50 protein-coding genes and 1 tRNA gene (1 of these 51 only partly in view) are annotated in these 56403 nt (G+C 72.6%); 18 read left to right on the top strand and 33 right to left on the bottom strand.

Translation table 11 applies throughout. The features are described from left to right. Positions 1-536 precede the first annotated feature (536 nt). Positions 537-1808 (bottom strand): tyrosine--tRNA ligase, encoded by a 1272-nt coding sequence (tyrS, locus tag ACEZDE_RS24030; RefSeq protein WP_380539424.1) that lies wholly within the window; start codon positions 1806-1808, stop codon positions 537-539. 111 nt (positions 1809-1919) lie between these two features. Continuing rightward, complete coding sequence (locus ACEZDE_RS24035; RefSeq protein ID WP_380539427.1) at positions 1920-2561, bottom strand: DNA-3-methyladenine glycosylase; 642 nt, start codon at positions 2559-2561, stop codon at positions 1920-1922. Positions 2562-2670: 109 nt separating this feature from the next. Between ACEZDE_RS24035 and ACEZDE_RS24040 the strand changes: the two genes are divergently transcribed. Continuing rightward, on the top strand, positions 2671-3219 hold the full coding sequence (locus ACEZDE_RS24040; RefSeq protein WP_380539430.1) for a YbhB/YbcL family Raf kinase inhibitor-like protein: 549 nt from the start codon (positions 2671-2673) through the stop codon (positions 3217-3219). Positions 3220-3340: 121 nt separating this feature from the next. Beyond that, the gene (locus ACEZDE_RS24045) at positions 3341-3841 is read left to right on the top strand and encodes an HNH endonuclease (protein ID WP_380539433.1); all 501 of its coding nucleotides are present in this window, start codon (positions 3341-3343) and stop codon (positions 3839-3841) included. A gap of 72 nt (positions 3842-3913) precedes the next feature. Here the strand turns inward: ACEZDE_RS24045 and ACEZDE_RS24050 are convergent, their stop codons facing one another. The 6 genes from ACEZDE_RS24050 to ACEZDE_RS24075 form a co-directional block, all read right to left on the bottom strand. After that, complete coding sequence (locus ACEZDE_RS24050) at positions 3914-5854, bottom strand: outer membrane protein assembly factor BamB family protein (RefSeq protein ID WP_380539436.1); 1941 nt, start codon at positions 5852-5854, stop codon at positions 3914-3916. A 43-nt stretch (positions 5855-5897) separates the two neighbouring features. Then, a complete protein-coding gene (locus ACEZDE_RS24055; protein ID WP_380539439.1) occupies positions 5898-6209 on the bottom strand; it encodes a 4a-hydroxytetrahydrobiopterin dehydratase in 312 nt (103 codons plus the stop codon). A gap of 38 nt (positions 6210-6247) precedes the next feature. After that, positions 6248-7003 carry a sulfite exporter TauE/SafE family protein gene (locus tag ACEZDE_RS24060; protein WP_380539442.1) on the bottom strand — a complete coding sequence of 252 codons (756 nt, stop codon included), beginning with the start codon at positions 7001-7003 and terminating at the stop codon, positions 6248-6250. 107 nt (positions 7004-7110) lie between these two features. Continuing rightward, positions 7111-8082 (bottom strand): SPFH domain-containing protein, encoded by a 972-nt coding sequence (locus tag ACEZDE_RS24065; protein WP_380539445.1) that lies wholly within the window; start codon positions 8080-8082, stop codon positions 7111-7113. A gap of 24 nt (positions 8083-8106) precedes the next feature. Beyond that, on the bottom strand, positions 8107-8517 hold the full coding sequence (locus ACEZDE_RS24070) for an NfeD family protein (RefSeq protein ID WP_380539765.1): 411 nt from the start codon (positions 8515-8517) through the stop codon (positions 8107-8109). A 105-nt stretch (positions 8518-8622) separates the two neighbouring features. Next, positions 8623-9414: an ABC transporter ATP-binding protein gene (locus ACEZDE_RS24075; RefSeq protein WP_380539448.1), complete on the bottom strand. Its 792-nt coding sequence runs from the start codon at positions 9412-9414 to the stop codon at positions 8623-8625. Positions 9415-9518: 104 nt separating this feature from the next. On the opposite strand from ACEZDE_RS24075, the gene ACEZDE_RS24080 reads away from it, so the two are divergent. Further along, positions 9519-10337 carry a hypothetical protein gene (locus ACEZDE_RS24080; RefSeq protein WP_380539451.1) on the top strand — a complete coding sequence of 273 codons (819 nt, stop codon included), beginning with the start codon at positions 9519-9521 and terminating at the stop codon, positions 10335-10337. Positions 10338-10368: 31 nt separating this feature from the next. On the opposite strand, the gene ACEZDE_RS24085 is transcribed toward ACEZDE_RS24080, so the two are convergent. Together ACEZDE_RS24085 and ACEZDE_RS24090 are read right to left on the bottom strand one after the other, a co-directional pair. Next, positions 10369-11019, bottom strand: coding sequence for a response regulator (locus tag ACEZDE_RS24085; RefSeq protein ID WP_380539454.1), 651 nt, complete (start codon positions 11017-11019; stop codon positions 10369-10371). Further along, positions 11012-12142: a GAF domain-containing sensor histidine kinase gene (locus ACEZDE_RS24090; RefSeq protein WP_380539768.1), complete on the bottom strand. Its 1131-nt coding sequence runs from the start codon at positions 12140-12142 to the stop codon at positions 11012-11014. The genes ACEZDE_RS24085 and ACEZDE_RS24090 overlap by 8 nt, the downstream gene beginning before the upstream one ends. A 330-nt stretch (positions 12143-12472) precedes the next feature. On the opposite strand from ACEZDE_RS24090, the gene ACEZDE_RS24095 reads away from it, so the two are divergent. Together ACEZDE_RS24095 and ACEZDE_RS24100 are read left to right on the top strand one after the other, a co-directional pair. Next, positions 12473-13216 (top strand): SDR family NAD(P)-dependent oxidoreductase, encoded by a 744-nt coding sequence (locus ACEZDE_RS24095; protein WP_380539457.1) that lies wholly within the window; start codon positions 12473-12475, stop codon positions 13214-13216. 185 nt (positions 13217-13401) lie between these two features. Then, positions 13402-14508, top strand: coding sequence for an S-adenosylmethionine:tRNA ribosyltransferase-isomerase (locus tag ACEZDE_RS24100; protein ID WP_380539771.1), 1107 nt, complete (start codon positions 13402-13404; stop codon positions 14506-14508). A gap of 24 nt (positions 14509-14532) precedes the next feature. On the opposite strand, the gene ACEZDE_RS24105 is transcribed toward ACEZDE_RS24100, so the two are convergent. Together ACEZDE_RS24105 and ACEZDE_RS24110 are read right to left on the bottom strand one after the other, a co-directional pair. After that, complete coding sequence (locus ACEZDE_RS24105) at positions 14533-15321, bottom strand: MHYT domain-containing protein (RefSeq protein ID WP_380539460.1); 789 nt, start codon at positions 15319-15321, stop codon at positions 14533-14535. Between the two features lie 123 nt (positions 15322-15444). Then, entirely contained in the window at positions 15445-18003 is a 2559-nt protein-coding gene (locus ACEZDE_RS24110; protein ID WP_380539774.1) for an ABC transporter ATP-binding protein/permease, read from the bottom strand. Positions 18004-18187: 184 nt separating this feature from the next. On the opposite strand from ACEZDE_RS24110, the gene ACEZDE_RS24115 reads away from it, so the two are divergent. Further along, positions 18188-20005: a streptophobe family protein gene (locus tag ACEZDE_RS24115; protein WP_380539463.1), complete on the top strand. Its 1818-nt coding sequence runs from the start codon at positions 18188-18190 to the stop codon at positions 20003-20005. Between the two features lie 256 nt (positions 20006-20261). After that, positions 20262-21515: a phosphoserine phosphatase SerB gene (gene serB / locus ACEZDE_RS24120; RefSeq protein WP_380539466.1), complete on the top strand. Its 1254-nt coding sequence runs from the start codon at positions 20262-20264 to the stop codon at positions 21513-21515. 96 nt (positions 21516-21611) lie between these two features. On the opposite strand, the gene ACEZDE_RS24125 is transcribed toward serB, so the two are convergent. The 3 genes from ACEZDE_RS24125 to ACEZDE_RS24135 all read right to left on the bottom strand — a co-directional run bounded on the left by ACEZDE_RS24125 (position 21612) and on the right by ACEZDE_RS24135 (position 23701). Beyond that, positions 21612-22130, bottom strand: coding sequence for a SixA phosphatase family protein (locus ACEZDE_RS24125; protein WP_380539469.1), 519 nt, complete (start codon positions 22128-22130; stop codon positions 21612-21614). A 39-nt stretch (positions 22131-22169) separates the two neighbouring features. Then, positions 22170-22292, bottom strand: coding sequence for an SGM_5486 family transporter-associated protein (locus tag ACEZDE_RS24130; protein ID WP_380539472.1), 123 nt, complete (start codon positions 22290-22292; stop codon positions 22170-22172). Between the two features lie 80 nt (positions 22293-22372). After that, positions 22373-23701 carry an MFS transporter gene (locus ACEZDE_RS24135; RefSeq protein WP_380539475.1) on the bottom strand — a complete coding sequence of 443 codons (1329 nt, stop codon included), beginning with the start codon at positions 23699-23701 and terminating at the stop codon, positions 22373-22375. 109 nt (positions 23702-23810) lie between these two features. Here ACEZDE_RS24135 and ACEZDE_RS24140 point away from each other — a divergent pair, with 109 nt between their 5' ends. After that, positions 23811-24476 carry a FadR/GntR family transcriptional regulator gene (locus tag ACEZDE_RS24140; RefSeq protein WP_380539478.1) on the top strand — a complete coding sequence of 222 codons (666 nt, stop codon included), beginning with the start codon at positions 23811-23813 and terminating at the stop codon, positions 24474-24476. Positions 24477-24575: 99 nt separating this feature from the next. Here the strand turns inward: ACEZDE_RS24140 and fabI are convergent, their stop codons facing one another. From fabI to ACEZDE_RS24155, 3 genes are all read right to left on the bottom strand, one after another. Continuing rightward, complete coding sequence (fabI, locus tag ACEZDE_RS24145) at positions 24576-25343, bottom strand: enoyl-ACP reductase FabI (RefSeq protein WP_380539481.1); 768 nt, start codon at positions 25341-25343, stop codon at positions 24576-24578. A gap of 5 nt (positions 25344-25348) precedes the next feature. After that, positions 25349-26053: a 3-oxoacyl-[acyl-carrier-protein] reductase gene (gene fabG, locus ACEZDE_RS24150; RefSeq protein WP_380539484.1), complete on the bottom strand. Its 705-nt coding sequence runs from the start codon at positions 26051-26053 to the stop codon at positions 25349-25351. 201 nt (positions 26054-26254) lie between these two features. Further along, positions 26255-26328: transfer RNA gene (locus tag ACEZDE_RS24155), tRNA-Met, on the bottom strand. A 109-nt stretch (positions 26329-26437) separates the two neighbouring features. On the opposite strand from ACEZDE_RS24155, the gene ACEZDE_RS24160 reads away from it, so the two are divergent. Beyond that, positions 26438-27970, top strand: coding sequence for a TldD/PmbA family protein (locus tag ACEZDE_RS24160; protein WP_380539487.1), 1533 nt, complete (start codon positions 26438-26440; stop codon positions 27968-27970). A 110-nt stretch (positions 27971-28080) separates the two neighbouring features. Here the strand turns inward: ACEZDE_RS24160 and ACEZDE_RS24165 are convergent, their stop codons facing one another. The 3 genes from ACEZDE_RS24165 to ACEZDE_RS24175 form a co-directional block, all read right to left on the bottom strand. Further along, a complete protein-coding gene (locus ACEZDE_RS24165) occupies positions 28081-29118 on the bottom strand; it encodes a peptidoglycan-binding domain-containing protein (RefSeq protein ID WP_380539490.1) in 1038 nt (345 codons plus the stop codon). Positions 29119-29411: 293 nt separating this feature from the next. After that, a complete protein-coding gene (locus tag ACEZDE_RS24170; protein ID WP_380539493.1) occupies positions 29412-29846 on the bottom strand; it encodes an Imm1 family immunity protein in 435 nt (144 codons plus the stop codon). Then, positions 29843-38881: a DddA-like double-stranded DNA deaminase toxin gene (locus tag ACEZDE_RS24175; protein WP_380539496.1), complete on the bottom strand. Its 9039-nt coding sequence runs from the start codon at positions 38879-38881 to the stop codon at positions 29843-29845. The genes ACEZDE_RS24170 and ACEZDE_RS24175 overlap by 4 nt, the downstream gene beginning before the upstream one ends. 203 nt (positions 38882-39084) lie before the next feature. Between ACEZDE_RS24175 and ACEZDE_RS24180 the strand changes: the two genes are divergently transcribed. The 3 genes from ACEZDE_RS24180 (at position 39085) to ACEZDE_RS24190 (ending at position 41630) form a co-directional block, all read left to right on the top strand. After that, positions 39085-39528 (top strand): hypothetical protein, encoded by a 444-nt coding sequence (locus ACEZDE_RS24180; protein ID WP_380539500.1) that lies wholly within the window; start codon positions 39085-39087, stop codon positions 39526-39528. 223 nt (positions 39529-39751) lie between these two features. Beyond that, positions 39752-41158 carry a metallopeptidase TldD-related protein gene (locus tag ACEZDE_RS24185; protein ID WP_380539503.1) on the top strand — a complete coding sequence of 469 codons (1407 nt, stop codon included), beginning with the start codon at positions 39752-39754 and terminating at the stop codon, positions 41156-41158. A gap of 124 nt (positions 41159-41282) precedes the next feature. Beyond that, positions 41283-41630, top strand: coding sequence for a DUF3099 domain-containing protein (locus ACEZDE_RS24190; protein ID WP_380539506.1), 348 nt, complete (start codon positions 41283-41285; stop codon positions 41628-41630). 158 nt (positions 41631-41788) lie between these two features. Here ACEZDE_RS24190 and ACEZDE_RS24195 read toward each other — a convergent pair whose 3' ends face one another. Next, complete coding sequence (locus ACEZDE_RS24195; protein ID WP_380539509.1) at positions 41789-42022, bottom strand: hypothetical protein; 234 nt, start codon at positions 42020-42022, stop codon at positions 41789-41791. Between the two features lie 17 nt (positions 42023-42039). Beyond that, positions 42040-43047: a GTP 3',8-cyclase MoaA gene (gene moaA / locus ACEZDE_RS24200; protein WP_380539512.1), complete on the bottom strand. Its 1008-nt coding sequence runs from the start codon at positions 43045-43047 to the stop codon at positions 42040-42042. A 167-nt stretch (positions 43048-43214) separates the two neighbouring features. Here moaA and ACEZDE_RS24205 point away from each other — a divergent pair, with 167 nt between their 5' ends. Both ACEZDE_RS24205 and ACEZDE_RS24210 read left to right on the top strand, forming a co-directional pair. After that, entirely contained in the window at positions 43215-43412 is a 198-nt protein-coding gene (locus ACEZDE_RS24205) for a hypothetical protein (RefSeq protein WP_380539515.1), read from the top strand. 161 nt (positions 43413-43573) lie between these two features. Then, on the top strand, positions 43574-44752 hold the full coding sequence (locus ACEZDE_RS24210; protein ID WP_380539518.1) for an acyl-CoA dehydrogenase family protein: 1179 nt from the start codon (positions 43574-43576) through the stop codon (positions 44750-44752). Positions 44753-44998: 246 nt separating this feature from the next. On the opposite strand, the gene ACEZDE_RS24215 is transcribed toward ACEZDE_RS24210, so the two are convergent. Beyond that, on the bottom strand, positions 44999-46042 hold the full coding sequence (locus tag ACEZDE_RS24215; protein ID WP_380539520.1) for a zinc-dependent alcohol dehydrogenase family protein: 1044 nt from the start codon (positions 46040-46042) through the stop codon (positions 44999-45001). Between the two features lie 134 nt (positions 46043-46176). Between ACEZDE_RS24215 and ACEZDE_RS24220 the strand changes: the two genes are divergently transcribed. From ACEZDE_RS24220 to ACEZDE_RS24235, 4 genes are read left to right on the top strand one after another with little or no spacing between them, the layout of a single operon-like run. Further along, positions 46177-47196, top strand: a complete 1020-nt coding sequence (locus ACEZDE_RS24220; RefSeq protein ID WP_380539522.1) for a DEDDh family exonuclease — start codon at positions 46177-46179, stop codon at positions 47194-47196. Between the two features lie 32 nt (positions 47197-47228). Beyond that, positions 47229-48083: an SURF1 family cytochrome oxidase biogenesis protein gene (locus tag ACEZDE_RS24225; protein WP_380539525.1), complete on the top strand. Its 855-nt coding sequence runs from the start codon at positions 47229-47231 to the stop codon at positions 48081-48083. A 50-nt stretch (positions 48084-48133) separates the two neighbouring features. After that, positions 48134-49912, top strand: coding sequence for a glycoside hydrolase family 15 protein (locus tag ACEZDE_RS24230; protein ID WP_380539528.1), 1779 nt, complete (start codon positions 48134-48136; stop codon positions 49910-49912). 35 nt (positions 49913-49947) lie between these two features. After that, entirely contained in the window at positions 49948-50757 is an 810-nt protein-coding gene (locus ACEZDE_RS24235) for an SDR family oxidoreductase (protein WP_380539531.1), read from the top strand. 21 nt (positions 50758-50778) lie between these two features. On the opposite strand, the gene ACEZDE_RS24240 is transcribed toward ACEZDE_RS24235, so the two are convergent. From ACEZDE_RS24240 to ACEZDE_RS24280, 9 genes are all read right to left on the bottom strand, one after another. Beyond that, entirely contained in the window at positions 50779-51384 is a 606-nt protein-coding gene (locus ACEZDE_RS24240) for an alkaline shock response membrane anchor protein AmaP (protein WP_380539534.1), read from the bottom strand. Continuing rightward, positions 51381-52034 (bottom strand): DUF6286 domain-containing protein, encoded by a 654-nt coding sequence (locus ACEZDE_RS24245; RefSeq protein ID WP_380539537.1) that lies wholly within the window; start codon positions 52032-52034, stop codon positions 51381-51383. The genes ACEZDE_RS24240 and ACEZDE_RS24245 overlap by 4 nt, the downstream gene beginning before the upstream one ends. Beyond that, complete coding sequence (locus ACEZDE_RS24250; RefSeq protein WP_380539540.1) at positions 52031-52408, bottom strand: hypothetical protein; 378 nt, start codon at positions 52406-52408, stop codon at positions 52031-52033. Before ACEZDE_RS24250 ends, ACEZDE_RS24245 begins: the two co-directional genes overlap by 4 nt. Then, positions 52408-52599, bottom strand: a complete 192-nt coding sequence (locus ACEZDE_RS24255; RefSeq protein ID WP_380539543.1) for a hypothetical protein — start codon at positions 52597-52599, stop codon at positions 52408-52410. The genes ACEZDE_RS24250 and ACEZDE_RS24255 overlap by 1 nt, the downstream gene beginning before the upstream one ends. Next, on the bottom strand, positions 52596-53036 hold the full coding sequence (locus ACEZDE_RS24260; protein WP_380539546.1) for an Asp23/Gls24 family envelope stress response protein: 441 nt from the start codon (positions 53034-53036) through the stop codon (positions 52596-52598). Before ACEZDE_RS24260 ends, ACEZDE_RS24255 begins: the two co-directional genes overlap by 4 nt. A gap of 171 nt (positions 53037-53207) precedes the next feature. Further along, on the bottom strand, positions 53208-54017 hold the full coding sequence (locus tag ACEZDE_RS24265) for an enoyl-CoA hydratase/isomerase family protein (RefSeq protein WP_380539777.1): 810 nt from the start codon (positions 54015-54017) through the stop codon (positions 53208-53210). A 165-nt stretch (positions 54018-54182) separates the two neighbouring features. Next, a complete protein-coding gene (locus ACEZDE_RS24270; protein ID WP_380515879.1) occupies positions 54183-54404 on the bottom strand; it encodes a helix-turn-helix domain-containing protein in 222 nt (73 codons plus the stop codon). A 320-nt stretch (positions 54405-54724) separates the two neighbouring features. Further along, positions 54725-56323 (bottom strand): ABC-F family ATP-binding cassette domain-containing protein, encoded by a 1599-nt coding sequence (locus ACEZDE_RS24275; protein WP_380539549.1) that lies wholly within the window; start codon positions 56321-56323, stop codon positions 54725-54727. Positions 56324-56401: 78 nt separating this feature from the next. Continuing rightward, on the bottom strand, positions 56402-56403 hold a 2-nt sliver of the coding sequence (locus ACEZDE_RS24280; protein WP_380539552.1) for a hypothetical protein. It continues 802 nt past the right edge of the window; a 2-nt sliver of its 804-nt coding sequence is all that appears in the window; its start codon lies off the right edge, out of view; its stop codon straddles the right edge of the window (only 2 of its three bases are visible, at positions 56402-56403).

Here is a 56403-nt window from a genome sequence, read left to right on the forward strand (position 1 = left end):
GGAATAGGCGGTCCCGTGCACTGCGTCCTCGCTATGTAAAACAGTTACTGCCAAATGAAACATTTGGCGTTGACTTTTGGCACGCTGTTGAGTTCTCAAGGAACGGACGCTTCCTTCAGGACCCTCACCGGGACCCTCCGGGCGCTTCGTTCTGTTTCTCAGCCTAGCAGATCCGTTTCGTCCGGACGAACCGTCCGAATTTCATTTCCGCTCCCCGCCGAGGTGGGGTGTCGCTTGGCGACCGGCGTTACGTTACCGCATTTTCCGGGGCTCCGGAAATCGGCTGCCAATTCGCACGCAAAAGCGAACTGATCCGAATTCGACACACAAGTGTCAGCTTCGAACAGATCGATTGAGGTGGCGGACTGAGCTGTGCAACGTGGTCACGTGAGGACAGGTGCGGCGAGGCGAAGCCCCGTGCGACGTACCCGCCCGAATCAGGCGACTCGGTCTACATTAGACGCTCCTCTTGGCTGCGTCAAACATCGGAGGCGAAGATCTTTTTGATCCTCGCCTCCGGTGGTTCGCGTCGCAGGTCAGACCGCCGTGCGGGTGAACTCCACGGCGGCCAGGCTGCGCTTGCCGCGGCGCAGGAGCAGCCAGCGGCCGTGCAGCAGGTCGGCCTCGGTGGGGGTCGCCTCCTCGTCGGTGACCTTGGTGTTGTTGAGGTAGGCGCCGCCCTCCTTGACCGCTCGGCGGGCTGCGGACTTGCTCGGGACCAGGCCCGTCGCAGCCAGCAGGTCGACCACGGTGGGGAGTTCGTCCACCGCGGCCTGCGGCAGCTCGGCCACGGCGGCGTCCAGGGTGCGGGCGTCGAGGTCGCTCAGTTCGCCCTGGCCGAACAGGGCCCGGGAGGCGGCGACGGCGCGGTCGAGCTGGTCCTGGCCGTGGACCAGGGCGGTCAGGTCCTCGGCGAGAGCGCGCTGGGCGGCGCGCGCGGCCGGCTTCTCGACCGTCTGCCGCTCCAGCTCCTCGATCTCCTCCCGCGAGCGGAAGGTGAAGATGCGGAGGTAGTTGGCGACGTCGCGGTCGTCCGCGTTCAGCCAGAACTGGTAGAAGGCGTAGGGGCTGGTCAGTTCGGGGTCGAGCCAGATGGTGCCGGTCTCGGTCTTGCCGAACTTGGTGCCGTCCGCCTTCACGATCAGCGGGGTGCCGAGGGCGTGCACGGACTTGCCGTCGGCCTTGCGGATCAGCTCGGTGCCCGCGGTGAGGTTGCCCCACTGGTCGCTGCCGCCGGTCTGCAGGGTGCAGCCGTAGCGGCGGTTGAGCTCCAGGTAGTCCATGCCCTGGAGCACCTGGTAGCTGAACTCGGTGTAGCTGATACCGGCGTCGGAGTTGAGCCGTCGGGCCACGGCCTCCTTCGCGATCATGGTGTTGACCCGGAAGTACTTGCCGATGTCGCGCAGCAGGCTGATCGCCGACAGGCCGGAGGTCCAGTCCAGGTTGTTGACGATCTTGGCCGCGTACGGGCCCTCGAAGTCGAGGAAGCGCTCGAACTGGTTCCGGAAGCGCTGGGCCCAGGCGGCCACGGTCTCCGGATCGTTCAGGGTGCGCTCGGAGGTGGGGCGCGGGTCGCCGATCAGGCCGGTGGCGCCGCCGGCCAGGGGCAGCGGGAAGTTGCCCGCGTCCTGGATCCGGCGCATGGTGAGCAGCTGCACCAGGTTGCCCATGTGCATGCTGGAGGCCGTCGGGTCGAACCCGCAATAGAACGTGACCGGACCGTCCGCGAATGCCTTGCGCAGTGCGTCCTCGTCGGTGGACAGGGCGATCAGCCCGCGCCACTTCAGCTCGTCGACGATGTCCGTCACGGTCTCGGTTCTCCTCTGATCGGGGGCCTGCGGCGGGTGGTCCCGCACGGCCGCTTCGAGCCTACGCGGTGTCCGCCACCGGATTATCCCCGGTCCGGCCGCTCGGGACGGTCATGCCTGCGCGGCGCGCTTCTTGGGGACGTGTCGGCGGTAGGGGCTGACCGTGCGGTCGTCGGCGGCCCAGAAGCGCCAGGGGGTCTCGTGCGCCTTGGACACTCCGGTGCGTGGTCCGCTGCGGACGGCAGAGGCGGGCAGCGGGGTTCCCCGGTAGACCCGGACCGCCGCGCCGGGGTCGCAGACGTCGGTTCCGTCGAGGCTGCGGTCGATGTCCAGGGCCAGGGTGAGTCGGCCGGGGCCCCGGGCCAGCTCGGTGTGCTGCTTGGCGTTGGGACGGCGGTGGATCGCGCGCGGGCGGCCCTGGACCACCTCGCCCGCCCGGATCAGCACCCCGTGCGACTCGTCGACGTCGCCGCAGACCAGGTTGGCGGCGTGGTGCATGCCGTAGATCCAGTAGACGTAGAGGTGGCCGGGCGGGCCGAACATGGTGGCGTTGCGGGCGGTCGGCCCCCGGAAGCCGTGCGAGGCCGGGTCGATCGCGCCCTCGTAGGCCTCGACCTCGGTGATCCGCAGCAGCAGCGGGCCGTCCGGCCCCTCCTCCTCGCGGAGCAGCAGTCGGCCCAGCAGCTCCGGGGCCACCTCGTGGGCCGCACGGGCGTAGAAGTCGCGGGGCAGCAGCCCGCCCAGCTCGGACACGGTCGGTTCCTCCGCTCGGACGACTGCGTTTCCGCAGGCGATCCTATGCGCGGACGGCGGGATAGCCTGATCCGGTACGGACAGCGCACCAGTGACGGAGGTTGACGCAGTGTCGGATTCCAGGCGGCCGCTCCCCCACGACTTCCACCCGCCGGTGGCCGAGTTCTCGGTCCGCAGTGCGGACTTCAGCCCCGGCGGGGTACTGCCGGACGCCCATGTGTTCGCCAAGGGCAACCTCTCCCCGCAGCTGAGCTGGGAGGGCGCCCCGGAGGGCACCCTGAGCTACGCGGTGACCTGCTACGACCCGGACGCCCCGACCGGCAGCGGCTTCTGGCACTGGTCGGTGGTGGACATCCCGGCCGAGGTGACCGAGCTGCCACAGGGCGCCGGCAGCGGGGGCTTCAAGGGGCTGCCCGAGGGCGCGGTCCAGGCCCGCAACGACTACGGCAGCCGGGACTTCGGCGGCGCCGCGCCGCCGCCCGGGGACGGCCCGCACCGCTACGTCTTCACGGTCTACGCGGTGGACCAGGAGCGGCTGGGGACGGACGCCGACGCCACCCCCGCGGTCGTCGGCTTCAACCTGCGCTACCACGCGCTGGGCCGGGCCCAGCTGATCGCCGAGTACGAGCACCCGCAGGACCAGGACACGCAGGACTAGGACACACAGCAGCGCACGGGACTGGCGCGGCGGGAAATTGCGTTGTTCCAGGGGCGGTGCCGCCCTCACAGTGGTCACGCGGACCGCGGTGAGGGCGGCCGGAAACCTGGAGGTGGGCGGAATGCGCAACACGCTGGTGCTCAACGCGAGCTATGAGCCGCTGTCATCGGTGTCGCTGCAGCGCGCCGTCGTGCTGGTACTCCAGGACAAGGCCGTGGTCGAGCACGCGCACCCGCTGCGGCTGGTGCGCGCGGCCTCGGTGGAGCTGCCGCTGCCGAGGGTGGTGCGGCTGCGCCGGTACGTCCGGGTGCCGTTCCGACAACGGGCCCCGTGGTCGCGTCGGGGTGTGCTGGTGCGGGACGGGTTCCGCTGCGCGTACTGCGGGCGGAAGGCCAGCACCGTCGACCACGTGCTGCCGAAGTCGCGCGGGGGCGCCGACAGCTGGCTGAACACGGTGGCGGCCTGTGCCGCTGACAACCAGCGCAAGGCCGACCGGACTCCGGAGCAGGCCGGGATGGCGCTGCTGACCACGCCGTTCGAGCCGACGCCGGAGGCGACGCTGATGCTGGCGCTGGGCGCGGACCGGGGCGAGCTGCCGGAGTGGCTGCCGCAGCCGGCCTGAACCGGGCCGGGCGGTGGTGGGCCGATCCGTCGGTCCGGCGCGGGGGGCCGGACCGGCGGGGCGGCCATCGGTTCAGCCCGCCGCGGTGAAGACCGTGGCGGAGGTGCCGTAGGGGTTGGTGAACTCGGGCAGGACGGCGACCAGGCTGTCCCGGTAGAGCACCCGGCCGGAGGTGAGCAGGGAGCCGGTGCCCTGCGGGAAGCTGCCGCCGGGGGTCTCCTTGCCGGTGGCCAGGTCGAAGTGGCTGAGCTTGGCCTGCTGGCCGAGCCGCTCCTCGGTGGCCACGACCGCGGCCGTGGTGTCGATGCCGACCAGGGTGGAGCGGCCCTTCTCGACCGGGGTGGCCTGCCACAGCTGCTTGCCGTCGACCAGGTTGAACGCGGTGAGCAGCCCGGCCGTGGTGGCGGCGCTGCCGGTAGTGCCGCCGGGGGTGATCTCGGCATACATGGTGCTGCCCTGGAAGAACAGGGCCGGGTCCGGGTCGAAGCTGCCGTGGGTGGAGTCGAGCAGCCCGGCCGTCTGCGAGACGAAGATGCTGGCCTGGGTGTCGCCCTTGGCGCTGAAGGACATGATGCTGTCCTTGGTGGGGTCGGCCATGTGCACGGCGACCACGGCCGGGACGGCGGAGAGCACGGTGTACGAGGCGGCGGTCGAGGGGAGGCCGCGCCACCAGGCCAGCTTGCCGGTGTCCGTGTTGAGGTTGATGGCCTGCTGCTTGGGCTTGGTGTCGGCGCAGGTGCTCTGCAGCAGCAGGGTGCTGCCGCTGCCGCCGCCGCTCAGTGCGCCGCAGAACTTGCCCGGTCCGGCGTAGGTCCAGCTCTGCTTGCCGGTGCTGAGGTCGTAGCCGACCGCGGCGGCGTCGCCGATGGCGACGGCCCGGGTGTCGTCGACCATGACCGAGGCGCCGTAGGCCTTGGTGGCCTTGTTGATGGTGGTGTTCCACTTCGGCTTGCCGGTCGCGGTGTCCACCGCGACCAGCTGGGTGCAGGCCTGGCCGGTGCCCGGCTTGGCCTGGAACAGCACCGCGCCGATGCCCGAGCTGCTGACGGTGGGTGACATCGCGCAGGGGACCGCGCCCGGGGTCGGCGGGGCGACGGTCCAGAGCTTGGCGCCCTTGGCGGTGTCGTAGGCAGTGACTGCCGTGCCGTCGCCGCGGACCACGGCGTCGGTCAGCAGCCAGGAGCCGAGCAGGCCGTCGTTCCCGGCCGAGGCCGGGACCCCGGGGGCGGACCAGGTCTTGGTGTGACCGCCGGTCAGATTGGCGCCGCCCGCGCCGCCCGCCGAGGGCTTCTTGGTCGAGCCGTGCCCGGCCACGGCGTAGCCGCCCACGGCGACGACGAGCAGGGCGACCAGGCCGACCCCGGCCCGGATCAGGAAGCTGCGGCGGTCGGTGCCGGGGGCGCGGCCGGTGGCCGCGGCGGTGAGCCGCGGGAGCAGGGGCTGCCCGGGGGCGGCGGAGTCGGCGCTGTCCGGGTCGGAGCCGTCCGGGTCGGTGGCGGGCTCGGCGGGGGCGTCCGCGGTCGGCTGCGGGCTCTGGGCGTCGGCCGAGGCGTCGGGGGCGGCCGGGGTGTCGGGGGCGACCGGCTCGGCCGCCGGGTACGGATCGGCGTAGCCGTCGGCCTGGTACGTCCCGGTCTGCTGGGCCGGGACGCCGTAGTCGGCGGTCTGGTAGTAGCCCTGGGCCTGGTACGGGTCGGCCTGGTACTGCTGCTGCTCCGGGTACGGGGCGTACTGCTGCTGCGGGTACTGCTGCTGGTACTGATACTGCGGGTCGGCGTACTGCTGCGGCTGCTCGGTGTACTGCTGCTGCTCCGGGTAGGCGTACTGCTGCGGCTGCTGGTACTGCTGCTGCTCCGGGTACGAGGGCGGGTAGCCGTAGCCCGACGGGTCGTAGCCCTGGTACGACGGGTCAGCCGGTACCTGCGGCTGGACCGGCTGGGGGTAGCCGTCGGCCTGCTGGTTCTCGGGCTGCCAGTACTGTCCGTAGTCGGTACCGGATGGGTCGCGTTCCATGGGTTCCGTCAGCTCCCGCCTTCACGATGCGGCCGTCAGCATCTCACGAGGAACTGAGGACGGTGTCGACCGCTGCGTCGATGGCGGCTGCGAGAGCCAGGTCCAACGTGGTGACGCCGCCGACGTCGTGCGTGGTCAGGGCGAAGTGGAGGGTGCGCCAGCGGATGTCGACATCGGGGTGGTGGTCCATCGCCTCGGCCGCGTCGGCCACGGCCGCCACCATCCGGATCCCGGTCGGGAAGTCGGGGGCCTGGAGGGTGCGCAGCAGCGCGTCCCCTTCCCGGTGCCAGTGCGGCAGTTGCTGCAGGCCGTCGGCGATCTGCTGGTCGGTGAGTCTTTCGGGCCGCTTGCTCATGGGAGGTACTCCTCGCTCGTCGGCACGGGTGCTGGGGGTCACACCAGCAGTTTGACCATCGCGACGATACCGACTGCGACGATCAGGGCGCGCAGTGCGGTGGGCGGCAGTCTGCGGCCGACCCGGGAGCCGAGTTGGCCGCCGATGATCGCACCGGCCGCGATCAGCAGCGCGGCGGTCCAGTCGATGTGCGCGGCGAACAGGAAGAACACCGCGGCCACCCCGTTGACGACCAGCGCCAGCACGTTCTTGGTGGCGTTGATGCGCTGCAGGCCGTCGTCGAGCAGCAGGCCCATCAGGCCGAGCAGCAGCACCCCCTGCGCCGCGCCGAAGTAGCCGCCGTAGACGCCGGTGGCGAAGACGCCGAGCAGCAGCGCCACCCCGCCCTCGGCCCTGACCGGCTCGGTGCGGTGGGCGGCGAGGTACTTCGCCAGCCGGGGCTGGAGCACCACCATCACCAGGGCGATGCCGATCAGCACCGGGACGATCGCCTTGAACGCGTCGGCCGGCAGCAGCATCAGCAGGATCGCCCCGAGCAGACCGCCGAGCAGCGAGGCGGTGCCGAGCCGCAGCAGCCGGCTGCGCTGGCCGCGGAGCTCCTCGCGGTAGCCGAGGGCGCCGCTGACCGAGCCGGGGACCAGCCCCAGGGTGTTGGAGACGTTGGCGGTGACCGGCGGGAGGCCCACCGCGAGCAGCACCGGGAAGGTGATCAGGGTGCCGGAGCCGACCACGGTGTTGATCGTCCCGGCGCCGATTCCGGCCGCGAAGACGCCGACTGCCTCCCACGGTGACATGGCTGCGCCCCTCTGCTCTGTGTTGGCTCGTGTGCCACCGATCATGCACGACGGACGAGAGCGGAGGGGCGGCGGCCCATCATTCGGGATCGACCGGTCCAGGTAGATCAGTCGGGGTCGATCGAGGGGTACTCCCGGCGCTTGTCCACCGGGGTCTGCGCGGTGCCGTTGGCGGGCGGGACGGTGGGCGCGGGCGGGACGTCCTTGGGGCTGAGGCCGGTGAAGGCGCCGCCGATGCCCTTGAGGGCGTCGCCCACCTCGCTGGGGATGATCCAGAGCTTGTTGGCGTCGCCCTTGGCGATCTCCGGGAGGGTCTGCAGGTACTGGTAGGCCAGCAGCTTCTGGTCCGCGTCGCCCTCGTGGATCGCCTCGAACACGGTGCGGATGGCCGCGGCCTCGCCGTCCGCGCGCAGCACCGCGGCCTGGGCCTCGCCCTCGGCCCTGAGCACCTCGGCCTGCTTCTGGCCCTCGGCGGTGAGGATCTGCGCCTGCCGGGCGCCCTCGGCGGTGAGGATGGCGGCGCGCTTGTCGCGGTCGGCGCGCATCTGCTTCTCCATCGAGTCCTGGATCGAGGTCGGCGGCTCGATGGCCTTCAGCTCGACCCGGTTGACCCGGATCCCCCACTTGCCGGTGGCCTCGTCCAGCACGCCGCGCAGGCCGGCGTTGATGGTCTCGCGGGAGGTGAGGGTGGACTCCAGGTCCATGGAGCCGATGATGTTGCGCAGGGTGGTGACGGTGAGCTGCTCGATCGCCTGGATGTAGCTGGCGACCTCGTAGGTGGCGTCACGGGCGTTGGTGACCTGGTAGTAGATCACCGTGTCGATGTTCACCACCAGGTTGTCCTGGGTGATCACCGGCTGCGGCGGGAACGGGACCACCTGCTCGCGCAGGTCTATTCGGTTGCGGACGGTGTCGATGAACGGCACCACGATGTTGAGCCCCGCGTTGAGGGTGCGGGTGTAGCGGCCGAAGCGCTCGACGATCGCCGCACTCGCCTGCGGGATCACCTGGATCGTCTTGATCAGCGCGACGAACGCCAGGATGACCAGGATGACCAGGACGATGATCACGGGTTGCACGAGGACTCCTCTTGTTCGGTCCGCCTACAGGACGAGGGCGGTGGCGCCGTCGATCTGGGCGACGTTCACCTGCTGGCCTGCTGCGAAGACCTGGCCGGGTTCCAGCGTGCGGGCGGACCAGATCTCACCCTGGAGCTTGATCCGGCCGCCGTGCTCGTCCACCTGCTCCAGGACCAGGGCGGTGGCGCCGGTGAGGGCGTCGATACCGGTCCTGACCTCGGGCCCCCGGCGCAGGTGCCGCATGGCCAGGGGACGGACGAAGACCACCAGCGCGACCGAGACGACGAGGAAGACGACGAACTGCGCGACCGTCCCGCCGCCGACAGCGGCGGTGAGCGCGGCGGCGCCGGCCCCGATCGCGAACATGCCGAACTCCGGCATGGCCGTGACCACCAGCGGCACGCCGAGGACGGCCCCGACGATCAACCACCACATCCAGTTCTCCACAACCCCATGGTAGGTGCGGAGCAGGGTCTGTGGAGAGGGGTTTGCGCAGGTGGTCCGGATGTTGACGTTGCGTCGGGGAATCGGGACGGGGCGTCAGCCGAGCGGCAGCCCGCGCGCGGACCAGCGGTCGCCGTGGCGCTCCAGGTTCAGCGGGAGGCCGAAGCAGAGCGAGAGGTTGCGGGCGGTGAGCGAGTCCTCGATCGGGCCCGCGGTCAGCACCTTGCCCTGACGGATCATCAGCACGTGGGTGAAGCCGGGGGCGATCTCCTCGACGTGGTGGGTGACCATCACCATCGCGGGCGCCTGCGGGTCCTGGGCCAGCGCGCCGAGGCGGCGGACCAGGTCCTCGCGCCCGCCGAGGTCGAGCCCGGCGGCCGGCTCGTCCAGCAGCAGCAGCTCCGGGTCGGTCATCAGCGCACGGGCGATCAGGGTGCGCTTGCGCTCGCCCTCGGAGAGGGTGCCGAAGCGGCGCTCGGTGTACTCGGCCATGCCCAGCAGGTCCAGCAGCAGCCGGGCCCGGGTCTCGTCGGACTTGTCGTACTGCTCGCGCCAGGTCGCGGTCATCCCGTAGGCGGCGGTGAGCACGGTGTCCAGCACGGTCTGCCGGCGCGGCAGCTTGTCGATCATGGCCGCCCCGGCCAGGCCGATCCGCGGCCGCAGCTCGAAGACGTCGACGCCGCCGAGCTTCTCGCCCAGGATCGCGGCGGTGCCGGTGGAGGGGTAGAGGTAGGAGGAGGCGACCTGGAGCAGGGTCGTCTTGCCCGCACCGTTGGGACCGAGGATGACCCACCGCTCGCCTTCGGCGACGGACCAGGACACCTGCTCCACCAGCGCGCGTCCGTCCCGGACCACGGATACGTCCACCAGCTCGAGCACGTCGCTCATGCGTACGCCTTCCCCAATGCAGATCGCTGCTTGCCGCAGATTTCGTCTTCGTCGAGGGAAAACCTACGCCACTGGCGCGGGCGACTTCTTCGTAGGCTTGCCCCATGCTGCAGAACACCGGCGGAAGCCGTCCTGATGACGTATTCGACGAGCCCCGATCGGGGCGACTGGTTGCCTGGGGCAACGCCTGGCTGAACGGCGCCACCTCGCCGGACCACGCCGCCGACGGGATCCGCGGCACGGACGACCGGCACGCGGTGGAGGGCGTCGACGGCGCGGACGGGGCCGGGCTCACCCTGGCGCTGGGACGGCTGCGGGCGCTCGGCGCGACCGGGCTGCGGCTGGCACTGCCCACCGCCGGGCACCCGCTGGGGCTGACCGGCCCGGCCGGGTTCAACCAGCAGGCGCTGGCGGTCGGCGAGGCGGTGCTCACGGTCGGTGCGCCGCTGCCGCTCGGGCTGGTGCCCGAGGTGGTCGGACACGGGCCCGAGGGCGACCGGCTGATCCGGGTGCTGTGGCGGGCGGCGCCGGTGGAGCCGGGCGTCCCGGCGGACGTCCCGCAACTGCGGGACGCCGAACGCGAGCTGGCCGAGGCGCTGCGGGAGGCGACGGCGCTGCTGATGCGGCTGGACGTGGCCGGCGGCGGCCCGGCGGTGCAGCGGGCGCTGGAGGCGTACCGGCGGCGGAGGGAGCCGGAGCTGCTGGCCCCCGGCTACCCGCCGCGGGCGGTCCGGGTGCTGCAGTCGGCCCGTCAGGTGCGGGCGCTGCTGGCGCTGGCCGCGGTGGACCACGGAGCGGCGGTGAGCGCCGGGGAGATGACCGCGCGGGAGGCCGCGATGCGGCCGCTGGGCCGGGCCGCGCGGCGGGCCACGGTGGCGGCGTACAACGCGATGGTGGACGAGCCCGCCCGCGAGGAGCGGTAACCCGGAGGCGGGCGGGCAGGGTGGGCGGCGGTCAGCGGGTCATGCCGTTGCGGACTGCCCAGAGGGCGGCCTGGGTGCGGTCGGCCAGGTCGAGCTTCATCAGAATGTTGGAGACGTGGGTCTTCACCGTCTTCTCGGACAGGTGCAGCACCCGGGCGATCTCGCGGTTCGAGCGGCCGTCCGCGATGTGCCCCAGCACCTCCTGCTCGCGCTCGGTCAGCGAGCCCCCGCGCCCCTGCGGCGGGCGCGGGGACTCGTCCGCGAGCAGCGCCCCGGCCAGCTCCGGCTGCAGCAGCACATGCCCGGCGTGCACCGAGCGGATCGCCCCGGCCAGCGCCTCCGGGTCGACGTCCTTGTAGACGTACCCGGCCGCGCCGGCCCGCAGCGCCGGAACGACGGTGCGGTGCTCGGTGAAGCTGGTGACCACCAGCACCCGGGCCGGGTTGCCCCGCTCCTTGAGCATCCGCAGCGCCTCGATGCCGTCGGTGCCGGGCATCTTCACGTCCATCAGCACCACGTCCGGGCGCAGTTCCTCGGCGCGGTCCACGCCCTCCGCGCCGTCGGCGGCCTCGCCGACCACCTCGATGTCGTCCTGGACCTCCAGGAAGGTGCGCAGCCCGCGGCGGACCACCTGGTGGTCGTCCACCAGCAGCACCCTGATCCTGACCCGTTCCTCAGCCACCGGGGACCTCCAGCTCCACCACGGTCCCCCGGCCGGGGGACGACTCGATCCGCAGCGCGCCGCCGACACCGGCCGCGCGGTCCCGCATGGACACCAGGCCCAGGTGCCGCCCGGCCCGGCGGACCTCGTCGGGGGCGAAGCCGCGGCCGTCGTCACTGACCGTCAGCAGGGCGCCGCAGCCGCCGGGTCCGGGGCCGAGCACGACCCGGACGCTGCCCGCCCCGGAGTGCCGCAGCGCGTTGTGCAGGGCCTCCTGGGCGACCCGCAGCACCGCCGCCTCCTGCGCGGGCGGCAGCGCGTGGATCCTGGTGTGGGTGAAGCCGACCCGCGCGGTGTGGGCCCGGTTCAGCACCTCGACCTGGGAGGTGAGGGTCGGCAGCAGGCCGTCCTCGTCCAGCGCGGCCGGGCGCAGCTCGACCACGACGGCGCGCAGTTCCTCGGCGGCCTCGGCGGCGAGCCGGGAGACCTCGGCCAGTTCGGCGCGGGCCCGGTCCGGGTCGCGGGCGACCAGGGCGGAGGCGGCCTGGGCGGTGAGCCGGAGTGAGAACAGCTTCTGCGAGACCGCGTCGTGCAGGTCGTGCGCGATCCTGGCCCGCTCGCCGACCAGGGTCAGTTCACGGCTGCGCTCGTAGAGGCGGGCGTTGGTCAGCGCGAGGGCGGCGTGCGCGGCCAGGATGCGGAGCAGGTGCTCGTCGTGGGCGGTGAAGGGCGCGTGGCGGTCGGCGCCGCCGGTCGGGTCCGCCGGGCTGTGCTTGTTGGCAAGGCTGTGCTTGTTGGCAAGAAAGAGCGCGCCGAGGATCTCGTCGCCGTCCAGGATCGGGACGCCGAGGAACGCCCTCATGTCCGGGTGCGCCTGCGGCCAGCCGCCGAAGCGGGGGTCCTGGCGGACGTCGTCCAGCCGCTGCGGGGCCGAGTCCTTGAGCATCACCGCGAGGATGCCGTGCTGGCGCGGCAGCGGGCCGATCGCGCGCCACTGCCGGTCGCTGATCCCGTCCACCACGAACTGGGCGAAGCCGCCGTGGTCGTCGGGGACGCCCAGCGCGGCGTACTCCGCGCCGACCAGGGTGCGGGCGGAGGTGGCGATGCGCTGCAGCACCTCGCGCACCTCCAGGTGGCGGCTCATGGCCAGGACGGCGGCGCTGACCGCCTCGATGCCGCCGAGACAGGGGTCGTCGGGCGAACCGCAGGCCTCGCCGGCGGGCTGGTCGGGCTGGTCGGGCTGGTCGGGCTGGCCTGGGTCTGGCTGGTCCGGCTGGTCGCTGTGCAGGCGGGGGGACATGCGGAAACCGTACCGCCGGGTGATCCGCTCGGCATCGGGCGGCGGGGGTGGCGGGCCCACGACCAGAGGACTAGGACGAAGGGCCCGCCCTCCCGCGCCCCCGGGACCGAGGCCGGGACCGGTGGCCGCTGCCTAGCGTCGAGAGCGGAAGAACGGACATGTGAGGAGCGGGTCATGGCTGTCGCAGTGGTCACCGGGGCATCGCGGGGACTGGGTCGGGCGCTGGCACGGGCGCTGGCCGCCGAGGGGTGGTCGCTGGTGCTGGACGCCCGGGGGGCGGAGGCGCTGGGGGAGGTCGCGGCCGGTCTGGCCACTCCGGTGGTGGCGCTGCCCGGGGACGTCGCCGATCCGGCGCATCGCGCCGAACTCATCGCCGCAGCAGAGGAGTTGGGCGGGGTTGAGCTGCTGGTCAACAATGCCGGCGTACTGGGCGCGGAACCGCTGGTGCCGCTGGCCGAGCAGTCGGTGGCCGGGTTCCGGCAGGCGCTGGAGGTCAATGTGGTGGCCCCGCTGGGGCTGGTCCAGGCCGCGTTGCCGCTGTTGCGGGCCTCGCGGGGCGCGGTGCTGAACATCAGCTCGGACGCGGCCGTCGAGGCGTACCGGACCTGGGGCGGCTACGGGTCGAGCAAGGCCGCGCTGGACCACTGGTCGGCGGTGCTCGCGGCGGAGGAACCGGAGTTGCGGGTGTGGTGGGTCGATCCGGGCGACATGCGGACCGCGATGTACGCGGCGGCGGTGCCGGAGGACGACGACAGCGGGCGGCCACTGCCGGAGGAGGCGGCGGTGCCGGCGCTGCTGGGGCTGATCAACGGCGGCGGGGGCGGCGGGGCCACCGGCAGCGGGGTCGGGGGTGGCGGCCGGGCCGCCAGTGGGCGGTACACGGTGGCGGGACAGGAGGCCAAGCAGTGGACGCGGTGAGGACGCAGGCACGGGACGGGGAGTCGGGCAGCGCGGGGAAGGGCACCGTGGGAAAGGGCAGCGCGGGGAAAGGCGGCGTTGGCAAGGGCGGTGCCGGGCGCGACACCGGCGGCTCGGGGCGTAAGCGGGGTGACCGGGCCGGGCATCTGGCCTACCCGGTCAGGGCCGCCGCGGCGGCGCAGGCTCTGGACGGCTTCGGGGTGGACGAGTTCGAGCTGCCGGAGGAGTTGGAGGCGACCGCGCCGCCGGAGGAGCGAGGGCGGTCCGGCCGGGACGACGTCCGGCTGCTGCTGAGTCGGAGCACGGGCGAAGGGCCGGTCGCCTCGCACCACGCGTTCGGCGACCTGCCGCGGCTGCTGCGGGCCGGGGACGTGCTGGTGGTGAACACCTCGGCGACGCTGCCCGCCGCCGTGGACGGGCGGGTGCTCGGTACCGGCGAGCCGGTGGTCGCGCACTTCTCGACCCGCCGCTCGGACCGGACCTGGGTGGTGGAACTGCGCACCCCGGACGGGCGCGGCAGCACCCGGCAGCGGGTCAGGCCCGGCGGCCCGGTCCGGGTCCGGCTGACCGGCGGCGCGGTGCTGGCACAGGTCGAACCGCTGACGCAGGTCGAACCGCTGGGCCCCGGCGTCCGGCGGCTGTGGACCGCGGACTTCCCGGTGGACGATCCGCTGGCCTACCTGGCGGCGCACGGGCGGGCGATCCGCTACGGCTACACCGACGCCGACCGGCCGCTGGCCGCGTACCAGACGGTGTTCGCCCGGTCGCTGGCCGAGGTGGAGGGGCCGCCTTCGGCCGGTTCCGCGGAGATGCCGAGCGCGGCCCGGCCGTTCACCGCCGAGCTGGTGGCGCGGCTGGTCAGCCGGGGCGTGCAGCTCGTGCCGATCACGCTGCACACCGGGGTGGCGTCGGTGGAGGCGCACGAGCCGCCGTACCCGGAGTGGTTCGAGGTGCCCGCGGCGACGGCGCGGGCGGTCGGGGCGGCCCGGCGGGCCGGGTCGAGAGTGCTGGCGGTGGGGACCACCGCGGTCCGCGCGCTGGAGTCGGCGGTGGGCCCGGACGGGGTGCTGCGGGCGGCGTCGGGCTGGACCGGACTGGTGGTCACCCCGGCCCGGGGAGTGCGGGTGGTGGACGGGATACTGACCGGCCTTCACGAGCCGCGCGCGTCGCATCTGCTGATGCTGGAGGCCATCGCCGGACGCCCGCTGCTCGACCTCTCCTACGCCGAGGCGCTGCGCGAGCGCTACCTCTGGCACGAGTTCGGCGACCTGCACCTGATCCTGCCCGACTGAGTCCCGCCCTCAGCGGACCCCCGGTCAGAGCCCCCGGGTCTTGCCGTCGAACAGCAGCACCTGGATCCGCTCCTGGTCCTCGTCGTCCTTGCGGCGGTCCCGGTCCGAGTCGTGCGGGGACATGGCGACGACGATGGCGGAGACGGTCAGGAAGACCACGATGCCGACCGCGAGCGGCAGCACGAACTCCGCCGCGGGGGTGCCGTTCGGCCGCAGGTCCTGGCTGAGCCGGACGGTGACCGCCTGCATCGCGGTGTAGTGCATCGCGGTGACGGCGACTCCGGCGACCAGTGCGGACAGCACCGACGACCAGAAGCCGCGGATGTTGAGGGTCATCCACAGCGCGGCGGTCGCCGCGAAGACCGCGATGGCCACCGACGCGACGACGACCAGCGGCTTGTAGCCGACCGTGCCGCCGACGTTCATCGCGGACATGCCCAGGTAGTGCATCCCGGCGACGCCGACGCCGGTGAGCACTCCGCCGACCAGCAGGGTGCCCCAGCCCGCAGGCCGGTAGCCGACGTAGAAGACGCCGAGGCCGACCACCAGCACCGCGACGGCGAGGCTGACCAGGGTCAGCGGCACGTTGTAGACGACGGTGGCGTCGGTGACCGAGAAGCCCAGCATGGCTATGAAGTGCATGGTCCAGATGCCGCAGCCGATGGCTCCCGCGGCGAGCAGCAGCCAGCCGCGTCTGCGCTCCGGCGGCAGGGCCAGGGCGCGCACCGTGCAGCGCAGGCCGAGGCCCGCGCCGATGGTGGCGATGAGGTACGCGAGGAGGGGGTTGACCATGCCGTAGGTGAACCCGTTCATATGCGCCATGTGAAGAACCCGTTCACGCGTGCGAGAGTCATGTGAAGGGACACTGTACGCATCAGGTCGCACCCCAATACCACGGGGGTGCGACCTGATCCCAGCCGACACGCCGACGAATCGTCAGCGCTGGCGCATCACCTCGGGTTCGTGCCGACGCAGCAGCCGGACCACCAGGAACGCGCAGACCACCGCGAGCAGCACCAGCACCCCGGAGTCGATCGACCACTGGGACAGCGTGTGCTGCCAGAGCGGGTCGGTGGTGTCCTTGCCCTGCGGCGGGCCCATGATCTTGGGCAGGTTGATGGTCGCGGCCTCGGCGGCCACCGCCCAGCGGGACGGCGACAGCCAGGCGACCTGCTCCAGGCCCGGGGTGCCGAACAGCGGGAACAGCGAACCGCAGAAGACCACCTGGATGATCGCGATCAGCACCAGCAGCGGCATGGTCTTCTCGGCCGTCTTGACCACCGCGGAGACCACCAGGCCGAGCATCATCGAGGTGATCCCGAGCAGCATGACCACCAGTACCATCTCCGGCAGCGGCGTGCTGGAGATCACCAGCCCCGAGGCGGGGAGCTTGCGCGGCAGCAGGCCGATGACCGAGAGCACGACCGACTGGACCGCGGTGATCAGGCCGAGCACGATGATCTTGGACATCATGTAGGCGGAGCGGGACAGGCCGACCGCGCGTTCGCGCTCGTAGATCACCCGTTCCTTGATCAGCTCGCGGACCGCGTTGGCGGCGCCGGTGAGGCAGGCGCCGACGCCCAGCACCAGCAGCACCGTGGCGGCGTCGGTGTTGATCGGCGGGGTGCCGCCCGGACCCGTACCGGTGGCCGGGGCGAGGCCGAACTTGGCCGGGATGGCCATGCTCATCACGCCCATGATCAGCGGTAGCGCGATCAGCAGCCCGACGTAGCCGCGGTCCGCGCCGATCACCGTGAAGTAGCGCCGGATCAGCGTGGACAGCTGGGAGCCCCAGCTCTGCTGCTTCGGCGGCTTGGTCTGGTCGTGCTGTATCTGCGAGGACTGCGCCTGCACCGCCTCCACGTCCGCGGAGTACTGCCGGTAGTGCACCGAGCCGCGGAACCGGCCGGCCCAGTCGTGGTCCGGGTAGTTCTCGAAGGCCTGGAAGACGTCGGCCCAGGTCTGGTAGCCGAAGAAGTGCAGCGCCTCGTCCGGCGGCCCGAAGTAGGCCACCGCGCCGCCCGGGGCCATCACCAGCAGCCGGTTGCAGAGCGCCAGTTCGGCCACCGAGTGGGTGACCACCAGGACCGTGCGGCCCTCGTCGGCCAGACCCCGGAGCATGTTCATCACATCGCGGTCCATGCCCGGGTCCAGGCCCGAGGTGGGCTCGTCCAGGAAGATCAGCGACGGCTTGGTGAGCAGTTCAAGGGCGACCGAGACGCGCTTGCGCTGGCCGCCGGAGAGCGCGGTGATCTTGTTGTCGGCGCGCTTCTCCAGGTGCAGCTCCACCAGCACCTCGTCCACCCGGCGCTCGCGCTCGGACGCCTCGGTGTCGCCGGGGAACCGCAGCTCGGCCGCGTACTTCAGGGCCGTACGGACCGTCAGCTGGGAGTGCAGGATGTCGTCCTGCGGCACCAGGCCGATGCGCTGGCGCAGCTCGGCGAACTGCTTGTAGAGGTTGCGGCCGTCGTAGAGGACGTCGCCGCGGTCGGCCGGGCGGTAGCCGGTGAGGGCGCGCAGCAGGGTCGACTTGCCGGAACCGGACGGGCCGATCACCGCGACCAGTGACTTCTCCGGGACTCCGAAGCTGACGTTGTCCAGCAGGATCTTCTTGCCGCCCTTGAAGTCCACCTCGACCGTCAGGTGGCGGGCCGAGAAGGAGACCTCGCCGGTGTCGACGAACTCCTCCAACTGGTCGCCGACCAGCCGGAAGGTGGAGTGGCCGACGCCCACGATGTCCTGCGGGCCGAGCAGCTGACGGCTGATCGGCTGACCGTTGACATAGGTGCCGTTGTGGCTCTCCAGGTCGACGATCTCGTAGCGGCCGTCCTGCAGTTGGCGCAGTTCGGCGTGGTGCCGGGAGACCGACAGGTCGCTGACGACCAGTTCGTTGTCCAGGCCGCGGCCGATCCTGATGGTGCGCAGGCCGCCGCCGGCCAGGTTGCGGACCATGGTGGGGTTGCGCGAGCCGTACACCGGCTCGGGGGCGGGCTGCGAGGGCACGCTGTACCCGCCGCCCTGGTTCGCGCCGCTGCCGGGGCCGCCGTACGAGGGCTGCTGCTGCGGGTAACCGCCCTGCTGCGGCACCTGCTGCTGCGGGTAGCCGCCCTGGACCGGCGGCGCGGCCGGGTTGAAGCGGGCGGTGCCCTGGTCGTGCCAGCCGGCCCCGCCGGGCGCGCCCGCGCCCGGGACCACCTGGGCGGGCACCCCGGTGAAGCTCAGCCGGGGACCGTTCTCGGCATTGCCCAGGGTGACCACCGCCCCCTGGCCCAGCTGGACCTGGGTGGTCCGCCGGCCGTCGGCGTAGGTGCCGTTGGTGCTGCCCAGGTCTTCGAGTACCCAGCCGTTGCCGTGGTACCCGATGGTCGCGTGCCGCCAGGACACCCGCGCGTCGTCGATCGACACGTCCGACTGCGGGTCACGGCCGAGGGTGTAACTGCGCCCCGGTTCCAGGGTTGTGCGTTGTCCGTTGAGTTCAAGTACCAACTGCGGCACTGTTGCCTGCCCCACGATGTAGTCCCCCGAGTAGTCCCCAGCTCTTGACAGGGGCAGTTTAGGGATGCTGAACGACAGGGGGAATCATTCCAGCTCGATCAACGTCAGGTGAACCCGACCACGGGACCGTAACCGTGTGGCAACCTGACCGCAGAGCAGGACTTCGCACAGGGGCGGGCAGACGATGACGGGGTACGGGCAGCAGGCGTCGGCGACGAGCGCAGGCGGCCTGCGCGGCGGCGGCCTGCGCGGGGGTGCGGTTTACGGGCTGGTTTCGGCTGCGGTGGCCGCGAGTTGGGCGTTCGTCGCGATGGGCGCGGTGACCGCGCTGGGGATCCACCTGCTCGGGCTCGACCACTACGCCTCGATCGGCCCGATGACCGCGGCGATGGTCGCGATGGCGGTCGGCGGCCGGATCAGCCCCTCCGGCGACGTCTCGGTGTTCGGCATGGACGCCGCCTCGGCCAACGGCGCGATCGGGATCATTCCGCTCGGCGTGGGCCTGGTCGGCGCCCTGGTGCTGGGCTGGCTGTTCGTCAGGCCGCTGTACCGGCTGCCGGTGCTGGAGCCGGGACAGCTGGCGGCGCGGGTCGGCGGGGCGGCGCTGGCGTTCCTGATCCTGCTCGGAGTCCTGGCCTGGGCCGGGAACGGGGCGGTCGCGGTCAAGGTCGGTTCGCTGACCGGGGGCGGCGGCGGAAGCGGCGGTTCGGGCGGCGGCGATCCACTCGGCGGGCTCACCGGCCTGCTCGGCGACGGCGGTTCGGGCGGCAGCGGCTCGGGCGGCGATCCACTCGGCGGGCTGACCGGGACCCTGGGCGGGGTGCTCGGCGACAACACCAACCCGACCGTCGGCTTCAAGGTCGACCTGGCGCCGACGCTCGGGCTCGGCCTGCTCTGGGTGCTGGTGGTGCTGGCGCTCGCGCTGGCCGCCTCGCGCCGCTGCCCGCTGCCGCTCGGCTGGGACGGGCTGCGCCGCGGCGTCCGCCCCGCGGCCTCCGCCGTGGTGACGGTGCTGGTGGGGGCGGTGCTGGTGGGCGCGCTGGCCGGGATCGTGGTCGGCCTGACCGGCAACGGCGGCGCCAAGACCGTCGGCGGGGTGCTGCTGGCCACCCCGAACGGGGTGTTCCTCGCGGTGCTGCTGGGGATGGCGGTCCCGCTCAACGGCAAGGCCAGCGGCCCGCTTTCCGGTTTCCTGCCGTCCCCGGTGAACACCCTGCTCAAGGGCGGCGGCGGGCAGGACATCACGCTGAGCAGCTTGGGCCGGCTGGACGGGCGGGTGTGGCTGCTGCCGGTCGCGGTGGCGCTGATGCTGCTCACCGTCGGGGTCTTCGCCGCGGTGCGGACGCCGCGGCCGGTGCTGCCGCGGAGCGCGGTGTGGGAGGCGGGCGCGGCCGGGCTGCGGCTCGGGGTGGCGATGGCGGTGGTGACGCCGGTGCTGCTGGTGCTGGCGTCGGTCTCGGTGAACGCCAATCTGTCGGTGTTCGGCTTCGACGCGGTCGGGGCCGGGCTGAGCATCTCCGGCAACGCGCTGCTGGCGGTCCTGCTGGGGCTGGTCGAGGGGGCGGTGTTCGGCTTCCTCGGGTCGCTGCTGGTGTCCGCGTTCCCCAATGCCTCGGCCAAGCGGGTGGCGCTGGAGCCCCGGCCGTCCTGGGCGGACGGCCCCGGCTCGGACCGGACCGGGCTCGACCCGCGGCCGGCCTACCCGCCGCGGCAGTATCCGGCCGAGGCGCCGACCCAGGTCTACGGGCAGCAGTCGCCACCGCAGCCCGGTTACGGCGGGCTGCCGCAGACGCCGTCGGCGCCCGGCGCCCCGCCGCAGCAGGCCAATCCGTACCGGACTCCCGGCGGCAACCCGCAGGCGGCTCCGCCGCCGCCCCCGATGCCGCCGGGGCCGCGCTCCGGGCCTGCCGGAGCTCCCGGGCCCGGCCAGGGCGGGTACAACCCGTACTCCGGCGGTCCGGCCCAGACTCCCCCGCCGCCGACGGCCCCGCCGGGGCGGTAGGCCTGGCGGGGCGGCAGGCTGGGCGGGGCGGCAGGCCGGAAGCCGGGCGGAACAACGGGCCGGGCGAGCGTGGGTCCGGCAACGCGGCGGCGGGCCGACCGACCCGGGTGCGTGCAGGACCCCGTGGCAAGGCCGGGTGCCCGTCAAGGCGAAGCCGGCTGCCCGCAGGGCCCTCGCGGAAGGGGCCCGAACCCCTGTCCGGTGGGCGGGACGGGACGTCGGGGCGTACGGGTGGGCGGGTAGCGTGGGGAGCACCATGAGCGCTCTGCCTCCGGCCCCTGCGGCCCACCCCGCACCCGAGCCCCGGACCCTGCTGGTCAAGGTCTTCGGCAAGGACCGCCCCGGCATCACCACCGGGCTGTTCACCACCCTCGCCGAGTACGGCGTCGACGTCGTCGACTTCGAGCAGGTGGTGACCCGGGGCCGGATAGTGCTGTGCGCCCTGGTCACCGCCCCCCGCGAGGAGGGCGGGCTGCGCGCCGAGGTGCACCGCTGGGCGGACGCCCTGCACCTCCAGGCCGAGGTCATCTCCGGCACCGGCGACAACCGTCCGCGCGGCGAGGGCCGCTCGCATGTGACCGTGCTCGGGCATCCGCTGACCGCCGCGGCGGTCGCCGCGCTCAGCGCCCGGGTGACCGGCTGCGGCGGCAACATCGACCGGGTGTTCCGGCTGGCCAAGTACCCGGTCACGGCGGTGGAGCTGGCCGTCTCCGGGGTCCGCACCGAACTGCTGCGGTCCGAGCTGGCGGCCGAGGCCGCGGTGCAGCGGGTGGACGTGGCCGTGGTCCGGTCCGGGCTCCAGCGGCGGGCCAAGCGGCTGGTGGTGATGGACGTCGACTCGACCCTGATCCAGGACGAGGTGATCGAACTCTTCGCCGCCCACGCGGGCTGCGAGACCGAGGTCGCCGCGGTGACCGCCGCCGCGATGGCGGGTGAGCTGGACTTCGCCGAGTCGCTGCGGGCCCGGGTCGCCCTGCTCGCCGGGCTGGACGCGGACGTGGTGGCGAAGGTCCGCGCCGAGGTACGGCTGACCCCGGGCGCGCGGACCCTGATCCGCACCCTCAAGCGGGTCGGCTACCAGGTCGCGATCGTCTCCGGCGGCTTCACCCAGGTGACCGACGACCTGGTGCGGCGGCTCGGGCTCGACTACGCCGCCGCGAACACCCTGGAGGTCGCCGACGGGAAGTTCACCGGCCGGGTGGTCGGCGAGATCGTGGACCGGGCCGGAAAGGCGCGGATGCTGCGGAGGTTCGCCGAGGCGGCCGGGGTGCCGCTGGAGCAGACCGTCGCGATCGGCGACGGCGCGAACGACCTGGACATGCTGAACGCGGCCGGGCTCGGGGTGGCCTTCAACGCCAAGCCGGTGGTCCGCGAGGCCGCGGACACCGCGGTGAACGTGCCGTTCCTGGACACCGTGCTCTACCTGCTGGGGATCTCCCGCGAAGAGGTCGAGGACGCGGACGAGGACTCCGACGAGCCGGTCGAGGCGGACGCACCCGTCGAGGTCTGAGCGGGACGAGGCCGAGCGGGACGAGGGCCGAGCCGGTCGAGGTGAGCAGGCGTGGGTGAGGGGCGCGCGGAGTGGTCCGCGCGCCCCTCGTCGTCGCTAGTCCTTGGGGGTGTAGAAGGTGGTGAGGTGGCCCGCGCCCGGCTCCAGCGCCTTCCAGGGGCCGTCCGCGGTCAGCACCGCGACCGCCGCCGTGGGAAACCCGGTGCTGCGCAGCCGGGGCAGGGTGTCCGCCTCGAAACCGCCGGAGAGCACCTCGGTCAGGCCCTGCACCCCCGGGTTGTGGCCCACCAGGAGCACCGTCCTGACCTCCTCGGGGACCTCCTGCAGGACCTCGATCAACTGCCCGGGGGCGGCTTCGTAGAGCCGGTCCTCGTAGACGGTTCTGGGACGGCTGGGCAGCTCGTGGGCAAAGAGCTTCCAGGTCTCACGGGTCCGCTCGGCGGTGGAGCAGAGGGCGAGGTCGGGGATGATGCCGGTGCCGGCGAGCCAGCGTCCGGCGACGGGTGCGTCCTTGCGACCGCGGTCGGCGAGGGGCCGCTCGTGGTCGGGCACGGAGGGCCAGTCGGCCTTGGCGTGCCGGAGGACGATGATCCTGCGGGACGAATCGACGCTCATACCTGCCAGCTTCCCAGAATTCGGGAGGGGAGGTACCGCTCAGCCCATCTTTGTGGCGAAGCTGGCGATGACCCCGATGACCACCATGATGGCCAGGATCAGGCCGAAGAACTGCAGCAGCTTCTTGTTGCCGCCGGTCGGATTCGGTTCGAGAACGGGCATGGGAACGAGTCTGCCACCCGGTCGCACCGCCGTTCCGGCGGGGTCCCGGGCTCTTACCTTCGGGCCCGCGGATGAGGAGTTCAGACCTCGTCCTCGATCTGGCGCGGACGCGCGGCCCTTCGGCCGACGAAGGCCTGAGCGGCCATCAGCACCGCGAGGAAGGCCAGCGGCCCGTACCAGCCGTGCTCGCGCTGGTAGAGGACGCCGATCAGGATCGGCCCCGGCACCGAGATCAGATAGCCGACGCCCTGGGTGAAGGCGGAGAGCCGGGTCACCCCCTCGCTGCTGCGGGCACGCAGCCCGATCATGGTCAGCGTCAGCGGGAAGGCGCAGTTGGCCAGGCCCGCCAGGATCGCCCACACCCACGGCGCGGCGGCCGGGGCGAAGGCCAGGCCCGCGTAGGCGGCCAGCCCGGCGGCCGAGAGGGCGATCACGATCGCGCCCTGGTCCGGACGGCGGGCCGCGTAGGAGGGGATGAGGAAGGCCAGCGGTGCGCCGACGGCCATGGTGACCGCCAGCAGCACCCCGGACTCGGCGGCGGACATCCCGGCGTCCTGGAAGATCTGCGGCAGCCAGCCCATGGTGGCGTAGGCGGCGGTGGCCTGGAGGCCGAAGAAGACGGCAAGCGCCCAGGCGGTGCGGCTGCGGGTGATCCGCAGCGCCGCGGGGACGGCCGCGGCGGCCGGAGCGGCCGAGGCGTCCGAACCGGCTGAGACGGCAGCAGCGGCGGAGGCGGAGGCGCGGGCCTCGGTCCGGCGGTTGACCGCGAGCTGGGCCAGCCACAGCACCAGCGCGGCGACCGCGGTCAGCGACCAGACGCCGAGGCCGACCCGCCAGTTGCCGCCGAGCGCGCTGGTCAGCGGGACGGCGACGGCCGCCGCGGTGGAGGTGCCCAGCGCCAGCGACATCGAGTACAGGCCGGTGACCGGGCCGACCCGGTCCGGGAAGTAGCGCTTCACCAGCACCGGCATCAGCACGTTGCAGACCGCGATCCCGGCCAGCGCCAACGCGCTGAGCAGCAGGAACAGCGCACTGTTCGGGGCCAGTGCACGGGCCGCCAGGCCCAGCGCGATGGCGCCGGTCCCGGCGCAGACGGTGGCGGCCGGGCCGATCCGGCGTGCCAGCGCCGGGGCCAGCAGGCCCAGCAGCGCGAAGCAGAGCGAGGGCAGCGCGGTGAGCACCCCGGCCACGGCGGCGCTCATGTGCAGGGTGCCGCGCACCTGGTCCAGCATCGGGCCGAGCGCGGCCACGGCCGGGCGCAGGTTGAACGCCGCGACCGCGATCGCCACGGCGAGCAGCAGCTGGGTGCGGCGGGGGGTGAGGGCCGTCGGGGCCTGGGCCGGGGTCTGGGTCTGGGTCGGAGTCGTCGGGGCGGAGGTGGTCTCGGCGGTGGTCTCGGCGGCTGGCATGAGACCATCATAGAATGATGGGATGACTCCGGGAAACCATGGTGCGCAGCGCAGGGGGGATGATGGGGTCACCCGATGGACGACAGGCCCGACAAGGAGAGAGAGTGCGATGGCGCTGACCTCGCCCCGGCGTGAGCCGCTGGCCGACCAGGTGATCGCCCAGCTGCGCGCCCAGATCACCTCCGGCGAATGGCCGGTGGGCTCACGCATCCCCACCGAGGTGGAGCTGGTGGAGCGGTTGGGCGTGGCCCGGAACACCGTCCGCGAGGCGGTGCGGGCGCTGGCCCACAACGGCCTGCTGGACATCCGGCAGGGCTCGGGCACCTACGTCCTGGCGACCAGCGAGCTGGCCGGGGTGATGCACCGCCGCTTCGCCGACGCCGACGCCGGACAGGTGGTGGAGCTGCGGGAGGCGCTGGAGGCCGCCGCCGCCCGGCTCGCCGCCACTCGGCGCACCGAACGCGACCTGCGCCTGCTCGACACCGCGCTGGCCCGCCGCGAGGACGCCTGGACCTCGGGGGACGTCGAGTCCTTCGTGCAGACCGACGCGTCCTTCCACCAGGCGGTGATGGCCGCGGCCCACAACGAGGTGCTGTCCGCGCTCTACGCCGACCTCGGCGAGGTGCTGCGCTCCGAACTGCGGCAGAACGTCGGCCCCGAGCTGGAGCAGCACCGCTACGTCCCCCACGCCGGCATCCTCGCGGCGATCCGCGACGGCGACGCCGAGCAGGCCTCACTGGAGACCATCGCGGGCCTCTCCGGCTGCCGGGCCTGACCCGCGCTGCCGGACCTGACCGCGCTGCCGGGCCTGAACTGACGAAAGGCCCGCACCCCCTTCGTGGAAGGACGGGTGCGGGCCTCGCGGCGGGGAGTGCTACGCGCCGATGGCGTGCAGACCGCCGTCGACGTGGACGACCTCGCCGGTGGTCTTCGGGAACCAGTCCGAGAGCAGCGCGACCACACCGCGGCCGGCCGGCTCCGGGTCGGTGACGTCCCAGCTCAGCGGGGAGCGGACGTTCCAGGTGTCGGCCAGGGTGTCGAAGCCGGGAATGGACTTGGCGGCCATCGACTTGATCGGGCCGGCCGAGACCAGGTTGCAGCGGACGTCCTGCTTGCCCAGGTCGCGGGCCAGGTAGCGGGAGGTGGCCTCCAGCGCGGCCTTGGCCGGGCCCATCCAGTCGTACTGCGGCCAGGCGATGGTGGCGTCGAAGGTCAGGCCGACCACCGAGCCGCCCTCGGTCATCAGCGGCAGGCAGGCCATGGTCAGCGACTTCAGCGAGAACGCCGAGACGTGCACGGCGGTGGCCACGGACTCCCACGGGGTGTTCAGGAAGTTGCCGCCCAGGGCGTCCTGCGGGGCGAAGCCGATGGAGTGGACCACGCCGTCCAGGCCGCCCAGCTCGTCCCGGACCACGTCGGCGAGACCGGCCAGGTGCTCGTCGTTGGTGACGTCGAGCTCGATCACCTTGCAGGGCTTGGGAAGCTTCTTGGCGATGCGCTCGGTCAGCGTGGGGCGGGGGAAGGCGGTGAGGATGATCTCCGCGCCCTGCTCCTGCGCCAGCTTGGCCACCTGGAACGCGATGGAGGACTCCATCAGCACGCCGGTGACGAGGATGCGCTTGCCCTCAAGGATTCCACTCATAGCGGTCAGTGACCCATGCCCAATCCGCCGTCGACGGGAATGACGGCTCCGGTGATGTATGCGGCCTCGTCCGAGGACAGGAAGCGCACGGTGGACGCGATCTCGGCCGGGTCGGCGTAGCGGCCCAGCGGCACGCCCGCGACGATCTCGGCCCGGCGCTCGTCGCTGAGCACCGCGGTCATGTCGGTGTCGACGAAGCCGGGGGCGACCACGTTGACGGTGATGTTGCGCGGGCCCAGCTCGCGCGCCAGCGAGCGGGCGAAGCCCACCAGGCCGGCCTTGGACGCGGCGTAGTTGGCCTGGCCCGGCGAGCCGGTGAGGCCGACCACCGAGGAGATCAGCACCACGCGGCCCTTGCGGGCCCGCATCATCAGCTTGGAGGCGCGCTTCACGACGCGGAACGCGCCGGTCAGGTTGGTGTCCAGAACCGAGGTGAAGTCCTCCTCGGACATCCGCAGCAGCAGCGTGTCCTTGGTGACCCCGGCGTTGGCGACCAGCACCTCGACCGGGCCCTGCTCCGCCTCGACCTCCTTGAACGCCTGGTCGACCTGCTCGGCGTCGGTGATGTCGCACTTCACGCCGAACAGCCCCGCCGGGGGCTCACCGGAGCGGTAGGTGACGGCGACCTTGTCGCCCGCCTCGGCGAAGGCACGGGCAATGGCGAGGCCGATGCCCCGGTTGCCACCGGTGACGAGAACCGAGCGGCTCAACGGTCCACCTCTTCTCTCCTGGATGCTTCGGAAGTCCTGCGGAATGCTGTTGCGACGCTATCCGGATTCGTCCGGGCGCGACGAATCGGCCCATGACAGGGACATCGGCGTTGAACTGTGGGTTTCCCACAGTGCCGATGCTGTCGGCGGTCCTACGAGAGAAGGCCCGACACCTGGGTGCCGAGCCTTCTGTCGTGCGAGTAGCGGGGACAGGATTTGAACCTGCGACCTCTGGGTTATGAGCCCAGCGAGCTACCGAGCTGCTCCACCCCGCGTCGTTGTGTCCTCACCGTACCCCGGCCGTGCCGGAAAAAGCGAATGCGCGACCGGGGCGGTAGGGCAGGATGCCAAGGACAGCCACTCCACCCCCTCTGGAGGAGATTGATGCCGGACAGCTCGCCGTCCCTCGATCCCACGTTCCTGGCCCTGCCGCTGCACGCGCTCGCCGACGCGGCGCTGTCCCGGGCCCGCGCGCTCGGGGCGAGCCATGCGGACTTCCGCCTGGAACGGGTCCGCAACGCCTCCTGGCGGCTGCGCGACGCCCGGCCCTCGGGCGCCTCGGACACCCTGCAACTCGGCTTCGCGGTAAGGGTGGTGCACAACGGCGCGTGGGGTTTCGCGGCCGGGGTGGACCTGACCGCGGAGGCGGTGGCCGGGGTCGCCGAGCAGGCGGTCGCGGTGGCCCGGCTCTCGGCCGGGATCGCCGCGGCCTCCGGCACCGAGGACCTGGTCGAGCTGGCCGAGGAGCCGGTCTACCCGGACGCGGCCTGGGTGTCCTCCTACCGGGTCAACCCGTTCGAGGTGCCGGACGCGGAGAAGACCGCCCTGCTGGCGGACTGGAGCAGCAGGCTGCTGGCCGCTGACGGCGTGTCGCATGTGACCGCGTCGCTGCTGACGGTCCAGGAGAACAAGTTCTACGCGGACACCGCGGGCACGGTCACCACCCAGCAGCGGATCCGGCTGAACCCGGAGCTGGAGGCCGTCTCGGTGGACGGGGCCACCGGCGCGTTCGACTCGATGCGCACCCTGGCGCCGCCGGTCGGGCGGGGCTGGGAGTACCTGACCGGCATCGGCTGGGACTGGGAGGCTGAGCTGGCCGAGCTGCCGGAGCTGCTGGCCGAGAAGATGAAGGCCCCCACGGTCCGGGCCGGCCGCTACGACCTGGTGATCGACCCGTCCAACCTGTGGCTGACCATCCACGAGTCGATCGGCCACGCCACCGAGCTGGACCGGGCGCTCGGCTACGAGGCCGCCTACGCGGGCACCTCCTTCGCCACCTTCGACCAGCTCGGCAGCCTGCGCTACGGCTCCGACGCCATGCACGTCACCGGGGACCGCACCGCCGAGCACGGCCTGTCCACCATCGGCTTCGACGACGAGGGCGTGCGGACGCAGTCCTGGGACCTGGTCAAGGACGGCACCCTGGTCGGCTACCAGCTGGACCGGCGGATGGCACGGCTCAAGGGCCTGGGCCGCTCCAACGGCTGCGCCTTCGCCGACTCCCCCGCGCACGTCCCGGTGCAGCGGATGGCGAACGTCTCGCTACAGCCCGCCGCGGACGGCCCCGACACCGCCGGGCTGATCGCGGGAGTGGAGGACGGCGTCTACATCATGGGCGACCGCTCCTGGTCGATCGACATGCAGCGCTACAACTTCCAGTTCACCGGGCAGCGCTTCTACCGGATCCGCGGCGGCAAGCTGGCCGGGCAGCTCAAGGACGTCGCCTACCAGGCCACCACCACCGACTTCTGGGGCTCGATGGAGGCCGTCGGCGGTCCGCAGACCTACGTCCTGGGCGGCGCGATGAACTGCGGCAAGGCCCAGCCGGGGCAGGTCGCGGCGGTGTCGCACGGCTGCCCTTCGGCGCTGTTCCGCGATGTGAATGTGCTCAACACGCAGCAGGAGGCCGGTCGCTGACCGGTCGGCGGTGAGTCCGGTGGTGCCGGTGGTGCCGGTTCAGACGGACGGGCCCGGCGCATCCGTGTCGCGACACGGATGCGCCGGGCCCATGGCCGGATGGCTGCCGGTTACGGCGTGCCGCCCACCAGCGCCTGCCAGGTCTGCGGGCCGACCTGGCCGTCGACGCCGAGGCCGTGCGCGGTCTGGAAGGCGACCGCGGCGCTGTTGGTGCCGGAGCCGAAGTCCCCGTCCACGGACAGGTTGTAGCCGTACCGGTTCAGCTCGGTCTGCGCCGCCTTGACCGCGTCTCCCTGGGAGCCGGTCTGGACCTGCACGATGAGCTTGGCCCAGGTCAGCGGGCCGACCTGGCCGTCCACCCCGAGGTTGTTCGCCTTCTGGAAGGCCTCGACCGCCGCCGCGGTCCCGGTGCCGAACTGGCCGTCGGCGCTGATGTTGGCGCCGTGGGAGATCAGCAGGTACTGCGCGGCCAGCACGTTCGAGCCGGTCTGGCCCTGCACGACGTTCGGCCACGCCGGAAGCGTGACGCTCCCGGTCCCGCCGGTCACCTTGTTGTAGCGGTAGGGCAGGAACCCTCCGCTGGACAGGCCGGATATCGACTGCTGGTCGGTGGTGGGGCCGGTGGTCCGGACCCCGTCGTGGTGCTCCTCGTAGACAGCGGCCACGGTGTGGCCCGAGTTGGCCCAGTAGGCGAACAGAACGGCGTGCCCGCTGGAGATCAGCGCGTCGCCCGGCTGGAGCTGCGAGTAGTCCGCCTGTCCACCGTTGTGGGTGAGTTCGTGCGAGACCTGCGGCAGCGTGCCGGTGACATAGCTGGAGGGCAGGGCCCAGGCCATGGACACCAGCCCCGAGCAGTCGGCGCGGTAGGGACCGCCGACGGCCGCGTCGCTCCAGCCCTCGGTCTGGCTGTACCACACGCCCTGGCCGCCGTCGGCCGTGACCCAGTCCTGGGCACGCTTCATCATCTGGCTGGTGGTGATCGAGCCGCCCATGGCCGGCCCGATCGACCCGGTACCGCTGGAGGTCTGGTAGCAGCCGTTGGTGCAGGTCGTGTAGGCGGCGAAAGCCGGCGTCGCGATCGCGCCGCTGACGACGACGGTCACGGCGACCGCTGTGAGACCGGCGACGCTGCGCTTGGTGATGCGCATGTTGGTGCTCTCCTTTTCCCTGCGATTCTTTGTCGAGGCACGTCGGGGGAAGTCCGCCGAGCCGCTGTCGGCGTCAGCTTGGCTCGTTGCCCCCGTTCGGAGACAGCGTTCGCCGCCCGCTGCCGAGAATCTGGGTCGTCAACGCTCTGACCTGGGCAGTCCCACTGCCCGATGCTGTTGCCACGGGTCGCCGGTTCCGGGGGTGGAGTCCGCGGCGAAGCACCGCTGACGGATCACACGACGGGAGGGCCCGGACGCTTCCGCGTCCGGGCCCTCCCGTCGTGCCTCTTCGGTCACCAGATCTCGGGGATCCGCCATTCCACACAGGTCGGCCGCCGGCCGCGGGAGCCCAGGAACTCCTTGACGGCCTGCCGCACCAGCTCGACCGGGATCTCGGCCCAGCCGGGAAACTCGGTCGGGTTGTCGGCGAGGCAGTACTTCACCGGACCGTTCCCCTCGTCGGGGCCCAGCGAGACGTAGTTGCCGTCGTCCATGAACTCCAGCACGCCCACCCCGCGCTCCGCGTTCACACCGACCAGCAGTTCGTGGTCGGGCCAGCCCGAGGGCATCAGCTCGCGCTCCAGCGAGTGCACCTCCGCGAGGTTGCGGTGCGGCGGGTTGGCCAGCAGGGTGTCGATCAGAGCGTCGACGTCCTCGCCGGTCTCGATGACCGGCAGGGCATCAGCGTGCGCCCTGTCGTAGAGCACCGTTGCGCGTCCCAGCGTCACTTCTTGCCTCCGTACAACTTCATGTGCCACTGACCTTCGGCGTCCCTCCACCAGACGGACAGCGTCTTGGTCTCCCCAAGGATCGCATCCAGCGTGCGGTCGCATCCCAGCTTGCCCGGACACGGGCCCTCCGCGTGGTTGATCACGATCTCCGCTTGGTCGATCCCCTTCTGCCACATGGTGGCGGCGAACTTCTGCTCGGCGTCGGCGGCGCGGGTCGAGGTGCTGCTCCCCTTGAGGATGTTCGCTGCCCGGAGCCGATCGTTGACGATCTTCAACAGGTCCTGGCTGCTGGCCATGTCACCGCTGATGATCGGGTAGGTGGTGCCGTCGAGCGCGATGCCCAGGCCCTCGGTCGGATCACCGTCCGCCCGCACGGGCAGACCTGCCAGGATGTCGTTGAGGTCGTTGATGTCGCAGTCGTTGTTGTGGACCAGGACCGGCGTCGTGCCCGCCATGACGTAGTAGGTGTGCACGCCCTCGATGCCGAGGTCGTACGTCGCCTTCGCACCGGTGTAGTTGCGGACCGCTTCGACCGTGGCCGGCTCCGAGCCGCCGGTCTGCAGGGCGTCACCGGCCACCAGGTCCGCGGCGCGGACGAAGGTGCCCTGCGTCTCATCCCAGTACGGGTGGTTCTGGGTGCTGGTGACGGTCCGGACGCCGTCGGCGGTGACCACGGCGAGGTCGGTGAACTGGGTGTCGTCACCAGTGGCGAAGGTCCGGGCCACCCGGTCGACCCGGTCGGGGCCGTCGGGGGTGGCGTTCTCGACCGCGTCGCCGGATCCGACCTCCTCGATCGGCTTGACCGTCCCGTCCGCCATCAGCACCGGGGTGCCGGCGACGAAACTGTGGACCCTGGTGCAGCCGATCACCTTCTCCGGGAACTTGCGCACCCAGTCCCGGAGCGCGGCCACCTTGAGGGCGGTCGCGACCCTGGCGTCGATGACGGCCTGCTTGCCCAGCTGGGTCAGGACGTTGAAGCCCGCCTCCATGCCGGCCAGGTCGCCGATGGCGACCGCCGCACGCACCGCGTAGGCGGCCTTGAACGCGCCCTTGAGGACGACCGGGGCGGCCAGGGTGGCGATCGCCCAGACGCACTTGTCGGCCTTGTGGTCCCAGGCGCACTCCTTGTAGTCGCTCACCATCCCGTAGGCGAAGGACTTGAGGAACGCCAGGTCGAACTTGTAGACCGGGAACTCGATCACCTGATGGGTGGTGAAGTCGACCGGCTCCGAGTCCATCAACTGCTTGTCGTAGCTGCCGGAGGCGATGCACTGCGCGGCCGTGGCATCCGGGTTCGCACAGGTGACCAGGTAGTACTGGTTGGTGCCGGTGATATGGATGTCCGCGGGCAGGTTGCAGTAGCCGATCCGGGTGGAGACGGCGCAGTTGCCGGTGGCCTGGGCGTCCTCCTTGAGGTTGACCGGTACCACCTCGAGACCCGGGACGTCGTCCCCCGCGTCCCCCCACGCCGGCGCGTCCGCGGGCGGCGGGTTGGTGGCGAGTTCGGTGGTCGCCTCGGCGGCGTCCTGTGCCTTCTGCGCGTCCGACCGGGCATGGGCCGCGGCCTGGTCCGCGTCGGCCGCCGAGCCCTCCGCCTGGGTGGCGAAGTAGCCGGCGTTGTCCGCCGACTGCTGTGCGCTGTCCGCCGCCGAGCGGGCGGAGGAGGCGCTCTGCTCGCTGTCGTCCGCCGCGGACCGGGCCGCCGTGGCGTCGGTGTCCGCCTGGCGGGCGGACTGGTCGGCGTTGAAGGCGGAGGTCTGCGCCTGCTGGTTCAGGCCGTCCAGTCGCGCCGAGGTGGCCTGGACCACCTTGGAGTCGGCCGCCGCCTGGTTGGCGGACTTCAGTGCGTCGGCCGCCGCGCGGGAGGCCTTGGCGGCCGAGGCCGCCGCGTCGGCCGCCGCCTGGGCGGCGAGCTTGGCATCCCCATTGGCGCGGTCGGCCGCGTCCTGGGCCGCCGCGGCGAAGGCCGCGGCCTCGTCGGCGCGCAGCTCCGCTACCTGGACCTCCTGCTCCGCCAGCGTCTGCGCGGTGTCGGAGACCACGACCGAGAGGCCGGCGGTGGCATCGGTGGCCGCGTAGGCGATGCCGAGTTCGATCGCCTCGTTCGCCGGGGCGGTGACCGCGTTCGCGGTGTCACGTGCGATCTCGGCCTGCTGCGAGGCCGCGTACGCCTGGCCGGAGGCGTTGGCGGCGTCGTCCTCGGCGCCGTCGGCCTCGGTGCGGGCGCCGGCGGCCGCGGTCTTGGCGTCGGCTGCCTGCTGCGAGGCGTCCTTGGCCAGGGCGTTGGCCGCGTCCGAGTTCTGCGCCGCGACCTCCGACTGCTCGATGGCCTCTGCCGCGAGGGCGTGGCCCTGGTAGGCGTTGGCGCTCGTCGTCGCGGCAGCCGCGTCCGCTGTCCTGGCGGCGGCGTCGGTCTTGTCCGCCGCCGCACTTGCGGTGTTCGCCGCGGATCGTGCCGCGACTGCGGCATCCCCGGCGGTGTCGGCCGCGTCGTCGGCCTGCGCCGCCGCGACCGTCGCCGCGTCCGCCTGTTCCCGGGCGTCCTTGGCGGCGGCGTCCGCGGCTGCGGCGGCGTCGGTGCCCGCCGCGGCTGCTGCGGCGGCGTCGGCCGCGGCCGAGTCGGCCTGCGCCTTGTTCATCTGCTTGCGCGCGGTCTCGGCCTTGGTGCGCGCGGTGGCCGCGTCCTGCTCGGCCTGCCGCGCGGTGGCGTCCCGGTCGGCGGCGGTGTCGGAGTCCGCCTTGGCGGCGGCCTCCCGGTCGGCCGCGTCAGCCGCCTTCTGCTGGGCGTCCGCCTGGGCGGCCTCGGCCTTGGTCCGCTCCGACTCCGCGGTCGCCCGTGCCGCCGCGGCCTTCTGTGCCTCGGCCGCCGCGGTCTGCTCGGCGGTGGCGGCACGCGCCACCGCGTCCTTGGAGCTGGTCTCCAGGCCCGCGATCGTGGTCTTGTCCTTGGCCACCACCGCAGCCGCAGCGGCGGCGGCGTCGGCCTTGTCCTGGGCGGCGACCGCGTCGGCCGCCGCCTTCTGCGCGCTGTCCTGGGCGGTGGCGCGCAGGTAGGCGGCGCGGGCGGCGTGTGCCTGGGCGCTGGCGTCGGCCAGCAGTGCCGCGCTGTCCTCGACGGTCGCGTTGGTCGCGGCCACCGCCGTCTGCATCGCCAGCGAGGTCGCCTTGGTCGCGGCGGCGGCGGCCTTGGTCACCTGCGCCGACTCGTTGGCGTAGGACAGGCCCCGACCGTCCGGCAGACCGGCGGCGGCGGCGACCTGAGCCGCCGACGCCTGTGCCGCGGTGGCCGAGTCGGCCGCGTCCCCGGCGTCCTTGGCGTTCTGGGTCGTGGTCGCGGACAGGTCGTCGACCCGCCCCTTGACGGTGGCCAGGTCGGCGGTGACCGAGACCGGCTTCCCGTCGGACGAGAAGTTCCCGCCCATCGTGGTCGGCCAGTCCTTGATGAAGGTGTTCCAGGCGCTGTCGGGGTCGCTCTCGGCCTCCATCAGGTTCTTGGCCACCCAGGCGTTGCCCAGGGCGTCGTGCATCGCGACCGCGCTCGACTGCAGCGCGTTCAGCGCCTTGATCTCGGCGTTGGCGATCTGGTTGCGCTGCGTGGCCTGGCCCGCGTACTCGGCCTCCCACTCGGCGGAGGCCGTCTCCTCGGCCTCCACCAGCACCTGGTTCGGATCCTCCGGGTTGGTCGGATCACCGCTGGCCCAGCGGGTCTTGAGGCTCTCGACCTCCTCACGGAACTCCGGTGTGCCCTTGACCGGGGCAACGGTCGGATAGCCGTCGTCCTGGATGAACCGGCGCACGTCGTCGGCCGAACCCCGCAGCTGCGGGTGGTCCAGCATGAGCTGCCACAGGCCGTACGGGTCGCCGTCGGCGATCTTCTTGCGGAGGATCTCCGCGACCTTGTCCTGCGCGGCCTGGCTGGCCTTCGGCAGCTGCGCGGGCCCGCCGGTCCAGCCCACCGCCTGGGCGATCCGCTGGTACACGGTGCCCGCGCCGAGGTACTGGGTTACCGCGGTGTCGTACTCGGGCTCGGTGTTGGCGAAGTCAGAGGTGAAGTACTTCCAGACGGTCTCCTGCCGGTCGTCGGTGCGCGAGGCCATCCCGGCGGCCTGGTCCCGTGCCTGCTGGACATCGGCGTCCCAGGCCTGCCAGACGTCCTGGTTGAAGAAGGAGGTGACGGTGCCGTCCATCTGGCCGCCGGCGACCAGCCGGTTCGCGGCCACCGTCTTGGACGCGACGCCTCCGACATGGAGCAGGTAGGCCAGGTTCTCCCGGCCGATCCGGATCCCCTCCTGCCGCGTCATGATCGCGGCGCGGGCGTCCAGGTCGTGCTTGGCCTGGGCCGCCGCCTGCGCCGCCGCGGTCTGCGCCGCGAGCGCCGCCTGGTCCTGCCGCAGCTGCTCCTCTGCCGCCTCGGCGGCTTGTTCGGCCTGTTCGGAGTCGTCCTGGGCGCCGGCCGCCGCGGCATCGGCCGCGGCCGAGTCCTTCGCCGCCTGCGTCGCGACGTCCTGCGCGTTCTTCGCGTCCGACGCGGCCTGGTCCGCGGTCGCGGCGGCGACCGCCGCGTCCTTCTCCCCCGCGCTCGCGGCGGCGTCCGCCGCCTGCGCGTCCTTGGACGCCGCCAGCGCCGATGCCGAGGCGGCCTTCGCCTTGGCCTGGGTGTCGGCGTCGGCGGCGGCCGTCGCGGTCGCCGCGTCCTTGGTGTCCGCCGCGTCCTGGCCGGCCGTGGTGGCCGACTGCTGCGCCGCGTCCGCGGAGGCGGCCGCCTGGGCGGCGGAGTCCGCCGCGTCGGCCGCCGCCTGGGCAGCGAGCTTGCCGTCACCGGTCGCCGCGTCCGCTGCTGCCTGCGCCTGCTGCGCCGCGGTCTGCGCCTGCGTCGCGACCGCGTCGGCCGCCGCCGTCTGCTGCTGGGCCAGTGTCTGCGCGCTCTGCGACACCAGCGTCGCCAGACCCGCGGAGGAGTCCGTCGGCGCGTACGGCGTGCCCAGCGCGAGCGCCTCGTTGGCCGGAGCGGTCACCTGCTCGGCGGCGGCCCGGGTCACGTCCGCTGCCTGCCCTGCCGCGTAGGCCTGGCCGGCCGCCTTCGCCGCGGCTGCCAGCGCCGCGTCGACCTGCTGCGCGGCGTCGGTGGCCTTGTCGTGCGCCGCCAGTGCCGCCTGCGCGGCGTCGGTGGCGTCGCCGGCCGCGGCCACGGCCTTGTCCGCCGCGGTCTTGGCCTTGTCGACGGCGGTCGCCGCGGCTGCCTCGGCCTGCATCGCCGCGTTGAAGCTGATCAGCGAGTTGGCGTTGGCGTCGGCGGCCCAGGTGGCCGAACGCGCTGCCGCGGCGGCCGATTCGGTGGCGGCCGTACGCGCCGCGACCGAGGCCCCGGTGGCCGACTCCGCGTCAGTGTTCGTCTGCTGCGCCGTTTCTGCGGCCTTCGTCGCCGCCTGCGCGGCCTTGTCCGCCGCGGCCTGGGCGTCGGCGGCTGCCGAGGTGCCCTGCGCGGCGACCGCGGCAGCGGCCAGTGCCTGCGCGTTCGCCTCCGCGACGTCCTTGGCCCGTTGCGCCGAGGCTGCGTTCTCCCGTGCCACCGTCGCCTTGCCGGCGGCCTGCTGTGCCTGCGAGGACAGCTTCTTGGCGTCGGCGGCGGCCGAGTCGGAGTCGGACCGGAGCCCGGCGGCCGTGCTGCCCTTGGCCAGCGAGTCCTTCAGTGCGTCGAAGGCCTTGCCCCGCTGCGTCTCCGCGTCCGCCTTGGCCGCGGCGGCGTTCTGCCGCTCGGTCTCGGCGTTGGCGGCGGCGGTCGCGGCCCGCTGCTGTGCGGCGGTCGCGTCGGCCTGCGCCTGGGTCGCGTCGGCCTTGGCGTCGGCGACGTCCGAGGCCGCGGCGGCGGCCTGGTCGGCCCGGGTCCTGGCACTGGCCGCCAGGTCGGCGGCGGCCTGCGCGGACTGCTGCGCCGACTCCCGGAGGAACACGGTACGGGCGGCGGCGGCCTGTGCCTGCGCGTTGCTCAGCAGCGCCTGGCTGTCGGAAGCGGACGCGTCGGCGGCGTCCACGGCGGTGTCCAGCGCGGCTGCGGTCGCCTGCGCGGCGGCAGCCGACGCCTTGGTCACCTGAGCGGACTGCACGGCGTAGTAGAGGCCGCGACCGCGCGGGTCGCCGTTCCGGTCCGCGACCGTGTCCGCCGCCGCGACGGCCGCGTCCACCTGCTCGCCCGCGGCCTTCGCCGCAGCGGCGGCCTGCTCGGCGATCTGCTGCTGCTGGACGACCAGGCTCCGCAGCGTCGCCAGGTCGGCCTGTGCCTGCGCGGTGGTCCTGGTGTTGCTCTGCCGCTTGCCCGGGTTGGCCTGCCGGTCCAGGATCTGACCGGCGGACCAGGCGTAGCCGAGGGCCTGGTGGGTCGCGCGGGCGCCGGTCTCCATCGCCTTCAGGCCGACCAGCTCGGCCTTGAGGATGTCGCTGCGCTGTTCGGCCTGCGAGTCCAGCTCGGCGGTCCACTCGGCGGAGGCCGTCTCCTCGGCCTCGACCAGGACGTTGTTCCAGTCCAGCGGGTTGCTGGTGTCACCGCTCGCCCAACGGCCCTTGAGCGCCTCCACCTCGACCCGGAACTCCGGCGTGCCCTTGACCGGCGCGACCGTCGGCATGCCGTGGTACTGGATGAACCGGCGCACGTCGTCGGCGGAACCGCTGTTGGTGTTCGCGCCGATCATCGCGTAGATGCCGTACGGGTCGCTGCCGCCGTTCTCGGCGATCAGCTCCTGCACGATCTGGGTGACCCGGTCCTGCGCGGCCTGGGTCGCCTTCACCACCGGCGGCGAGGTCCACAGGCGCAGCGCGTCCCGCGACGCCACGCCGTTGGTCGACATGTAGTCGGTGACGTCGGTGTCGTACTGCGGCAGGGCGAGGTGGGCGGAGGTGGCGTACGGCTTGGTGAAGGACTCCAGGCCGGTGTCGGTGGAGTCGCGGTCCTGTTCGAACACGCTGGCATCGCTGCTGTCCGTCTGGAAGGCGTTGACCACCTCGGGATGGGCGAACTCGCCGATGTGCTGCTTGCCGTCGGAGGTCTGCACCACCGACACGCTCGTGGCATAGGGCAGCGGCCAGCCGTACTGGACGGTGTCGACCTTCCAGGTGCCGTTCGTGCCGCGCAGGTGGCCCGAGTAGGTGCCGGCGGCGGAGTCCAGTGCGACCAGGCGCAGGGTGCCGTCGGCGAGGCCGGTGGCCGCGACGGCGTCGGCCGGGTACTTACCGTCGGAGGCGACCGCTGCCGCGCTCCAGGCACCGGCGGAGCTGCGCACCGAGTCGTAGACCTTGCCGTCCGCGGCAGCCGCCAGCAGGTGCAGGGAGCCGTCGGTGGTCGCCGCCGCGGCGATGGTCTTCGCGGCCGGCGTGGTGACGGCGGTGGTGCTCCAGGATCCGCCGTTGCGGGTCAGGTCGGCGACCGTGCCGTCGGCCCTGACCAGGCCCAGGTGCTCGGTGCCGTCGGCGGTGACCGCCACCGAGACCGCTCGGGCGGTCCCGCTGGAGTCGGCCACCGAGGCCGTGGACCAACTGCCGTCGGCAGCACGGGTGTAGTCGCGCACGGTGTGGGCGTCGTCCAGCACCACCAGGTGGGCGCTGTTGTCGGGAGCACCCGCGACCGCGACGGCGGTGGCGTGGCCCGAGGCGTCCACCTCCGCCGTGCTGGTGAGATGCCGGCTCCAGACGTCCACTCCGGCGGTGCGGACCTGGTCCCACACGGTGCCGTCGTCGTCGAGGGTGACCAGTTGCTGTTCGCCGTTGGGCAGGACGGCACTGGCGTAGTCGCTGACGTGCTCGACGGCGCCCTCCACCACGACGGCCGTGCCCCAACCGCCGTCGGCGGCCTGCTCGGCGTGGCGGAACAGTCCGTCGTCGGCGGTCGTCTGCAGTTGCAGGGCCCCGGTCGAAGTCGCCCCCAGCGAGAACGCGGTGGCCTGCGGGGCGGTGATCGTGGACCGGGTCCAGCCTCCACCGCTCTGGAGCGCGTTGTCCGCGATCGTCCCGTTCGCGGTGAGCGTCGCCACGTGCAGCAGCCCGCCGGTCGCGCCGACCGCCGACACGGCGCGGGCCTGGCCGGTGGCGTCGACCACCGTCGCCGCGGCCCAGCTGCCGTCGGAGTTGCGCACCCGGTCCCGGACCACGTGGTCGCTGCCCAGCAGCTCCAGGTGCGCCTGGCCGTCGGGTGCGGTGGCCAGGGCGATCGCGGTGTTCGGGGTGGTTCCGGCGTCGGCCGCGGTCAGCCCGTCCCAGCTGCCGGTGTCCGAGGAGCCCTTGGTGTGGCGGGTGTTGACCGACACCTTGCCGTCAGCGGTGAGCACGGCCACGTACAGGTCGTTGCCGGCGGTGCCGACGGCAGCGAGGCCGGTGACCTTGCCGGGGAGCGAGTCGAACAGCACCCGGTCGCCGTTGCCGTCGGGGCGCATGAAGTACGTGGGGTAGTCACCGGGGCTGAACGTGCGGTCGGTGACCTTGCCCTCGTCGGACAGCTCCTCGATGTGCAGCTCGCCGTCGGGCAGCGCGGCCACGGCAACGGCCTTGGTGGTGGTGCTGTCGTCGATCAGGATCGCGCCCGACCAGGTGCCGTCCGGGTACCTGACGTCGTCGTACACCCGGCCGTCGCGGCCGAGCAGCACCACGTGCAGATGGCCGTTGGCCAGGGTCGTGGTGACGGTCTGGGCGATCGGACCGATCCCCGGGACGAGGCCCTGGCCGTCGCTCTCGGCGCCGTCCGAGCCCAGGACGACGTCCCGGGACACGGAGCCGAGAAACTCGTTCCAGCCCGCCCACGGGCCCTGGTCGCGTCCGGCCAGCTGCTCACCGGCGTCGGCCTTCATCGCCGGGCCGCCGCTGTGCATGATCGTGGCGTACATCATCTGGTCGGCACGGCTCTTGGCGGCGTCCGCCATCGCCTGCACCCGTGCGTCGAGGTCGTCGCCCGCACTCGCGGTGGTGGCCGCGGGGGCGGTGGCGGCGGCCCGCGCGGTGGTGACCGCGCCCATCGAGGCGCCCAGGGCCAGGACGACGGCGGTCGCCACCGTCCGTGAGACAACCCGTATCCGGCCCCTGCGTCCTGAGAACACAACCCGCCCCTGGTAAGTGTTGATTAAGATTTCTTCAAGATCGACGGCACCTTATGCGCACGGTGATCACTTGGGCAAGGCCCGAATCGATCACTTGACCTGCCGTCGACACCCGTGATCCACTCTGTCGGCCATTGCCGCAGCTGGAGAGGACGATCATGACGGGGACTGCCGGACGAGGACTGGCCGCGCTCACACTGGCGGCATGTGCGCTGGTCACAGCGGTGGGGTGCGCGTCTTCCGACTCACCGTCCGCGTCGGCTGCCGCCACCTCGCCGCGCGCCTTCAGCACCGATCCGACCAAGGGCGGGCCGTGCCGGGCGACGATGAACCACATCACCGACGCCGGTAAGAGAATCACATCCGACGCCAAGGACAAGGCCAAGGCGACCACCGACCTGCAGGCCGCCGGCGACCGGTTCACCAGCGACGCCGACACCATCAAGAACCCCGAGGCCAAGAAGGCCGCCCAGCAGCTCGGCAGCATCTACCACAGCCTCGCCGACAACGCGAAGCACAACCGCAACCCCGACTCGGCCAAGCTGCAGACCCAGGTGCAGGGAGCGATCGCCGCCCTCAGCAGCTGCGCCGCCGCCGAGTAGCGGCGGTCGCGACGGTTCGCCGGGGCCGCTGCGGTGCGGGAAATCGGCAGCGGGGCCGCGGTCCCCGCTGCCGAAGGTAGTGTTCGGCAGCGGGGACACCATTGCCTTGGCGGAACCCTCGTGCCGGTATCAACAGGGAGCGTGGTCTAGTCGTGAAATACCCCCTGAACTGCGAATGCGCCCAGGTCGACGTGCTCAACACGCAGCAGGAGGCCGGTCTCTGATGCCTGCTTCGGAGCTCGGGGGCGCGGCCCCGCACGAGATCGTCGAGCGCGCGCTGGCGCTGTCCCGTACCGACGGCTGCGTGGTGATCGCGGACGAGGAGTCCAACGCCAACCTGCGCTGGGCCGGGAACGCGCTGACCACCAACGGGGTGACCCGGAGCCGGACGCTCACCGTGATCGCCACCGTGGACGGCCGGGAGGGGACCTCCTCCGGCGTGGTCTCCCGCGAGGCGGTGACCCCGGACGCGCTGGAGTCGCTGGTCCGGGCGGCCGAGGCGGCGGCCCGCGGGGCCGGTCCGGCCGAGGACGCGCAGCCGCTGGTCCAGCCGTACGGCCCGGCGTCGGCGGACTTCACCGCCGCTCCCGCGACGACCGACGTCACCGTGTTCGAGGCGTTCGCGCCGGCGCTCGGCGAGTCCTTCGCCCGGACCCGCAAGAACGGGCGGCTGCTCTACGGCTTCGCCAACCACTCGGTCACCAGCAGCTACCTCGGCAGTTCCACCGGCCTGCGGCTGCGGCACGACCAGCCGACCGGCACGGTCGAGCTGAACGCCAAGACCGGCGACCTGTCCGCCTCGGCCTGGGCCGGCGCCGCCACCCGCGACTTCACCGACGTGGACCCGGCCGCGCTGGAGGAGCAGCTGTCGCAGCGCCTCGGCTGGGCCGAGCGCCGGATCGACCTCCCGGCCGGTCGCTACGAGACGCTGCTGCCGCCGTCGGCGCTGGCCGACCTGATGATCTATCTGACCTGGTCGGCCAGCGGACGCGACGCCGCCGAGGGGCAGACGGTGTTCTCGAAGGCGGGCGGGCAGACCAGGCTCGGCGAACGGCTGTCCGAGCTGCCGCTGACGCTGCGCAGCGACCCCGGGTACCCCGGTCTCGAAGCGGCTCCGTTCGTGCTGGCGCACTCCTCGGGCGGCGACACCTCGGCGTTCGACAACGGGCTGCCGATCGAGCCGACCGACTGGATCAGGAACGGCGAGCTGGCGAACCTGTCCACCACCCGCCACTCGGCCGGACTGACCGGGCTCCCGGTGCGGCCGGGCCAGGACAACCTGGTGATGGACACCGGGGGCACCGCCTCGCTGGAGGAGATGGTGGCGCGGACCGAACACGGCCTGCTGCTGACCTGCCTCTGGTACATCCGCGAGGTGGACCCGGCCACCCTGCTGCTCACCGGGCTCACCAGGGACGGCGTCTACCTGGTCGAGAACGGCGAGGTCACCGGGGCGGTGAACAACTTCCGCTTCAACGAGTCGCCGGTGGACCTGCTGGGCCGGATCACCGAGGCCGGAAGGACCGAGCCCTGCCTGCCGCGCGAGTGGAGCGACTACTTCACCCGGTCGGCGATGCCGCCGGTCCGGGTGCCGGACTTCCACATGAGCTCGGTCAGCCAGGCGTCCTGAGCGGACCGTCCTGACGGGACGTCCGGGACGGGTGAGCGCCACCGGGGCGCCCCGCGGGAGAAATCCCGGGAAAGCGGGGTGCCCCGGCGGTCACCGCACGGCCGACCCGGCGTACGGTGACGACATGGGGAAGTCGAAGGAGAAGTCCGGCGATGTGGTCCGGATCACCGGCGCGCGTTCGAGCCTGACCGAGGACGTCCGCGGCCGGCAGCGCCGCTACATGATCGCGATGGCGGTGCGGACGCTGTGCGTGATCCTGGCCGTGGTGCTGTGGAAGGAGTCCCGGATCGTCGCGATCGTCGCGCTGGTCGGCGGGATATTCATCCCGTACATCGCCGTGGTGATCGCCAACGCCGGGCGGGAGAACTCGCCGCGGATGCCGGAGACCTTCATCGGGCACCAGCCGCAGCCGATGATCGAGGCCGCGCCGACGCTCGCCGAGCCGGCCGCCGGGGTGCCCCCGCAGGGCTGACGCACCGTCCACCCGTATTCCGGGGATCCCCCACTGACGACCGATTCCCCGTGCAATACTTCCAGCATTCCGGCCCCGCGCCGGACCCGGACTGATGCCGGGCAGCTCCCCCCGTGGCTGCCCGGCATCACCGTGTCCGGGCTACGGGGTATGCCGGGCTACGGGGCGCGCTCGGAGCCGGGCGGCTGGACCCAGTCCGCGAAGGGGACCGTTTCCTTGAGGAATCCGCGCAGGTCCAGGAACTGCGCGAGCGAGTCCTTGTGCTCGGCGCAGGCAAGCCAGGTCTTGCGGCGCTCGGGGGTGTGCAGCTTGGGGTTGTTCCAGGCCAGGACCCAGGTGGCGACCTGACGGCAGCCCTTCGCGGAACAGTGCGGGATCTCCTCGGTGGTCATTCCAGGAGTATCGCGGGTCAGCCGCCGATCGCGGACATGGGGCGGTCGGGTTGGGCGAAGCCCGGGGCGTCGATACCGCCACCGGCCTTCTTGCCCCACATCGCCTTGCGCCACAACTCCGCCAGCACCCCGTCCGACGCACCCTCACGCAACGCCGTCCGCAGATCAGTCTCCGTAGTGGCGAACAGGCAGTCCCGAACCTGCCCGTCCGCCGTCAACCGGGTCCGGTCACAGGCCCGACAGAACGGCCGGGTCACACTCGCGATCACCCCCACCCGCGCCGGCCCCCCGTCCACACCCTCGAACCCCTGCACCAGCCACCGCTCCGCCGGAGCAGCACCACGCCGCCCCTCCGGCTCGGGCACCAACGTGAACCGCTCCCCCAACCGCTCCAAAATCTCCCCCGCGGTCACCATCCCGGCCCGCTCCCACCCGTGCTGCGCGTCCAACGGCATCTGCTCGATGAACCGCAACTCATACCCCCGCTCCAGACACCACCCCAACAGCTCAGCGGCCTGGTGGTCGTTGACCCCGCGCATCAGCACCGCGTTGACCTTCACCGGCCCCAACCCCGCCGCACCCGCCGCCGCCAACCCCGCCACCACCTCAGGCAGCCGGTCCCGCCGCGTCAATGTCCGAAACGTCTCCCGGTCCACCGTGTCCAACGAGACATTGACCCGGTCCAACCCCGCCCCCGCCAACGCCTCCGCGGTCCGCGCCAACCCCACCCCGTTGGTCGTCAACGACAGCTCCGGCCGCGGCGCCAACCCCGCACACGCCTCCACGATCCCCACCAGCCCCGGACGCAGCAACGGCTCACCCCCGGTGAACCGCACCTCCCGCACCCCCAAGGAGCCCACCGCCACCCCCACCAACCGCACGATCTCCGCATCGGTCAGCAACGACGGCTTCGGCAACCACGCCAACCCCTGCTCGGGCATGCAGTAGGTACACCGCAGATTGCAGTGGTCGGTCAACGACACCCGCAGATCCACCGCGCGACGTCCGAACGTGTCGATCAGCACAACAGATACCTCTCCGGTAGTCCCCACCAGCGTAGTCCGCTCCCATGACAAACCTGTGCGCAGCGGGCGCGGGGCAGGCCGCTACCGGGAGCGGGGGTCGGTCGTTGTTCCCGGTGAACCCCTTCGAGTGCGCACCGTCCCTGCCGGGACAGCTGCGGAGGTTTGCCGTGCCCAGACACCACCCGCCTCAGAACACCGGTTCCGGAGCCGGTCCGGGGAAGCGGCCCTTCGGGGCGGTCACCCTGCCCTGGCCGATCGCGGCGGTCCCGCCGCCCGCGACGGTGCGGCATCCGCCGTCGGTGCCGCTGGGACCCGCCGTGCCGCTGGCGGTGCTGAGCTTCGAGGCGCTGCGGCGCCTGCCGTAACCGTCTGCCGCAACGGCCGTCTGCCACAGTCACGGGGCCGCCGTCCAGGTGGCAGATCTCACCGTGCGGGGTCGGCGGCGGGGCCGGGGCCGCTGTGGGACGCTGAACTCCGTCCGCCTCCTCCACCCCACCACCGCTGAGCAGCGACGACGAGGTCTCCGATGACGAAGAACGCGCTTGACCCCCGCGACCCGCTGGGCATCGACGACCTGCTGGACGCCGAGGAGCTGGCCGTCCGCGACACCGTACGGGCCTGGGCCGAGGACCGGGTGATGCCGTACATCGCCGACTGGTACGAGTCGGCGGAGCTGCCGCAGGTGCGCGAGCTGGCCCGGGAGCTGGGCGGGATCGGCGCCCTGGGGATGCACCTGGAGGGCTACGGCTGCGCCGGGGCCTCCGCGGTCCAGTACGGGCTCGCCTGCCTGGAACTGGAGGCCGCCGACTCGGGGCTGCGCTCGCTGGTGTCGGTGCAGGGCTCGCTGGCGATGTACGCGATCCACCGCTGGGGCAGCGAGGAGCAGCGGCTGCGCTGGCTGCCGGGGATGGCGGCGGGCGAGACCATCGGCTGCTTCGGGCTGACCGAGCCGGACCACGGCTCCGATCCGGCGTCGATGCGGACCGGCGCCAAGCGCGACGGCTCGGACTGGGTGCTGAACGGCCGCAAGATGTGGATCACCAATGGCTCGGTCGCGGGGGTGGCCGTGGTCTGGGCGCAGACCGACGAGGGCATCCGGGGGTTCGCCGTACCCACCGACACCCCCGGCTTCAGCGCCCCGGTGATCAAGCACAAGGGCTCGCTGCGGGCCAGCGTGACCAGCGAGCTGGTGCTGGAGGACGTCCGGCTGCCCGCCGACGCGGTGCTCCCCGGGGTACGCGGCCTGAAGGGGCCGCTGAGCTGTCTGAACCAGGCCCGCTACGGCATCGTCTGGGGGGCGCTCGGGGCGGCCCGATCCTGCCTGGAGGCGGCCCGGGAGTACAGCATGGCCCGGATCCAGTTCGGTCGGCCGATCGCCGCGTTCCAGCTGACCCAGGCCAAGCTGGCGGACATGTCGCTGGAGCTCAACAAGGGCCTGCTGCTGGCCCTGCACCTGGGCCGCCGGATGGACGCGGGGACGCTGCGGCCCGAGCAGGTCAGCTACGGCAAACTCAACAACGTCCGCGAGGCGATCGAGATCGCCCGCACCGCGCGGACCGTCCTGGGCGCCAACGGGATCAGCTACGAGTACCCGGTGATGCGGCACGCCAACAACCTGGAGAGCGTGCTGACCTACGAGGGCACGGTGGAGATGCACCAGCTGGTCATCGGTCAGGCTTTGACCGGCCAGGCCGCCTTCCGTTAGCGCGGGCTGAGGGCCGGACCACCCACGGGTTCACGTGGGGGTACGGGGGGTCGCCCCCCCGGGAAACCGCAGTATCGGCCAGGCCCTGACCGGCCAGGCCGCCTTCCGTTAGCGCGGGCTGAGGGCCGGACCACCCACGGGTTCACGTGGGGGTACGGGGGGTCGCCCCCCGGGAAACCGCAGTATCGGTCAGGCCCTGACCGGCCAGGCCGCCTTCCGTTAGCGCGGAGGCGGCCTGACGGCGGGTCAGAAGGTGATCTTGACCTTGAGCGCGGTGCGCTCGTCCATCGCGCGGTAGCCGTCGGGGACGCCGTCCAGGTCCACCGTGGCGTCGAAGACCGGGGACGGGTCGATCCGACCCGAGAGCACGTCGGCGAGCAGCTCGGGGATGTAGGCGCGGGCCGGCGCCACCCCGCCGCAGACCGCGACATTGCGGTCGAACATCTGGCTGATGTCCACGCCCGCGCTGCCGCCGTGCGGCACGCCGACGTAGCCGACCGCGCCGCCGTCCCTGGCGATGGAGATCGCGGTGCGCATCGACTCCTCGGTGCCGACCGCCTCCAGCACCGCGTGCGCGCCGCTGCCGCCGGTGAGTTCGCGGACCGCCGCCACCGCCTCCTCGCCGCGCGCCGGGACCACGTCGGTGGCGCCGAACTTCCGGGCGATGGCGGTGCGGTCCTCGTGCCGGCCCAGCGCGATGATCCGGTCCGCGCCCAGCCGCCGGGCCGCGAGCACCCCGCACAGGCCGACCGCGCCGTCGCCGACCACGGCGACCGTCGCGCCGGGGCGGACCCCGGCCGCCAGCGCGGCGTGGTGGCCGGTGGACATCACGTCGGAGAGCGCCAGCAGCGCGGTCAGCAGGTGCTGGTCGGAGGCCGCCTCCTTGGGCAGCTGCACCAGCGTGCCGTCCGCGAACGGCACCCGCACCGCCTCGCCCTGGCCGCCGTCCGAACCGGGGGTGCCCCAGAAGCCGCCGTGCGGGCAGGAGGTCTGCAGGCCCTCGACGCAGAACTCGCAGACACCGTCCGACCAGACGAACGGCGCGACCACCAGGTCGCCGGGACGGAAGCCGGTGACCGCGGCGCCGACCGCCTCGACCACCCCCAGGAACTCATGTCCGATCCGCTGCCCCGGCTGCCGGGACGCGACGCCCCGGTAGGCCCACAGGTCGCTGCCGCAGATGCAGGCCAGGACGGTGCGGACGACCGCGTCCGTGGGCTCGCGGACGGCGGCGTCCGGGACCTCCTCGATCCGGATGTCGTGCGGGGCGTGGATGACGGTGGCGCGCATGGAGTCTCTTCTCGGGTGTCGCATCCGGGTGCGGATTCGCGGCGAAACGGGGATGAAGTGTCACCACTCCCCGCCCTCACGATATTCCCCCGGTGGACCGGAACTGTCGTAGGCGGCCCGTATTCTGAACGACCATGGAAGCGACCCGGCTGGAAGCCGTCCTCGAGGAGCCCTCCGGATACCCGTATCCCGAGGGCGGTTGGGCCGTGGTGGACGTCGAGACGACCGGGCTCGGCCGGACCGACCGGATCGTCTCGGTCGGCGTGTACCGGCTCGACCCGCGCGGCGAGGTGCAGGACCACTGGTACACGCCGGTCAATCCGGGCCGCGATCCCGGGCCGGTCTGGATCCACGGGCTGACCAGCGAGCACCTGGCGGGCGCGCCGGCCTTCCCGGAGATCGCCGAGAGCCTGGCCGAACGGCTGTCGGGCCGGGTGCTGGTGGCCCACAACGCACTGTTCGACTGGTCGATGATCTCCCGTGAGTACGCCAGGATGGGCGGTCGCGCCCCGGTCGAGCAGCGGCTCTGCACCATCGTGCTGGCCCGCGACCTGCGGCTGCCGCTGGCCAACCACCGGCTCGGCACCCTGGCCGGGCACTTCGGGGTGATCCCGCGTCAGGCGCACCACGCGCTGGACGACGCCCGGGTGCTGGCCGAAGTGTTCCGGCCCAGCCTGCGGCTGGCGGTGCAGGCCGGGCTGCGGCTGCCGCTGCACGCCTGCGTCCCGCTGGCCGACCTGGGCGATGAGGCGGCCGGCGGCTCGGCCCCGGCCCAGGGATCGCGCGGCGGCGGCTGGAGCCCGTACCGCCCGGCCCGGCGGCGGCCGGCCTGCCCGTACCCCAACCCGGGGCGGTGGCAGCAGGACCGGCCGCTGGTGCAGGGGATGCGGATCGCGATCAGCGGCGACACCGCGACCGACCGCGAGGTGCTGGAGGACCGGGTGGTCGAGGCCGGACTGCACGTCGCGACCTCGGTGAGCAGCCGGACCAGCCTGCTGGTCACCAATGAGCAGGGCAGCTGGACCGCCAAGGCCCGCCGGGCCCGCGAGGTCGGCACCCCGGTGCTGGACGAGGCCGCGTTCCTGCAGCTGCTGCAGGGCGTGGTGCCACAGGGCGGGGAGCCCGCGCCGGGGCCGGACCGGGGCCCGGCGTAAGCCGTGAAACGGGGCAGAGGTACCGTCGAGACGTGCTGCGCATCCTGCTGACCCGGCGCTGGGTGATCCTGACCCTGGTCTTCTTCGTGCTGATTCCCGTCATGTACCTGTTGGGTATCTGGCAGTTCCACCGGTACCAGCAGACCAACCGGAGCAACTCGGCCATCTCGTCGAACCTGGACGCCGAGCCGGTGTCGATGGAGTCCCTCGCGGGGGCCGGCCGCACCGTCCCCGCGAGCGACACCTACCGCCGGGTCACCGCGACCGGGCACTACGACCCGGCGCACCAGTTCGTGGTCCGGCACCGCACCGACGCCGCGGGCGACAGCATCGGCTTCTACCTGGTCACCCCGCTGGACCTGGCCGACGGCAGCGTGGTCCTGGTGAACCGCGGCTGGGTGGACGGGGGCAACACCAGCGGCACCGCGTTCCCGGCCGTCCCCGGGACGCAGACCGGGACGGTGACGGTGACCGGCCGGCTGCGGCCCGACGAGACCTCGGCCTCGACCGGCATCCGCGACGTCAAGGGCCTGCCCGCGCGCCAGTTCATGCTGATCAACAGCACCGAGCAGGCCGGACGGCTGTCCGCACCGGTGCTGTCCGGCTACCTGGAGCTGACCTCGACCGCGCCCGCGCCGCCGTCCGCCGACTCGGCCGAGCTGGTGCCGGGGCCGAACAGCACCGCGAGCGACAGCATGGCCGTGGTCGGCAAGGGCGTGCACCTGCCCTACGCGATCCAGTGGTGGCTGTTCGCGCTGATGGTCCCGGCGGGCTGGCTGATCCTGCTGCGCCGGGACGTCAGGGACCAGAAGCGCAAGGAGATCGTCGCGGCGAAGAAGGCCGCGTATCTGGAGTCGCTGGCCACGGCCGGGGCCTCCGGGGAGTAGCGTCGCGCGCGAGCTTCTCCACGGACCCGGCGGGCTCGGAAAGGGATGGAATGCCCGGACGTATCGAGGACTACGCACTCATCGGCGACCTGCAGACCGCCGCCCTGGTGGGCCGGGACGGCTCCATCGACTGGCTCTGCCTGCCCCGCTTCGACTCCCCCACCTGCTTCGCGGCGCTGCTCGGCGACGACGAGCAGGGGCACTGGCGGCTCGCCCCGGTCGGCGCGACCGTGTGCACCAGCCGCTCCTACCGCGGCGACAGCCTGGTGCTGGAGACCCTGTGGGAGACCCCGACCGGCACCGTCAAGGTGATCGACTTCATGCCGCAGCGGGACGCCACCCCGGATGTGATGCGGATCGTCGAGGGTGTCTCCGGCAGCGTGCCGATGCGGGCCGAGCTGCGGCTGCGCTTCGACTACGGCCGGGTGGTGCCGTGGATGCGGCGCACCGACCACCACCGGGTCGCCGTCGCCGGGCCCGACTCGGTGTGGGTGCGCGGCCACTCCTCGATCCACACCTACGGCAAGGACTTCGCCACCATCGGCGAGTTCACCGTGAAGGCCGGGGAGCGGGTGCCGATAGTGCTCAGCTGGCTGCCCTCGCACCGCTCCTCGCCGCCGCGGCAGGACGCCGAGAAGTCGCTCCAGGAGACCCTGAACGCCTGGCAGGAGTGGGCCTCGGTGAGCAAGTACCGCGGCCCGTACCGGGACGCGGTGGTCCGCTCGCTGGTGGTGCTGAAGGCGCTGACCTTCGAGCCGACCGGCGGGATCGTGGCCGCGGTCACCGCCTCGCTGCCGGAGCAGATCGGCGGCGAGCGCAACTGGGACTACCGCTTCTGCTGGCTCCGCGACTCCACCATGACCCTCTCCGCGCTGCTCTGCGGCGGCTATGTGGAGGAGGCCTCGGCCTGGCGCGAGTGGCTGCTCCGTGCCATCGCCGGGGACCCGGCCGACCTGCAGACCATGTACGGGGTCGGCGGCGAGCGGCGGCTGCCGGAGACCGTGGCCGACTGGCTGCCCGGCTACGAGGGCTCCGCCCCGGTCCGCTTCGGCAACGCCGCGGTGGACCAGCTCCAGCTGGACGTCTACGGCGAGGTCATCGACACGCTGCACCTGGCGATGGTGGCCGGGGTGCCGATGGAGCGTCATGTCTGGGGCCTGGTCAAGGCCTTGATGTCGTTCCTGGAGCAGCACTGGCAGGAGCCGGACGAGGGCCTGTGGGAGGTGCGCGGCGGACGCCGCCACTTCGTCCACTCCAAGATCATGTGCTGGGTGGCCTTCGACCGGGCGGTGAAGATGGCCGAGGCCACCGGGATGCCCGGCCCGGTCGCCCGCTGGCGGGCCGCCAGGGACGCGGTCCACGCCGACGTCTGCGCCCACGGCTACGACCCGGAGCTGGGCTCTTTCACCCAGTCCTACGGCTCCAAGGACCTGGACGCGGCCACCCTGTTCGTGGTGAAGAGCGGCTTCCTGCCGCCGGACGACCCGCGGGTGGTCGGCACCGTCGAGGCGGTCAGGAAGCACCTGGACCACGGCGGCTTCGTCCGCCGCTACTCGACCGGAACGGCCGAGGACACCGAGGTGGACGGGCTCTCCGGCGAGGAGGGGGCCTTCCTGGCCTGCTCGTTCTGGCTGGTGGACGCGCTGATCGCGATCGGGCGCAAGGACCAGGCCCGGGAGCTGTTCGAGCGGGTCTCGGGACTGTCCAACGACCTCGGGCTGATCTCCGAGGAGTGGGACCCGGAGGCCGGACGGCAGTTGGGGAACACCCCGCAGGCCTTCACCCACGTCGCGCTGGTCAACACCGCGTTCCAGCTCGACCCGAACTGACCCCGGCTCGACCCGAACCGACCCCGGAAGGACCCATGGACCTCGGACTCGGCGGCCGTGTCTACGCCGTCACCGCCGCCAGTCGCGGCCTCGGCTTCGCCAGTGCGGCGGAGCTGGTCGCCGACGGGGCGCGGGTGGTGGTCACCGCCCGCTCGCAGGAGTCGGTGGACGCGGCGGTGGCACGCCTCGGCGGCCCGGCCTCGGCGGTCGGCGTGGTCGCCGACAACGCCGCGGCGGACACCGGCGAACGGCTGGTCGCGGCGGCGCGGGCGGCCTTCGGCCGGATCGACGGGGTGCTGATCAGCGTGGGCGGGCCGCCCGCCGGATCGGTGCTGGAGGTCACCGACGCGCAGTGGACCGGCGCGTTCGACTCGGTGTTCCTGGGCGCGATCCGGATCGCCCGGGTCTTCGCCGGGGTGCTGGGCACCGAGGAGGCAGGCGAAGCCCTTCCCTGGAAGGGCGGCGACGGGCGACGGGTGGGCTCGATCGGGTTCGTGCTGTCCGGGTCGGTGCGCGAGCCGATCGGCGGGCTCGCGGTCTCCAACGGGCTGCGGCCCGGCCTGGCGATGGCCGCCAAGACCCTGGCGAACGAGCTGGGCCCGCGCGGCATCCGGGTGTTCGGGCTGCTCCCGGCCCGGATCGACACCGAGCGGGTGCAGCACCTGGACGGCCTGGCCGCCGACCCGGCGGCGGAGCGGGCCCGCGCCGCCGCGGCGATCCCGCTGCGCCGCTACGGCCGCCCGGAGGAGTTCGGCAGGGTCGCCGCCTTCTGCCTCTCCCCCGCGGCGTCCTACCTCACCGGGGTCATGGTCCCGGTCGACGGCGGCGCGCTGCACGGGATCTGAGTCCGAGTCAGCGCACCCGGGCTAGCGCACCCGGTCGACCTCGCCCGGGTCCACCCGGAGCCGGGCGTCGGCCCGGAGCGCGGTCAGGCCGCTGGAGCGGCGGGCGTCGTCGAGTGGTCCCTCGGAGAGGGCGCGGAGCACCGGGGCCGGGGCCGCGCCCGGTTCCAGCAGCAGCGCGATCCTGGCGTGCGGCCGATGCGCGCGGCCGACCAGCCGGACCCTGGCCCTGGCCACCCCGGGGATCTGCTCGGCCCCGTCGGTGACCGCCGCGGCCAGCGCGTCGCCGCGGAGCCGGACCGGCGTTCCGCCGGTGTCCGCGTCCGGGACGGTGACCTGATGGGTCAGCCCCCGGCGCAGCTGGGCCAGCAGCCACCACAGGCCGAGCGCGGCGACCACCCCCAACGCGGCGAACAGCACCGGCCACCACCAGGAGTCCCCGCGCCAACGGGTCCGGTCCGCGGCGTCCAGCACCGGGTGGTGCGGGTCGGTGACGGTCCAGTCGGCGGGCAGGCCGAGGTGCCAGCGGTGGTTCAGGTCGAGGCCGCCGGCCAGCAGCAGCGCCCCTCCGGCCAGCAGCACCAGGCCGACCAGGGCGAGCAGGGTGCGGTTCACCGCGGTACGGCTCACGGGTTTCCCTTGATCTTGACGTTCACCAGGGGCGGGCTGACCAGGCCGAGCCGCAGCCGCTCCGCCGCGAGGTGCTCGGTGAGCGCCGTCCTGACCTCGGTGTGGTCGCCGAAGCCGACCGTGGCGACCACCGTGGCCCGACGGCGGCGGACCCGGGCTTTGGCGCCCTGGACGCCCGGGGTCTCCAGGGCCGCCCGGTGCAGCATCGCCGCCGCCGACCGCCGGTCCAGGGCCGCGCGCAGCCCGGTGCCGCCGTTCGCCGCGAGCGGGAGCAGCCGGCGCAGGCCGGGGGTGGCGGCGAGCAGCAGCAGCCACAGGCCGAGCGCACAGACCACGGCTGATCCGGCGATCACCCAGCCGTCGTCCAGCGGACGCTTGGCCAGCTGGTCGGTGATCCAGGTGCGCCAGCTGTGCGCCTGGTGGCCGGTGCGGACGGAGATCTCCTCGTAGAGCAGCGGACCGGCCGCCGCCAGCGCCAGCAGCGACGCCAGCGCGGCGGCGTTGCGGCGGGTCGACCAGAAGCGGCGCGGGCGGACCGCGGGGGCGTCCGGCTCGGCCGGGCCGCCGTCCCCCTCCCCGGACCAGGGGTGGGCGCCGGCCGCTGACCCGGCGTCAGCGCCCGGACCGGCTCCGGTCAGCGCGCCGCTCACAGCAGGCCGCCGCTCGGGGCGTCCGGCACCAGGCGTTCCACCACCAGCGAGACCTTGGGCGCCTCGGTCCCGGCCAGCTCGTCCAGCCGTTCGACGATCCGCTGGTGCACCTCGCCGCTGAGCGCGCCGATGTCGGCCGGGTAGGGCAGGTCGAGGCCCACCTTGATGCTCACCGTGCCGCGCCGGTGCCGGTGCGCGGAGGCCCGGGGGGTCTCCAGCCGCCGCGGGTCGGGGGCGTGCGGAGTGACCGCCTCGACCGCGGCGCGGGAGGCGATCCGGGCCAGCACCCGGTCCGCGATCCGGGTGCTGCCGCGCTCAGCGGGGGCGGGCAGGGTGAGTGGGGAGGCCTCGGCGGGCAGGACTCCGGACGCCATCAGTTCTTCCGGTCCCTGCTCTTGGTGGAGCGGATCAGGTCGCCGAACTCCAGGTCGCCCTCGACCAGTCGGCCGACCACGAAGCCCACCGCTCCCAGTGCCGCGACCAGCAGGAACGCCGCGAAGCCGCCGAAGTACCCGGCGAAGCCGAGGGCCATGCCGACGGCCAGTCCGATCAGTGCCAGGCTCACTGGACCCTGCTCTCTGCGGGCTCGTCGTCGTCCTGCTCGTCCGGCAGGTGCACGTCGTTGACGGCGATGTTGACCTCGACCACCTGAAGGCCCGTCATCCGCTCGACCGAGCTGATCACATTGCTGCGGACCACCGCGGCCAGCGCGGCGATCGGCACGCCGTACTCCACCACCAGCTCGATGTCGAGGGCGGCCTGCTTCTCGCCGACCTCCGCCTTGACGCCCTTGCTGACGTTGGTCCTGGTGCCGGGCACCCGCTCGCGCACCGCGCCGAAGCCCCGCGATCCGCTGCCGAGGGCGTGGATGCCCTCGACGTCCCTGGCCGCCATTCCGGCGATCTTCTCGACCACCCCGACCGCGATCGAGGTGTGACCGCGCTCCCCGCTCGGGGGCAGCGACTCACCGGGCTTGGGGGCGGGCTTGGAGATGTCAGTCATCTGGGCTCCCTGGTCGGGGGGGTCCGAGCGCACACGGCGATTACCGTCTGTGTCCGGAATATCACCCCGAGCCTAGGAGCCGCGGCCGACACGCACACCGCCGTGCGGGCGAACGGGTGACCCCGGGTCAGCGCCCGCACGGCGGCCCGCGGACGGGTCAGCGGGCCGGGTTCAGACCGGCAGTCCGGACAGGTCGCGGAGCCGGCGCAGCTGGGCCGCCCGCTCGGCGGCGCGCTGCTCGTCGTAGCTGCGCGGGCCCGCGCCCTGCAGCAGCGCCTTGGTCTCCACCAGGGCGTCGCGCGGGGCGGCCAGCAGCGCGGCGGCGAGGTCGGCGGCGGCGTCGTCCAGCTCGGCGGCCGGGACGGCGAGGTTGGCCAGGCCGATCCGGACCGACTCCTCGGCGCCGACCCAGCGTCCGGTGCCGCAGATCTCCAGCGCGCGGGCCGGGCCGACCAGGTCCAGCAGCGGCTTGGTGCCGGCCAGGTCGGGGACCAGGCCGAGCGCGGTCTCACGCATCGCGAACTGCACGTCCTCGGTGCAGACCCGCAGGTCGCAGGCCAGCGCCAGCTGGAATCCGGCACCCACCGCATGGCCCTGGACGGCGGCGATGCTGACCAGGTCGGGGCGGCGCCACCAGGTGAAGCCCTCCTGGTAGCCGGCGATCACCTGGTCGCCGTCGTCCGCGGTGGCCAGCTCGATCAGCGGGCGCTCGCCGGGGATGCCCGCCGGGGTGAAGGCGGCCCGGTCGAGCCCGGCCGAGAAGGAGACGCCCTCGGCCCGCAGCAGCACCACCCGTACCGTGCCGGGCAGCGCGCGGCCGATCGCGGCGAGGGCCCGCCACATGGCGGGCGACTGGGCGTTGCGCCGTTCGGGGCGGCACAGCGTGACGGTCGCCAGGGCGCCGTCCTCGGCCAGGGCGAGCCGTACTCCGGCGGCTTCCCAGTCGGCGTTGTCGTGCACGGCGTTGCTGGGACTGACCATGGTGACCTCCGGCAGCGGGCGACTCAAGCTACTGAAGGGTAACCGCCAGGACGCGACGATCGGCGACCGGGTGGGAGGCCGTGGTGCCGGCTCTCCCCCAGCCGCCGAAACGTCAGGGTAGGACGAGGTGGTTCTGTGGGGGATGGAACTTGGTCCGTACCGGCCCTAGGCGGTTGCCTTGGCCTTGCCGCGCGTGGCGCCGCCGCGACCGCGGAGGGAAACTCCGGACTCGCTGAGCATGCGGTGGACGAATCCGTAGGAACGGCCCGTCTCCTCCGCCAACGCGCGGATGCTCGCACCGGAGTCGTACTTCTTCTTGAGCTCGGTCGCGAGCTTCTCCCGTGCGGGGCCCGTTACCCGGCTGCCCTTTTTCAGAGTCTCGGCCACCCGTGCCTCCTCGTAGCAAGTGCTCTCTCGGAATCCCATGATCACCCATGGGTGGCCTCCTGGCCACCCATTCCGCAAGGTCCATATCGGAAATCCCGGAGCGAAGCGGCGCCCCCGCGCACGGCGCCGGCGCCCGCCGTACAGCCGCGCGCCCCGGGCGATTGCCGGGGCGCGGAGCGAAAATGCTGATCAGCAGCGGTGAATGGGCAATGCAATGGAATCCCCATTGCCGGGTGAACAGGCCCTTCGAGCGGTTCGGACGGCGGCCGGGCGATATGAACTCTTCTGGTCCAGATGCATGATCGCCGACTACTCCGCGATCAGGCCAGCGACACCAGATCGGCGTAGCCCTCGTTCCAGAGGTCCTCCACGCCGTCCGGGAGCAGGATGATGCGCTCCGGCTCCAGCGCGTGCACCGCGCCCTCGTCGTGGGTGACCAGGACGACGGCGCCGCTGAAGGAGCGCAGCGCGCCCAGGATCTCCTCCCGGCTGGCCGGGTCGAGGTTGTTGGTGGGCTCGTCCAGCAGCAGCACGTTGGCGCTGGAGACGACCAGGGTGGCCAGCGCCAGTCGGGTCTTCTCGCCGCCGGAGAGCACCCCGGCCGGCTTGTCCACGTCGTCGCCGGAGAACAGGAACGAGCCGAGGATCTTGCGGATCTCGACCAGGTCGGTGTCCGGCGCGGCCGAGCGCATGTTCTCCAGGATGGTCCGGTCGTTGTCCAGGGTCTCGTGCTCCTGGGCGTAGTAGCCGATCTTCAGGCCGTGGCCCGGGACCAGCCGGCCGGTGTCCGGCTCCTCCACGCCCGCGAGCATCCGCAGCAGGGTGGTCTTCCCGGCGCCGTTCAGGCCCAGCACGACCACCTTGGAGCCCTTGTCGATGGCCAGGTCGACATCGGTGAAGATCTCCAGCGAGCCGTAGGACTTGGACAGCCCCTCGGCCATCAGCGGGGTCTTTCCGCACGGGGCGGGCTCGGGAAAGCGCAGCTTGGCGACCTTGTCGCCGACCCGTACCGCCTCAAGCCCGGACAGCAGTTTCTCGGCCCGGCGGGCCATGTTCTGCGCGGCCACCGTCTTGGTCGCCTTGGCGCGCATCTTGTCGGCCTGGGAATTCAGCTGCGAGGCCTTCTTCTCGGCATTGGCGCGCTCGCGCTTGCGCCGCTTCTCGTCCGCCTCGCGCTGCTGCTGGTAGAGCTTCCAGCCCATGTTGTAGACGTCGATGCAGGTGCGGTTGGCGTCCAGGTAGAACACCTTGTTGACGACCGTCTCGACCAGGTTGATGTCGTGCGAGATCACGATGAACCCGCCGCGGTACGACTTCAGGTAGTCGCGCAGCCAGACGATGGAGTCGGCGTCCAGGTGGTTGGTCGGCTCGTCCAGCAGCAGCGTGTCCGAGTCGGAGAAGAGGATCCGGGCCAGCTCGACCCGGCGGCGCTGGCCGCCGGAGAGCGTGTGCAGCGGCTGGGCCAGGATCCGGTCCGGCAGGCCGAGGCTGGCGGCGATGGTGGCCGCCTCGGCCTCGGCGGCGTAGCCGCCCTTGGTGAGGAACTGGGTCTCCAGGCGCGAGTACTTCTTCATCGCGTCCTCGCGGGTCGCGCCCTTGCCGTTGGCCATCCGCTCCTCGGCCTGGCGCATCTTGCGCAGCACCGAGTCCAGCTCGCGGGCGGACAGGATCCGGTCGCTGGCGAGCACGTCCAGGTCACCGGTGCGGGGGTCCTGCGGGAGGTAGCCGATCTGCCCGCTGCGGGTGATCGAGCCGCCGGCCGGGGCGCCCTCGCCCGCGAGGACCTTGGTCAGCGTGGTCTTCCCCGCGCCGTTGCGGCCGACCAGGCCGATCCGGTCGCCGGGGGCGACCCGGAAACTCGCCGACTCGATCAGGATGCGTGCGCCGGCGCGCAGTTCGATGGCGTTGGCGGCAATCATGGCGAAGGCACTCCCGGGACGGCGTGGCGCTGGCGCGGGCCGTCGAACGGGGCCCTGCTTGAGGCGGAGAGCCCCAGTCT

This window comes from Streptacidiphilus cavernicola, from assembly GCF_042510955.1.
GTDB lineage: Bacteria > Actinomycetota > Actinomycetes > Streptomycetales > Streptomycetaceae > Streptacidiphilus > Streptacidiphilus cavernicola.

Coding starts and splice junctions, on each gene's coding strand:
- ACEZDE_RS24045 (WP_380539433.1), top strand. CDS start 3,341: ATGCGCAACACGCTGGTGCTCAACGCGAGCTATGAGCCGCTGTCATCG.
- ACEZDE_RS24050 (WP_380539436.1), bottom strand. CDS start 5,854: ATGGAACGCGACCCATCCGGTACCGACTACGGACAGTACTGGCAGCCC.
- ACEZDE_RS24055 (WP_380539439.1), bottom strand. CDS start 6,209: ATGAGCAAGCGGCCCGAAAGACTCACCGACCAGCAGATCGCCGACGGC.
- ACEZDE_RS24060 (WP_380539442.1), bottom strand. CDS start 7,003: ATGTCACCGTGGGAGGCAGTCGGCGTCTTCGCGGCCGGAATCGGCGCC.
- ACEZDE_RS24070 (WP_380539765.1), bottom strand. CDS start 8,517: ATGTGGTGGTTGATCGTCGGGGCCGTCCTCGGCGTGCCGCTGGTGGTC.
- ACEZDE_RS24075 (WP_380539448.1), bottom strand. CDS start 9,414: ATGAGCGACGTGCTCGAGCTGGTGGACGTATCCGTGGTCCGGGACGGA.
- ACEZDE_RS24080 (WP_380539451.1), top strand. CDS start 9,519: ATGCTGCAGAACACCGGCGGAAGCCGTCCTGATGACGTATTCGACGAG.
- ACEZDE_RS24090 (WP_380539768.1), bottom strand. CDS start 12,142: ATGAGCCGCCACCTGGAGGTGCGCGAGGTGCTGCAGCGCATCGCCACC.
- ACEZDE_RS24095 (WP_380539457.1), top strand. CDS start 12,473: ATGGCTGTCGCAGTGGTCACCGGGGCATCGCGGGGACTGGGTCGGGCG.
- ACEZDE_RS24105 (WP_380539460.1), bottom strand. CDS start 15,321: ATGAACGGGTTCACCTACGGCATGGTCAACCCCCTCCTCGCGTACCTC.
- ACEZDE_RS24115 (WP_380539463.1), top strand. CDS start 18,188: ATGACGGGGTACGGGCAGCAGGCGTCGGCGACGAGCGCAGGCGGCCTG.
- serB (WP_380539466.1), top strand. CDS start 20,262: ATGAGCGCTCTGCCTCCGGCCCCTGCGGCCCACCCCGCACCCGAGCCC.
- ACEZDE_RS24125 (WP_380539469.1), bottom strand. CDS start 22,130: ATGAGCGTCGATTCGTCCCGCAGGATCATCGTCCTCCGGCACGCCAAG.
- ACEZDE_RS24130 (WP_380539472.1), bottom strand. CDS start 22,292: ATGCCCGTTCTCGAACCGAATCCGACCGGCGGCAACAAGAAGCTGCTG.
- ACEZDE_RS24135 (WP_380539475.1), bottom strand. CDS start 23,701: ATGCCAGCCGCCGAGACCACCGCCGAGACCACCTCCGCCCCGACGACT.
- ACEZDE_RS24140 (WP_380539478.1), top strand. CDS start 23,811: ATGGCGCTGACCTCGCCCCGGCGTGAGCCGCTGGCCGACCAGGTGATC.
- fabI (WP_380539481.1), bottom strand. CDS start 25,343: ATGAGTGGAATCCTTGAGGGCAAGCGCATCCTCGTCACCGGCGTGCTG.
- ACEZDE_RS24160 (WP_380539487.1), top strand. CDS start 26,438: ATGCCGGACAGCTCGCCGTCCCTCGATCCCACGTTCCTGGCCCTGCCG.
- ACEZDE_RS24165 (WP_380539490.1), bottom strand. CDS start 29,118: ATGCGCATCACCAAGCGCAGCGTCGCCGGTCTCACAGCGGTCGCCGTG.
- ACEZDE_RS24180 (WP_380539500.1), top strand. CDS start 39,085: ATGACGGGGACTGCCGGACGAGGACTGGCCGCGCTCACACTGGCGGCA.
- ACEZDE_RS24185 (WP_380539503.1), top strand. CDS start 39,752: ATGCCTGCTTCGGAGCTCGGGGGCGCGGCCCCGCACGAGATCGTCGAG.
- ACEZDE_RS24190 (WP_380539506.1), top strand. CDS start 41,283: ATGGGGAAGTCGAAGGAGAAGTCCGGCGATGTGGTCCGGATCACCGGC.
- ACEZDE_RS24195 (WP_380539509.1), bottom strand. CDS start 42,022: ATGACCACCGAGGAGATCCCGCACTGTTCCGCGAAGGGCTGCCGTCAG.
- ACEZDE_RS24210 (WP_380539518.1), top strand. CDS start 43,574: ATGACGAAGAACGCGCTTGACCCCCGCGACCCGCTGGGCATCGACGAC.
- ACEZDE_RS24215 (WP_380539520.1), bottom strand. CDS start 46,042: ATGCGCGCCACCGTCATCCACGCCCCGCACGACATCCGGATCGAGGAG.
- ACEZDE_RS24220 (WP_380539522.1), top strand. CDS start 46,177: ATGGAAGCGACCCGGCTGGAAGCCGTCCTCGAGGAGCCCTCCGGATAC.
- ACEZDE_RS24230 (WP_380539528.1), top strand. CDS start 48,134: ATGCCCGGACGTATCGAGGACTACGCACTCATCGGCGACCTGCAGACC.
- ACEZDE_RS24235 (WP_380539531.1), top strand. CDS start 49,948: ATGGACCTCGGACTCGGCGGCCGTGTCTACGCCGTCACCGCCGCCAGT.
- ACEZDE_RS24250 (WP_380539540.1), bottom strand. CDS start 52,408: ATGGCGTCCGGAGTCCTGCCCGCCGAGGCCTCCCCACTCACCCTGCCC.
- ACEZDE_RS24260 (WP_380539546.1), bottom strand. CDS start 53,036: ATGACTGACATCTCCAAGCCCGCCCCCAAGCCCGGTGAGTCGCTGCCC.
- ACEZDE_RS24265 (WP_380539777.1), bottom strand. CDS start 54,017: ATGGTCAGTCCCAGCAACGCCGTGCACGACAACGCCGACTGGGAAGCC.
- ACEZDE_RS24275 (WP_380539549.1), bottom strand. CDS start 56,323: ATGATTGCCGCCAACGCCATCGAACTGCGCGCCGGCGCACGCATCCTG.